At 72.6% G+C, this 54,611-nt stretch carries 36 protein-coding genes (1 of these 36 cut by a window edge); 16 read left to right on the top strand and 20 right to left on the bottom strand.

Features of this window, described 5'->3' with window-relative positions:
- Positions 1 to 312 precede the first annotated feature (312 nt).
- The 5 genes from ACZ6WH_RS29405 to ACZ6WH_RS29385 are packed head-to-tail and all read right to left on the bottom strand — an operon-like array spanning position 313 to position 5,973.
- Positions 313 to 1,623: a DUF58 domain-containing protein gene (locus ACZ6WH_RS29405; protein ID WP_469731948.1), complete on the bottom strand. Its 1,311-nt coding sequence runs from the start codon at positions 1,621 to 1,623 to the stop codon at positions 313 to 315.
- Between the two features lie 8 nt (positions 1,624 to 1,631).
- Positions 1,632 to 2,618 (bottom strand): AAA family ATPase, encoded by a 987-nt coding sequence (locus tag ACZ6WH_RS29400; RefSeq protein WP_469731975.1) that lies wholly within the window; start codon positions 2,616 to 2,618, stop codon positions 1,632 to 1,634.
- A complete protein-coding gene (locus tag ACZ6WH_RS29395) occupies positions 2,578 to 3,843 on the bottom strand; it encodes a DUF4350 domain-containing protein (RefSeq protein ID WP_469731946.1) in 1,266 nt (421 codons plus the stop codon). Before ACZ6WH_RS29395 ends, ACZ6WH_RS29400 begins: the two co-directional genes overlap by 41 nt.
- A complete protein-coding gene (locus ACZ6WH_RS29390) occupies positions 3,840 to 4,508 on the bottom strand; it encodes a DUF4129 domain-containing protein (RefSeq protein WP_469731944.1) in 669 nt (222 codons plus the stop codon). The genes ACZ6WH_RS29395 and ACZ6WH_RS29390 overlap by 4 nt, the downstream gene beginning before the upstream one ends.
- Before the next feature lie 28 nt (positions 4,509 to 4,536).
- Positions 4,537 to 5,973: a DUF7847 domain-containing protein gene (locus ACZ6WH_RS29385; RefSeq protein ID WP_469731943.1), complete on the bottom strand. Its 1,437-nt coding sequence runs from the start codon at positions 5,971 to 5,973 to the stop codon at positions 4,537 to 4,539.
- A 215-nt stretch (positions 5,974 to 6,188) separates the two neighbouring features.
- On the opposite strand from ACZ6WH_RS29385, the gene mtnA reads away from it, so the two are divergent.
- From mtnA to ACZ6WH_RS29350, 7 genes are all read left to right on the top strand, one after another.
- The gene (mtnA, locus tag ACZ6WH_RS29380; RefSeq protein WP_469731941.1) at positions 6,189 to 7,361 is read left to right on the top strand and encodes an S-methyl-5-thioribose-1-phosphate isomerase; all 1,173 of its coding nucleotides are present in this window, start codon (positions 6,189 to 6,191) and stop codon (positions 7,359 to 7,361) included.
- The gene (gene mtrA, locus ACZ6WH_RS29375; protein WP_030250475.1) at positions 7,358 to 8,035 is read left to right on the top strand and encodes a two-component system response regulator MtrA; all 678 of its coding nucleotides are present in this window, start codon (positions 7,358 to 7,360) and stop codon (positions 8,033 to 8,035) included. The genes mtnA and mtrA overlap by 4 nt, the downstream gene beginning before the upstream one ends.
- A gap of 1 nt (position 8,036) precedes the next feature.
- Positions 8,037 to 10,304, top strand: a complete 2,268-nt coding sequence (gene mtrB, locus ACZ6WH_RS29370; protein ID WP_469731939.1) for an MtrAB system histidine kinase MtrB — start codon at positions 8,037 to 8,039, stop codon at positions 10,302 to 10,304.
- On the top strand, positions 10,301 to 12,169 hold the full coding sequence (locus ACZ6WH_RS29365; RefSeq protein ID WP_469731937.1) for an LpqB family beta-propeller domain-containing protein: 1,869 nt from the start codon (positions 10,301 to 10,303) through the stop codon (positions 12,167 to 12,169). The genes mtrB and ACZ6WH_RS29365 overlap by 4 nt, the downstream gene beginning before the upstream one ends.
- A gap of 233 nt (positions 12,170 to 12,402) precedes the next feature.
- Entirely contained in the window at positions 12,403 to 13,125 is a 723-nt protein-coding gene (locus ACZ6WH_RS29360; RefSeq protein ID WP_469731935.1) for a ComF family protein, read from the top strand.
- 320 nt (positions 13,126 to 13,445) lie between these two features.
- The gene (gene hpf, locus ACZ6WH_RS29355; RefSeq protein WP_432855126.1) at positions 13,446 to 14,141 is read left to right on the top strand and encodes a ribosome hibernation-promoting factor, HPF/YfiA family; all 696 of its coding nucleotides are present in this window, start codon (positions 13,446 to 13,448) and stop codon (positions 14,139 to 14,141) included.
- Positions 14,142 to 14,372: 231 nt separating this feature from the next.
- Positions 14,373 to 15,128, top strand: a complete 756-nt coding sequence (locus tag ACZ6WH_RS29350) for a response regulator transcription factor (protein ID WP_361568439.1) — start codon at positions 14,373 to 14,375, stop codon at positions 15,126 to 15,128.
- Between the two features lie 37 nt (positions 15,129 to 15,165).
- On the opposite strand, the gene ACZ6WH_RS29345 is transcribed toward ACZ6WH_RS29350, so the two are convergent.
- Complete coding sequence (locus tag ACZ6WH_RS29345) at positions 15,166 to 16,392, bottom strand: winged helix-turn-helix domain-containing protein (RefSeq protein WP_469731932.1); 1,227 nt, start codon at positions 16,390 to 16,392, stop codon at positions 15,166 to 15,168.
- Positions 16,393 to 16,462: 70 nt separating this feature from the next.
- Positions 16,463 to 17,077, bottom strand: a complete 615-nt coding sequence (locus tag ACZ6WH_RS29340; protein ID WP_469731930.1) for a GNAT family N-acetyltransferase — start codon at positions 17,075 to 17,077, stop codon at positions 16,463 to 16,465.
- Between the two features lie 399 nt (positions 17,078 to 17,476).
- On the opposite strand from ACZ6WH_RS29340, the gene secA reads away from it, so the two are divergent.
- Positions 17,477 to 20,311 (top strand): preprotein translocase subunit SecA, encoded by a 2,835-nt coding sequence (secA, locus tag ACZ6WH_RS29335; protein WP_469731928.1) that lies wholly within the window; start codon positions 17,477 to 17,479, stop codon positions 20,309 to 20,311.
- 217 nt (positions 20,312 to 20,528) lie between these two features.
- Here the strand turns inward: secA and ACZ6WH_RS29330 are convergent, their stop codons facing one another.
- Positions 20,529 to 21,173 carry an Rv3235 family protein gene (locus ACZ6WH_RS29330; RefSeq protein ID WP_469731926.1) on the bottom strand — a complete coding sequence of 215 codons (645 nt, stop codon included), beginning with the start codon at positions 21,171 to 21,173 and terminating at the stop codon, positions 20,529 to 20,531.
- 574 nt (positions 21,174 to 21,747) lie between these two features.
- Here ACZ6WH_RS29330 and ACZ6WH_RS29325 point away from each other — a divergent pair.
- The gene (locus tag ACZ6WH_RS29325; protein ID WP_361562543.1) at positions 21,748 to 22,254 is read left to right on the top strand and encodes a DUF6912 family protein; all 507 of its coding nucleotides are present in this window, start codon (positions 21,748 to 21,750) and stop codon (positions 22,252 to 22,254) included.
- A 91-nt stretch (positions 22,255 to 22,345) separates the two neighbouring features.
- Positions 22,346 to 23,014: an HAD family hydrolase gene (locus ACZ6WH_RS29320; protein ID WP_469731924.1), complete on the top strand. Its 669-nt coding sequence runs from the start codon at positions 22,346 to 22,348 to the stop codon at positions 23,012 to 23,014.
- Between the two features lie 183 nt (positions 23,015 to 23,197).
- Here ACZ6WH_RS29320 and ACZ6WH_RS29315 read toward each other — a convergent pair whose 3' ends face one another.
- Positions 23,198 to 23,764, bottom strand: a complete 567-nt coding sequence (locus tag ACZ6WH_RS29315; protein WP_432855108.1) for a DJ-1/PfpI family protein — start codon at positions 23,762 to 23,764, stop codon at positions 23,198 to 23,200.
- Between the two features lie 482 nt (positions 23,765 to 24,246).
- Between ACZ6WH_RS29315 and ACZ6WH_RS29310 the strand changes: the two genes are divergently transcribed.
- Positions 24,247 to 29,211 carry an NAD-glutamate dehydrogenase gene (locus ACZ6WH_RS29310; protein ID WP_469731922.1) on the top strand — a complete coding sequence of 1,655 codons (4,965 nt, stop codon included), beginning with the start codon at positions 24,247 to 24,249 and terminating at the stop codon, positions 29,209 to 29,211.
- Positions 29,212 to 29,284: 73 nt separating this feature from the next.
- Here the strand turns inward: ACZ6WH_RS29310 and ACZ6WH_RS29305 are convergent, their stop codons facing one another.
- Together ACZ6WH_RS29305 and ACZ6WH_RS29300 are read right to left on the bottom strand one after the other, a co-directional pair.
- Positions 29,285 to 30,082, bottom strand: coding sequence for an ABC transporter ATP-binding protein (locus ACZ6WH_RS29305; protein WP_432864381.1), 798 nt, complete (start codon positions 30,080 to 30,082; stop codon positions 29,285 to 29,287).
- Positions 30,083 to 30,098: 16 nt separating this feature from the next.
- Positions 30,099 to 31,010, bottom strand: coding sequence for an ABC transporter permease (locus ACZ6WH_RS29300; protein WP_469731920.1), 912 nt, complete (start codon positions 31,008 to 31,010; stop codon positions 30,099 to 30,101).
- Between the two features lie 156 nt (positions 31,011 to 31,166).
- Between ACZ6WH_RS29300 and ACZ6WH_RS29295 the strand changes: the two genes are divergently transcribed.
- Entirely contained in the window at positions 31,167 to 31,826 is a 660-nt protein-coding gene (locus tag ACZ6WH_RS29295; RefSeq protein ID WP_432855099.1) for a TetR/AcrR family transcriptional regulator, read from the top strand.
- 90 nt (positions 31,827 to 31,916) lie between these two features.
- On the opposite strand, the gene ACZ6WH_RS29290 is transcribed toward ACZ6WH_RS29295, so the two are convergent.
- The 4 genes from ACZ6WH_RS29290 to ACZ6WH_RS29275 form a co-directional block, all read right to left on the bottom strand.
- Positions 31,917 to 34,271 carry a bifunctional glycosyltransferase/CDP-glycerol:glycerophosphate glycerophosphotransferase gene (locus ACZ6WH_RS29290; RefSeq protein WP_469731918.1) on the bottom strand — a complete coding sequence of 785 codons (2,355 nt, stop codon included), beginning with the start codon at positions 34,269 to 34,271 and terminating at the stop codon, positions 31,917 to 31,919.
- Positions 34,272 to 34,405: 134 nt separating this feature from the next.
- Positions 34,406 to 35,392 (bottom strand): UDP-glucose 4-epimerase GalE, encoded by a 987-nt coding sequence (gene galE, locus ACZ6WH_RS29285; RefSeq protein WP_469731916.1) that lies wholly within the window; start codon positions 35,390 to 35,392, stop codon positions 34,406 to 34,408.
- Positions 35,389 to 38,232: a stealth conserved region 3 domain-containing protein gene (locus tag ACZ6WH_RS29280; RefSeq protein WP_469731914.1), complete on the bottom strand. Its 2,844-nt coding sequence runs from the start codon at positions 38,230 to 38,232 to the stop codon at positions 35,389 to 35,391. The genes galE and ACZ6WH_RS29280 overlap by 4 nt, the downstream gene beginning before the upstream one ends.
- Entirely contained in the window at positions 38,229 to 39,245 is a 1,017-nt protein-coding gene (locus tag ACZ6WH_RS29275) for a hypothetical protein (RefSeq protein WP_469731912.1), read from the bottom strand. Before ACZ6WH_RS29275 ends, ACZ6WH_RS29280 begins: the two co-directional genes overlap by 4 nt.
- A 252-nt stretch (positions 39,246 to 39,497) precedes the next feature.
- Here ACZ6WH_RS29275 and ACZ6WH_RS29270 point away from each other — a divergent pair, with 252 nt between their 5' ends.
- The 3 genes from ACZ6WH_RS29270 to ACZ6WH_RS29260 all read left to right on the top strand — a co-directional run bounded on the left by ACZ6WH_RS29270 (position 39,498) and on the right by ACZ6WH_RS29260 (position 44,047).
- On the top strand, positions 39,498 to 41,324 hold the full coding sequence (locus tag ACZ6WH_RS29270) for a stealth family protein (protein WP_432864379.1): 1,827 nt from the start codon (positions 39,498 to 39,500) through the stop codon (positions 41,322 to 41,324).
- Complete coding sequence (locus ACZ6WH_RS29265) at positions 41,321 to 42,916, top strand: glycosyltransferase family 39 protein (RefSeq protein WP_469731911.1); 1,596 nt, start codon at positions 41,321 to 41,323, stop codon at positions 42,914 to 42,916. The genes ACZ6WH_RS29270 and ACZ6WH_RS29265 overlap by 4 nt, the downstream gene beginning before the upstream one ends.
- A gap of 129 nt (positions 42,917 to 43,045) precedes the next feature.
- Positions 43,046 to 44,047 (top strand): class I SAM-dependent methyltransferase, encoded by a 1,002-nt coding sequence (locus ACZ6WH_RS29260; RefSeq protein WP_469731909.1) that lies wholly within the window; start codon positions 43,046 to 43,048, stop codon positions 44,045 to 44,047.
- A 37-nt stretch (positions 44,048 to 44,084) separates the two neighbouring features.
- On the opposite strand, the gene ACZ6WH_RS29255 is transcribed toward ACZ6WH_RS29260, so the two are convergent.
- Positions 44,085 to 47,630, bottom strand: a complete 3,546-nt coding sequence (locus tag ACZ6WH_RS29255; protein WP_469731907.1) for a bifunctional glycosyltransferase/CDP-glycerol:glycerophosphate glycerophosphotransferase — start codon at positions 47,628 to 47,630, stop codon at positions 44,085 to 44,087.
- 152 nt (positions 47,631 to 47,782) lie between these two features.
- On the opposite strand from ACZ6WH_RS29255, the gene ACZ6WH_RS29250 reads away from it, so the two are divergent.
- Positions 47,783 to 50,047, top strand: coding sequence for a bifunctional glycosyltransferase/CDP-glycerol:glycerophosphate glycerophosphotransferase (locus tag ACZ6WH_RS29250; protein WP_469731905.1), 2,265 nt, complete (start codon positions 47,783 to 47,785; stop codon positions 50,045 to 50,047).
- A 69-nt stretch (positions 50,048 to 50,116) separates the two neighbouring features.
- Here ACZ6WH_RS29250 and ACZ6WH_RS29245 read toward each other — a convergent pair whose 3' ends face one another.
- The 4 genes from ACZ6WH_RS29245 to ACZ6WH_RS29230 form a co-directional block, all read right to left on the bottom strand.
- Positions 50,117 to 51,034, bottom strand: a complete 918-nt coding sequence (locus ACZ6WH_RS29245) for a class I SAM-dependent methyltransferase (protein ID WP_469731903.1) — start codon at positions 51,032 to 51,034, stop codon at positions 50,117 to 50,119.
- Positions 51,031 to 53,373, bottom strand: a complete 2,343-nt coding sequence (locus ACZ6WH_RS29240; RefSeq protein ID WP_469731901.1) for a bifunctional glycosyltransferase/CDP-glycerol:glycerophosphate glycerophosphotransferase — start codon at positions 53,371 to 53,373, stop codon at positions 51,031 to 51,033. The genes ACZ6WH_RS29245 and ACZ6WH_RS29240 overlap by 4 nt, the downstream gene beginning before the upstream one ends.
- Positions 53,374 to 53,525: 152 nt before the next feature.
- Entirely contained in the window at positions 53,526 to 54,410 is an 885-nt protein-coding gene (locus ACZ6WH_RS29235) for a carbohydrate ABC transporter permease (RefSeq protein WP_469731899.1), read from the bottom strand.
- A protein-coding gene (locus tag ACZ6WH_RS29230) for a carbohydrate ABC transporter permease (protein WP_469731897.1) crosses the window boundary here: on the bottom strand, positions 54,407 to 54,611 show its final stretch. 1,145 nt of this gene lie beyond the right edge of the window; 205 of the gene's 1,350 nt are visible here — the last part of the coding sequence; the start codon falls outside the window, past its right edge — the gene reads right to left on this strand; it ends in the stop codon at positions 54,407 to 54,409. The genes ACZ6WH_RS29235 and ACZ6WH_RS29230 overlap by 4 nt, the downstream gene beginning before the upstream one ends.

The following is a 54,611-nucleotide window of genomic DNA, read 5'->3' as shown; positions in this document are numbered from 1 at the left end:
TGCAGGGGGGACCCTGTGGGAGAGTAGGACGCCGCCGAACAATCATTGTGGGGAAGCCCCGCACCGTATGGTGCGGGGCTTTTCTGCGTTCCGGAGCCCTTTGCCTCCGCACGCCCTTCTTCAGATGCCCTTCCTCTGGGTACGGGTGCCGGTGCGACGCGTCGCAAGCCTCGTACGCCGGCTGAGAGCGGTGTACGGCACGCGCGTGAACTTCCCGGGCCATTCCACCTGAGCCATTCAGGAGAGAAGGCGAGCGAGACTCCTCGGCCCCCGGGGGCGGGGCCTTCCCTTCCGAGTTCCCGCTGGCCCCTCTTACAGCCGGCCGGAGGACTTGAGGGCGAGGTATGCGTCGGCGAGTTCGGGGGCCAGCCGGGCGGGCGTCGCGTCGACGACGGTGATGCCGTGGCCGCGGAGGCGGTCAGCGGTGCGGTGGCGCTCGGCGCGGGTACGTTCGGCGGCGGCCGCGGCATACACATCGGCCGGGGTGTGGCGGGAGCGGGCCAGCGACTCGATGCGCGGGTCGGCCACGGCGGCCACGATGACCTCGTTGTTCCGGGTGAGACCCGGGAGTACGGGGAGCAGGCCCTCCTCGACCGGAGCCGCGTCGAGACCGGTGAAGAGCACGATGAGGGAGCGGCGGGGCGCACTGCGGCGGATGGCCGCAGCGAGGCCCCGGGCGTCGGCCTCGACGAGTTCGGGCTCCAGGGGCGTCATGGCGTCGGTCAGCGCGGGCAGCACGTCGCGGGCCGTGCGGCCGTGGACGGCGGCGCGTACGCGGCGGTCGTAGGCGAGCAGGTCGACGCGGTCGCCGGCGCGTGAGGCGAGCGCGGCGAGGAGCAGGGCGGCGTCCATGGCGGCGTCGAGGCGGGGGATGTCGCCGACGCGGCCGGCCGACGTGCGGCCGGTCTCCAGGGCGAGGAGGATGTGGCGGTCCCGTTCGGGACGCCAGGTGCGTACGGCGACCGTCCGCTGCCGTGCGGTGGCCCGCCAGTCGATGGACCGGGTGTCGTCGCCGGGGGTGTAGTCGCGCAGGCTGTCGAACTCGGTGCCCTCGCCGCGGGTGAGGATGCTGGTGCGGCCGTCGAGTTCGCGCAGCCGGGCGAGCTTGGCGGGGAGGTGCTTGCGGCTGGTGAACGGCGGCAGGGCGCGGACCGCCCACGGGACGTGGTGGCTGCCCTGGCGGGCGGCCAGGCCGAGTGGTCCGTACGAGCGGACGGTGACGCGTACGGCGTGGTGTTCGCCGCGGCGGGTGGGGTGCAGGGCGGTGGTGACGCGGCGGCGCTCGGCAGCGGGGACCCGGAGCCGGTGCCGGGAGGCGGCGAATTCGGTACCGGGGTGGAAGGCGCTGGGCGGCCAGGCGTCGCGGAGGTCGGCACGCAAGGGGCGTCCGGTGGGGTTGGTGACAGTGAGGTGTGTGGGGACAGCGTCACCTAGTCGAACTGACGTGTCACCAGTACGGGTGAACTGCAGCTTTCGCACTGGCGCGGCGAGTGACAGGTCGCACAAAATTGCTGCAAGCAAGGTGAGTTGGACGGCGAGAATGCCCGTCCAGCCGGGGAGCAGCAGACCGACGACGAGTGCGCCGAGAGCCGCGAGGAGCGCGGTGCGTCCGGTAAGGGCCATGGCGTGGCTCAGCGGGGGACGGGAAGGTGGGAGAGGACCGCGGAGATGACGGAGTCGGACGTGACTCCTTCCATCTCCGCTTCGGGGCGGAGCTGGACGCGGTGGCGCAGTGTGGGGAGGGCCAGGGCCTTGACGTCGTCGGGGGTGACGTAGTCGCGGCCGGTCAGCCAGGCCCAGGCGCGGGCCGTGGAGAGCAGTGCGGTGGCACCTCGGGGGGACACCCCGAGTGCGAGCGAGGGGGATTCACGCGTGGCACGGCAGATATCGACGATATAGGCGGCGATGTCGGGGGAGACGGACGTCTTGGCGACGGCTGCCCGGGCGGCTTCGAGGTCGGCGGCGCCGGCGACGGGGCGTAGGCCGGCGGAGTCGAGGTCGCGCGGGCTGAAGCCCTCGGCGTGCCGGGTGAGGATGCCGATCTCGTCCTGACGGGCGGGCAGCGGGACCGTGAGCTTGAGCAGGAAGCGGTCGAGCTGCGCCTCGGGCAGCGGATAGGTGCCCTCGTACTCCACCGGGTTCTGGGTCGCGGCGACCAGGAACGGCTCGGGCAGGGGCCGCGGCGTCCCGTCCACGGTCACCTGTCGCTCCTCCATGGCTTCGAGGAGGGACGCCTGCGTCTTGGGCGGCGTCCGGTTGATCTCGTCCGCGAGCAGGATGTTCGTGAAGACGGGGCCCGGCTGGAACGAGAACTCCGCGGTGCGCGCGTCGTAGACGAGCGAGCCGGTGACGTCGCTCGGCATCAGGTCGGGGGTGAACTGTACGCGCTTCGTACCCAGGTCGAGCGCTGCCGAGAGGGAGCGTACGAGCAGGGTCTTGGCGACGCCGGGTACGCCTTCGAGCAGGACGTGGCCTCGGCAGAGCAGCGCGACGACCAGGCCGGTGACGGCGGAGTCCTGGCCGACGACGGCTTTGGCGATCTCGGTGCGCAGGGCTTCCAGGGAAGCTCGGGCGCTGTCAGCTGTCGGGGTGCTCACGAGGTGCGTGCCTCTCTTGATGAAGGATCGAGCGTTCGAGGTCGTCGAGTCGGTCGGCCAGCTGGACCAGGGCCTTGTCGTCCGCCGGCGCGGGGCCGAAGAGCAGGGCCTGCAGGGCTCCGGAGGATGTGCCGTCCGCGGTGAGGTGGGCGGCGGCGGCCGGTACGAGGACGTCGGCACTGTCGACGTGGAGGGGAGGCACGCCGACGAGAGGGGCCAGCCGGGTGCGGGTGGCCGAGCGCAGGACGGCGGCGGCCTGGTCGCGGGCGCCGGCCTGCTGGTAGAGGCGGGCGCGGCCCTCGGTCGTCTCGGCGGCGGGCACGGTGACCGGGAGCCGCTCGGGGACTAGGGGGCCGAGCCGGCGGGCCCGCCAGAGTGCGGTGAGTACGGCGGCGAGGGCCAGTTGCAGCAGGCCCCAACGCCAGCCGGCGGGGATGAGGTCGAGGAAGGAGCGCTCGCCGTCCTGGGCGGACGCGGGATCACTTACGGAGGGGAGGTACCAGACCAGATGACGGTGCGAACCGAGGAGTTGCAGGGCGAGCGAGGCGTTGCCCCGTTCGTCGAGGCGGTGGTTGTAGAGCAGATCGGGGGCGCCGAGCAGGACGGTGTCGCCGGCGGTCGCCCGGGTACCGCCCGTCGGCCCGGTGTCGTCGGCCGAACTGCCCGGCAGGCGCAGCAGGGTGGGCAGGCCGTTGACGGAGTAGCAGCGGTCGGCGCCGGGGCCTGCGCCGGTGAAGCGGGTCCCGCCGAGGTCGGCGTCGCCGGCGCGGCGGGCGGCTGGCAGAGCACAGTCGGGTGGGCGCACGGCGACGTCGGTGGGTTCGGCGGTCCGGACACCGGGGGCGAGGGAGCCGAGCGCCTGCTGATCCGGCGCGAGGAGGACGGTGCGGCCGGCGGCGCGGCCTGTGGCCGTACGCAGGGTGCCGAGCTGGCTGCCGGTCAGCAGGTTCGGGTCGGTGACCAGGAGGGTGGTGTCCGGGCCTGCCGCGTCGGCTGCTTCACGGGTGCTGGTCACGACACGGGTGCTGACGCCCCGTTCGGACAGCAGGGTGGCGAGCGCGCGGCTGCCGGCGGGGTCGGCGGAGAGCGGGTCGAGGCGCCCGTGCTGTTCGTCGGACTTGAGTGCCGCGATGGAGATGCCACCGAGGGCGAGGACGAGGAGCGCGATGAGCAGGCCCCGGGAGCGGGACCAGATCCTGGCGGCGGTGGGGGAGACGGAGGTGGCGTACCCGGTCGCGGTGGTCATCCGGCGGCCCCGGCCTGGGCGGTGGTGAGCTGCGGCCTGTCGTTGCTCAGGTCCGTGTCCAGGGCGCTGAGCAGGGCGTATTCCTCGGCGGTGGCAGCCCGTCGGCCGTATGTGACGGCGCCGAAGGTCCGGGCGGCGGCGCGCAGCCGGTCGGCGTGGGCGGGGAAGGCGCGGCCGGATTCGGTGGCTGCCTCGTCGGCGGTACGCCCCGGGGCCGACGTGAGCAGCGCGCGTTCCTCCAGGGCGAGGACGAGGCCCCGCATCCGTTCCTGTACGGCGGGGGTCCACTCGCTGCGGGCGGCGTGGGCTTCCGCGGCCGTGCGGTGTTCGGCGGCGGTGCGTGGCCGGTCGGTGAAGAGCGCGGGGCCGGTGGTGGGAGTGCGGCGCAGGGCGCCGAGCCGCAGCCGGAGGGCGACGATCAGCAAGAGGACGACCAGGGCGATGACGAGCAGGCCGACCCAGCCGCCGGGGGTGGCCCCGGCAGCCGCGTTGAACAGGTCGTCGACGCGCCGCCAGAGCCAGTTCAGGGCACGCTGGAGCGGGTTGGGGTCGTACTCGTGGTACCGCGGTTTGGACAGTTCGTGTTCCGCCGCCTCCCGGGCGGGGACGCGCGGCGTCCGTATGGGCCCGTCGTCGCCGGTGCCCGCGAGTTGCTGCGCGAGCACGGCGACTCTCCCCCCGGCCGTCACCGCATCAGCTCCCGGGCGTGGGACCGGCGGCGGGGGACGCGTCGGCGCCGTAGCCGGGAAGGCCGGCCGCGCGCGCCAGTTCGAGGTCGAGCGCCTCGCGGCGGATCCGCTGGTCCATGTAGAGGAGCGCGGTGACGCCGGCGCTGATCGGGAAGGTGACGGTGGAGCTGATCACGGCGCCGATACCGACCACGATCAGGAACGTCCAGCCGGTGCCGGCGGAGCCGTTCATCCAGTCCGCCGCGCTGTCCCCGCCGAGCAGCATGCCGATGACGGTGGCCGGGATCTGGACGATGAACTCCACGATCACCACGATCAGTACGGTGAGCAGCTGGATGCCCAGCACCCGCCACCAGGCGCCGCGTACGAGCTTGGCGGAGCGGCGCATGGACGTGATGACGCCCTGCTTCTCCAGCATCAGGGCCGGCGCGGCGAGGCAGTAGCGGATCCACAGCCAGACCCCGAGCACCAGGGCGGCGAGGCCGCCCAGCAGTGCGAGGCCCAGGCCGGCCGGCTCGGCGCCCGCCGCGGCGATGACGATGCCCGGGACCAGGCAGACCGTCATGATGGCGAGGATCAGCAGGGGGAGGAGGATGAGCAGGCCGAAGAGGCGGGGGAGTTGGCGACGCGAGTCCCGCCAGGCCTCACCGATCGAGACCGGGCGGCCCAGGACGGCACGGCTGACGACCATGGTGATCAGTGCGGTGACGATCACGGTGCCGAGCATGGCGATGAACCAGGTGATGCCGCTGGCGGCGAGCTGGCCGCCGGCCTCGCGCATGACCTTGTCGAGGTCCGCGTTCGGGTCGGTCCCGAGTGCCAGGCTGTCGGCGCGCTGGAACCACACGCCCGACACGACCGTGGCGGCGGCCTGCGTGATCACGGCGACGACGAGCGAGATGCCCATCATGGTGCGCCAGTGCGCCCGCATGGTGGCCACCGCGCCGTCCAGGATCTCGTTGATGCCGAGCGGACGCAGGGGGATGACGCCGGGCTTGGCCGCCGGAGGCGGCGGGGACCAGGCGCCGCCCCAGCCGGACTGGCCGCCGCCCCACTGGGGGCCGCCGGGGCCGGGCTGACCGTTCCGCCCCTGGTGCCCGCCCCGGCCGGGCTGACCGCCGGGGCCGCCCTGTGGCCCGGGGCCGCCCGGTGGGTTCCAGCCCGGACCGCCGTCGTTCGGTGCGGATCCGCCATGGCCGCCGGCGCCCGGCGTGCCATCGGCCGGTGCGTCACCGCCGGGCGCGGACCACTGTCCGGCCGGCGGCTGCTTCTTGGCCCACTGGGCGGACGGCTGCTGATCCGGCGCGCCCTTCTCGGGGACGGGCGCGTCGGCGGGCTGCGGGTCGGCGGACTGCTTGGGCGGTGCGGGCTGCTCCTGGGGGCCGCGGTCCGGCTCGTCGGAGGGGGATCCGGGCGAGGCCCAGCCCGGAGAGTTGTTCATCGTCGCTCCTTCTCACTGCCCGTCCGCGGCGGCGGTCGGGTTCCGGGATCCGCGGTGCCAGTCATCGTGCCATGGCAAGTCCGGTTTCGTACCGGCCCCCTTGTCAGGAGGGGCTCTTCCGGTGCCGGGCCGAGATGTTCCGGTTCCCGCGACAGTTGTCCGGGACATGCGGGGAGACCTTCTGCTTCCACCGCCGCTGGCGGCAGACTGAGCGGATGGCCGATCCGTACGGAGTACCCCAGGCGGGTGCCGAGGCACCCGCGATCCCCGCGTTGCGTTGGGAGGAGCCGCCCGAAGGACCGGTGGTGGTCCTGCTGGATCAGACACGATTGCCCGCCGAGGAGACGGAGTTGGTCTGCACGGACGTGCCGGCGCTGGTCCAGGCGATCCGGACGCTGGCCGTGCGCGGCGCTCCGCTGCTGGGCATCGCCGGGGCGTACGGCGTCGCCCTGGCGGCGGCCCGCGGGTTCGACGTGGCCGAGGCCGCCGCGACCCTGTCGTACGCCCGGCCGACCGCCGTCAACCTCGCGTACGGGGTGCGGCGCGCGAGGGCGGCGTACGAGGAGGCGCTGGCCGCCGGGAGCACCGGCGAGAAGGCCGCGGCGGCCGCTCTGGCCGAGGCCCGGGCCGTACACGCCGAGGATGCGCGGGCCAGCGCGCGGATGGCGGAGCACGGGCTGGAGCTGCTCGGCGAGCTGTTGCCGGGCGGCGGTCACCGCATCCTCACGCACTGCAACAGCGGCGCGCTGGTCTCCGGGGGCGAGGGCACCGCCTTCGCCGTGGCGCTGGCGGCGCACCGGGCGGGAGAACTGCGACGCCTGTGGGTGGATGAGACCAGGCCGCTGCTGCAAGGTGCGCGGCTCACCGCGTACGAAGCGGCGCGGGCGGGCATGGCCTACACAGTGCTGCCCGACGGGGCGGCGGGGTCGCTCTTCGCGGCGGGCGAGGTGGACGCCGTACTGATCGGCGCGGACCGGATCGCAGCGGACGGCGCGGTCGCCAACAAGGTGGGCAGCTATCCGCTGGCCGTTCTGGCGCGTTACCACCACGTGCCGTTCGTGGTGGTCGCCCCCACCACGACGCTGGATCCGGAGACCGAGGAGGGTGCGTTGATCGAGGTGGAGCAGCGGGCCGGGTACGAAGTGACCGATATCTCGCTGCCGCATGTACCCGTCACGGGCGCCGAGGCGGGCGTCTCGCTCCCGGTCACGCCACCGGGCGCCCAGGCCTACAACCCGGCCTTCGATGTCACCCCCGCGGAGCTGGTGACCGCGATCGTGACCGAGGCGGGGGTGGTGTCGCCGGTCACCCGGGATGCCCTCACGGAGGTGTGTTCCACGTCACGATTCGGTAAGTCACGATCAGGTAATGGGATGATGGCCGAATGAAGGGACGCGTCCTGGTCGTCGACGACGACACCGCACTGGCAGAGATGCTCGGCATCGTGCTGCGCGGCGAAGGCTTTGAACCGTCGTTCGTGTCGGACGGCGACAAGGCGCTCGCCGCGTTCCGCGAGGCCAAGCCCGACCTTGTACTGCTCGACCTGATGCTGCCCGGACGGGACGGCATTGAGGTGTGCCGGCTGATCCGGGCCGAGTCCGGTGTGCCGATCGTGATGCTCACCGCCAAGAGCGACACCGTCGATGTGGTGGTCGGGCTGGAGTCGGGAGCGGACGACTACATCGTCAAGCCGTTCAAGCCCAAGGAGCTGGTGGCCCGGATCCGGGCGCGGCTGCGGCGGTCCGAGGAGCCGGCGCCGGAGCAGCTGGCCATCGGTGACCTGGTCATCGACGTGGCGGGGCACTCCGTGAAGCGGGACGGGCAGTCGATAGCGCTGACGCCGCTGGAGTTCGATCTGCTGGTGGCGCTGGCGCGCAAGCCGTGGCAGGTCTTCACCCGTGAGGTGCTGCTGGAGCAGGTCTGGGGGTACCGCCACGCCGCGGACACCCGACTGGTCAACGTCCACGTCCAGCGACTCCGCTCGAAGGTCGAGAAGGACCCGGAGCGGCCGGAGATCGTGGTGACGGTGCGCGGCGTCGGCTACAAGGCCGGACCCAGCTGACATGCCCCGGGACGGTTCGGCTCCGGAGGGGACGCGGGGGCGGGCCGCTGACACGGCGGACGACATGTCCTTCCTGGAGCGCTTCGTACGAGGCGGGCAGCAGCTGCTGCCGGACGGGCCCGGTGCCGGGTCCGTCCACCCCGTGCTGCGCCTCATCGGCCGCTGGGTACGCAGGCCGCTGCTGCCCGCGATGCGCTTGTGGCGGCGCAACATCCAGCTGCGGGTCGTCGCGACGACCCTGCTGATGTCTCTGGGCGTGGTGCTGCTGCTCGGCCTCGTGGTCATCGGACAGGTGCGGAACGGCCTGCTGGACGCCAAGCGGCAGGCCGCGCAGAGCCAGGCCGCCGGCGGTTTCGCCGTGGCGCAGCAGATGGCCGACGGCGCCGGCGACACCCGAGGGGACGAAGCCCAGCGGACCGGGAACCGCGGCGCGCAGGACTCCGCGACCTGGCTCACCAGCCTGGTCGAGCAGCTCGCCAGTGGCGGGCAGGGCGTGTTCTCGGTGGTCGCGCTCAGCTCGGACTCCGCCGTCGAGCAGCCCTTCGTGGACGACAGTCCCGGCATCCGGGGGCCGCGCGCTTCGGGCGACGTGGACCCGGAGCGCAGCGTGCCCGCAGAGATGCGGCGGAAGCTGGACAAGCAGGCGGGCACGTACCGCGAGTACACCCAGATCAAGCGGGTCGGGTCGGACGAGGGCGAGCCGGCGCTGGTGATCGGCAAGCGCCTGGACGACGTCAACAGCAACCCGTACCAGCTCTACTACCTGTTCTCCTTCAGCCAGGAGGAGAAGTCGCTCAGCCTGGTCAAGGGCACCCTCGCCACCGCCGGCGTCTTCGTGGTGGTGCTGCTCGGCGCGATCGCCTGGCTGGTCGTACGGCAGGTCGTCACCCCGGTACGGATGGCCGCGGGGATCTCCGAGCGGCTGGCCGCCGGGCTGCTGCAGGAGCGGATGAAGGTCACCGGCGAGGACGACATCGCGCGGCTGGGCGAATCGTTCAACAAGATGGCGCAGAACCTCCAGAGCAAGATCCAGCAGCTCGAGGCGCTCTCCCGGATGCAGCGCCGCTTCGTGTCCGACGTGTCGCACGAGCTGCGGACGCCGCTGACGACCGTACGGATGGCCGCCGACCTCATCCACGACGCGCGCGAGGACTTCGACCCGGCCACCGCGCGCTCGGCGGAGCTGCTGCGCGGCCAGCTGGACCGGTTCGAGTCGCTGCTGGCGGACCTGCTGGAGATCAGCCGGTTCGACGCGGGCGCCGCCGCGCTGGAGGCCGAGCCGATCGACCTGCGGGACGTCGTCCACCGCGTCATCGAGGGCGCCGAGCCGCTGGCCGAGGCCAAGGGCAGCCGCATCATCGTGCGCGGTGCCGAGTACCCGGTGGTCGCCGAGGCGGACGCCCGGCGCGCGGAGCGGGTCCTGCGCAACCTCGTGGTCAACGCCGTGGAGCACGGCGAGGGCCGGGACATCGTCGTCCGACTGGCCTCGGCCGGCGGGCGGAGCGGCGGCGCGGTGGCCGTCGCGGTACGTGACTACGGCGTCGGGCTCCGGCCCGGTGAGGCGACGCGGGTCTTCAACCGGTTCTGGCGCGCGGACCCGGCCCGGGCACGCACGACCGGCGGCACGGGCCTCGGCCTGTCGATCGCGGTCGAGGACGCGCGGCTGCACGGCGGCTGGCTCCAGGCGTGGGGCGAGCCGGGCGGCGGCTCGCAGTTCCGACTGACCCTGCCGCGTACGGCCGGTGAGGCGCTGCGCGGTTCGCCGATCCCGCTGGAGCCGGAGGACTCGCGGCGCAACCGCGCCCGCAGCCGTGCGGTCGGGCACCGCGCCATCGAGGCGCGCAAGCCCGCGCTCACGCTCCCGGCCCAGGCCGGCAACGGCGCCGACAGGCACGGCACACACTCCGGCGGGAACGGATCCGCGGACCAGGGCGGGAACGGAGCCGGAAGCAACGGCGGGAACGGAGCCGAGGGCAACGGGAGCGCGCCTCAGGAGAGCGGCGCCGCGCATCACGGGGCCGGCGCGCGCAACGGAGCGGGTGACGGCGGAGCGCCGCACGATGGGGACGCGCCTCAGGGGGCGGAGCCTCGGGGCGCCGGTTCGGACGGGGCGGCCGAGGGCCGCGTGCGTACGGAGGCGTCCGTGCGTACCGACCCCCGTGCCTCGACGGATGCCCGCCCCCGTAGGGACGAGGGCGGGAACGGCCGGGGAACAGGCGGGAAAGGCGGTCAGGGCACAGGAGAGGGAACAGGAGGGCGAGCCTCGTGACCGGCGCTGATCAGAAGCGCGGCGGAACGCGGCGCGGCGGACGGCTGCGCGGGACACGGCCCCGTACGGTCGCGGTGCTCGCCGCCGGGGCAATGCTGCTGGCCGGGTGCGCGTCGATGCCGGACGAGGGCGAATCGCTGCCGGTCGACCAGGCCTCGCGCGCGGACGCCGACTCTCAGGTACGGGTCTACGGCGTGCCGCCGCAGGACGGGGCGCAGCCGACCGACATCGTGCGCGGCTTCCTCGACGCGCTGACCAGCGACGAGGCCAACCTCCGCACCGCCAAGCAGTACCTGGCCACGCCGGCCCGTAAGGCGTGGCAGCCGTTCGCCACCACGAAGGTGCTCCAGGAGCGGCCCAAGGCCACCCCGGAGGGCAGCCCGTCCAACCGGGAGGACGCCAAGGGCTTCACCGTCACGCTCGAGGGCGCCCAGGTGGCCACAGTGGACCGCAAGCACGCCTATACGCCCCAGGAGAAGGCGTACAAGGAGACGATGCACCTGACCCGGGAGAACGGGCAGTGGCGCATCGACCGGCTGCCGGACGGCCTGGTGCTCGGCCTCCCGGACTTCCAGCGCATCTATCAGCCCGTCAACAAGTACTACTTCGCGGCGTACAAGTCCGAGGCCGGGGAGCCGCGGGCGGGCAAGAACGTGCTCGTCGCCGATCCCGTGTATCTGCGGCAGCGGATAGACCCCGTCACGGCCAGCGTGAACGCCCTGCTGCAGGGGCCGACCAACTGGCTGGACAAGGTGGCGAATTCCGCGTTCCCGGAGGGCACGCGCGTCACGCGCCCCACCCTCACGCTGGATGACTCCAATGCGCTGCGGGTGCGGCTCAACAAGCAGGCCGACGGGGTCGAGGCCGGCCAGTGCCGGCGGATGGCCGCTCAGGTGCTCTTCACGGTCCAGGGCATGGCGCGCGCTTCGAAGGTCAGCGAGGTGGAGCTCCAGGACGACCAGGGCGAATCGCTGTGCAGCCTGAAGCAGCAGGACGCGGTGGACGGGTACGCGCAGCAGGCCAGGGCACGGCACACGGCGCTGGAGTACTACATCGACGGTGACCACCGGGTGGTCAGCATGACGGACTCCGTGACCGACGCGACGCCCGTGCCGGGGCCGCTGGGTACGGGGAAGATCGCGCTGCGCTCCGTCGGCGTCGCGCACGGGGAGACGACCGCGGCGGGCGTCTCGCTCAACGGCCGCGCGCTGTACGTCGCCGACCTGGACGAGAAGGCCGACCGGGCCGAGGTACGGCTGCGCAGCAAGGCGAAGAACGAGACGGACGGGCTGACGGCGCCGAGCTGGGACGGCCTCGGCGACCTGTGGATCGCCGACCGGGACGACGACGGATCGCGGCTGCTGCGGCTCCGGTCGGGCAAGGGCGAACCGCAGGAGGTCGCCGTACCCGGGCTCGGCAAGCGGCGCATCAAGGCGATCAGGGTGGCGTCGGACGGCATCCGGATCGCGATGCTCATCGAGGACAAGGGGCGGACGACCCTGCAGCTGGGCCGGGTGGAACGCGGCGGCACGGCGATGAACCCCAAGCTGTCCGTCGAGGCGCTGCGTCCGATAGCGCCACAGCTGGAGGACGTGGTGGCCGCCTCCTGGGCGGGCGACAGCCGGCTGGTCGTGGTCGGCCGGCAGTCCGGCGGGGTGCAGCAGATGCAGTTCATGGAGACGGACGGTTCGGCGTCCAACACGCAGACGCTCCCCGGCGTGAATGGCGTCGAGTCGGTCGCTGCCTCGGAGGACGAGAGCCGGCCGCTGATCGCTGACGCGGACGAGGGCATCGTCCGACTGCCCCTGGACGCGAACTGGAAGACCGTGGCGACGCGAGGTACGGCTCCGGTCTACCCGGGGTGAACGGCGTCCCCCGCCCGTTCTTCGTCGGTCCCTCCGCCCATCCTCCGCCCGTCCTCCGCCCGTTCTCCGGAGGGGCGGAGGACGGGCGTTTTCGCAGGTGAAGCCACCCATGAGCTGCCATGGGCCTCCCATGAGCGCTTCACGAATCGCCTGCGCAGCCTCCCGGCGCCCTCCCGCCCGTGAACTTATCCACAGGGGTGGTGAGGCGGCGGCGGGGGCGGGACAGTAGAGGTATGCGGGGGTTGTGGCGGGAGTTCGCCGGGCTGGTTCTGCCGGTCGGCTGCGCAGGGTGCGGCAGGCCGCGGACGGAGCTGTGCGAGGAATGCGTGCGGTCGCTGTACGCCGGGGGCGGACAGGCGGCCGGGAGACGGCGTGGGCCGCGGCGGGTGCGGCCCAGTCCCGCGCCGCCGGGGCTGCCGAGGGTGTATGCGGCGGCGGCGTACGCCGACGCGGTGCGGGCGGTCCTGCTGGCGCACAAGGAGCGGGGCGCGCTCGCCCTGGCCGTGCCGCTGGGCGGGGCGCTGGCGGGGGCCGTGCGGGGACTGCGACCGGACCGTGGGCCGCTGCTGCTGATACCCGTGCCGTCCGCTCCGCGCGCGGTGGCCGGGCGGGGCCACGACCCGGTACGGAGAATCGCGCTGGCGGCGGCGCGGGAGCTGCGGCGCTGCGGGACCGGGGCGCGGGTGCTGGCCGCCCTGCGGCAGCGGCGGACGGTGATCGATCAAGCCGGGCTCGGTGCGCGGCAGCGACAGCAGAATCTCGCCGGTGCCCTGGAGGTGGTGGCCGGTGGCAAGCGGTTGCTGCGCGGCGGACCGGTGGTGCTGGTGGACGACCTGATGACCACCGGAGCGTCGCTGGCCGAGGCGGCGCGGGCGGTCGGAGAGGCGGGAGGGAGGGTGACGGGAGCGGCCGTCGTGGCGGCTTCGCCCGGCGCTTTCGAAATCAACTGGAACTGACCGGGAAAATTCATCGTTGCAGGTACTGAGGGCAAAAAATCACTCAAACGGAGCTACCCCCCAGGAGGGGGTGCCGACAACCCACCAAGCGAGCTATGTTCGGTTGTGAGGACTTGGAGGACGCTTTGCCTCGAATGCCGGATAGATGCGGTTCCTGGTGCCGGCAGAGATGCTGAAAACGGCTGGAGTGGAGTCCTGGTACGTGGGGGAGAAGGAGGTGAAAGTCGCCAAGTCCGAGGCTTCGGCACTTGTCGGAGCCTGGTGCAAGAAGGCATCACCTCGCTCGTACAGGGCGGAGTGATCCGGGAACGGAGTTCTGCGTGGACATCGTCGTCAAGGGCCGCAAGACCGAGGTGCCCGAGCGGTTCCGGAAGCACGTGGCCGAGAAGCTGAAGCTGGACAAGGTCCAGAAGCTCGACGGCAAGGTGATCAGCCTCGACGTCGAGGTGTCCAAGGAGCCCAACCCGCGGCAGGCCGACCGTTCCGACCGGGTGGAGATCACTCTCCGGTCCCGTGGCCCGGTGGTCCGGGCCGAGGCAGCCGCCGCCGACCCGTACGCCGCGCTCGATCTGGCCACGGCCAAGCTCGAGGCGCGACTCCGTAAGCAGCACGACAAGCGTCACTCGCGGCGCGGCAGCGGGCGTATCCCGGCCAGTGACGTGGCCGTGAGCGTCCCGGACGCGGCGCGGCTCAACACCAACGGCGAGCTGGCCGGCGAGGAATCCTCCGACGAGGAGAAGGTGCCGACCACCCGGATCGGGTCGCTGGAGGTCCAGGGCGAAGGCCCCCTGGTCGTCCGCGAGAAGACCCACTCCGCTGCACCCATGACCCTCGATCAGGCGCTCTATGAGATGGAGTTGGTCGGTCACGACTTCTACCTCTTCGTCGATGCCGACACCAAGCAGCCGAGCGTGGTCTACCGGAGGCACGCGTACGACTACGGCGTCATCCGCCTGAACTCCGATCCGTTCGCGGACGGATCGCCCACCGAAGCCGGCGGGGCGCTCGGCGGCTGACCCCACCGACGAGGCGCCCCCGGCGTGCGCCGGGGGCGCCATTGTGGCCGCTGTGAGCAGGAGTTGAGGCCGTATAGTGTCTGTGCGGCCAGGTGTTGGGACACGAAGTGCGACATGCCGGAGAGACGGTTTGTGTATGGCGCTGATCGGGCTGGCCGTAGCGGGCTGTTGTCAACCAGCCTTATGACCAAACTCAGGCCTTCCGGGCCGAGTAGTTGACGGGGAGGAACGATGGGGGACAGCTTCGGGCCTGTGCGCAATGAAGCGGACGATGACCGCATCGGCATGGCCGATGGTGTCGGCTCGGGCGTGACCGCGCCCCGCAAAGAGCCGATCAGAGTCCTGGTGGTGGACGACCACGCGCTCTTCCGGCGCGGGCTGGAAATCGTGCTGGCCCAGGAAGAGGACATCCAGGTCGTCGGCGAGGCCGGAGACGGCGCCGAGGCCGTGGACAAGGCCGCCGACCTGCTGCCGGACATCGTGCTGATGGACGTCCGGATGCCGCGGCGGGGCGGTATCGAGGCGTGTACCTCCATCAAGGAAGTGGCCCCCAGCGCGAAGATCATCATGCTGACGATCAGCGACGAGGAGGCCGACCTCTACGACGCGATCAAGGCGGGGGCCACGGGCTACCTCCTCAAGGAGATCTCCACCGACGAGGTGGCCACGGCGATCCGCGCGGTCGCGGACGGTCAGTCGCAGATCAGCCCTTCGATGGCGTCCAAGCTGCTCACCGAGTTCAAGTCGATGATCCAGCGGACGGACGAGCGACGGCTCGTCCCCGCGCCGCGGCTCACCGATCGCGAGCTGGAGGTGCTGAAGCTCGTCGCCACGGGGATGAACAACCGCGACATCGCCAAGGAGCTCTTCATCTCCGAGAACACCGTGAAGAACCACGTGCGCAACATCCTGGAGAAGCTGCAGCTGCACTCCCGGATGGAAGCGGTGGTCTACGCGATGCGCGAGAAGATCCTGGAGATCCGTTAGCGGGCGAGCCGGCGGTCACCGGTCCGCCCGCGGCGTGTCAGCCGGACAGCTCGGCGTTCAGAGCGGCGAGCAGGGCCGGGTCGTCGCAGCGTTCGACGCGGACACCGTCGCAGTCGACCCAGGCGGCGGCTTCCCGCAGGGCCTGTGCCATGGGGCGAACGGCCTTGGGTCCCTGCATCGAGACCTGACGGGCCACGAGCGTCGTCCCCTCACGGGCCGGGTCCACCCGGCCGACCAGCCTGCCGCCGGCCAGCAGCGGCATCGCGAAGTAACCGTGTATCCGCTTGGGCCTGGGGACGTACGCCTCCAGCCGGTGCGTGAAGCCGAACATTCGCTCCGTACGCGGACGGTCCCAGATCAGCGAGTCGAACGGCGAGAGCAGCGTCGTGCGGTGCCGGCCGCGCGGCGGCTCGGCCAGCGCGGCCGGGTCCGCCCAGGCGGGCTTGGACCAGCCCTCGACCTCGACGGGCACCAGTCCCGTCGCCTCGATGACCGCGCTGACCTGCTCGCCCTTGAGGCGGTGGTAGTCCGCCAGGTCCGCGCGGGTGGCCACGCCCAGCGCCGCCCCGGCCTGCGCGACGAGGCGGCGGACGCACTCGGTGTCGTCCAGGTCGTCGTGCAGCAGCTCATCGGGGACGGCGCGCTCGGCGAGGTCGTACACCCGCTTCCAGCCGCGGCGCTCCGTGCACACCACCTCGCCGGTGTCGAGGAGCCACTCCACCGCGATCTTCGTCTCGGACCAGTCCCACCACTCCCCGCCATTCCGGCCGCCGCCCAGCTGGGTGGTGGTGAGCGGGCCGTCGGCCTTCAGCCGGTCCAGGACGGCGGCGCACGAGCGCTCGGAGTCCTTCATGACGTGCCAGCGGTGGCCGCGCGCCCGCATGGCCCGGCGGCGGAACGCGAAGTGCGGCCACTCCTCGATGGGCAGGATGCAGGCGGCGTGCGACCAGTACTCGAAGCTGTGCGGGGCGTACGCGGTGCCGGCCGGCGGGGCGGCGCCGTCCGTCTCCGGGCGCGGGGTCCAGTACGCCGACTCCACGGCGGCGCGGCCGACCGCGCCGAGGCGGGCATACGGGATCAGCTCATGGGAGCGGGCGAGCACGGAGATCGTGTCGAGCTGCACGGCGCCCAGGCGGCGCAGGACGCCCCGCACCCCCGCGCGCCGGTCGGGCGCGCCCAGGAAGCCCTGGGCGCGGAGCGCGAGGCGGCGCGCTTCGTCGGCGGACAGGCTGGTCACGGGCTGCACGGCAGGCACGGCTGTCATGCCGATCAGAGTAGGACCGGGCACTGACAACGGCCCGCAGAATCGATCACCCGTTCCCGGCGCGCGCGGCTCAGCCGGCCCGTCCGGCGTACGGCAGGTACGGCGTCTCCGAGGGAAGGCCCAGGTCGGAGGGGAGGAGGGCGGCGGACCAGGCGTCGCGGCGGGTGCCCTGGCGGGGGACCTTCGCGCGGATCGTGCCCTCCATGCGGAAACCGGTCTTCAGGGCGACGGCGCGCGACGCTTCGTTGCCCGCCTCGGCGAACCACTCCATGCGCTCCACGCCGAGGTCGGTGAACGCCCAGCGCACGATCGCGCGGGCGGCCTCGACGGTGTACCCGCGGCCGCGGTGCTCCTTGACCGACCAGTACCCGAGCTCGGCCTGGCGATCGGGCGGCGCCTGCCGGGTCATCCGTACCAGGCCCGCCGAGCCCACCAGCGTCCCGTCGCCCGCCGGACGGCCGTCCTCCTTGAGCGTCACGGCGAACGTGTACGTGGCGTCCTCGCGCCAGCCGCGGGCGGTGAAAGGCCCCACGAAGTCCTCCGCGTGCGCGCGGGTGTACGGGGAGGGGACGGTCGTCCAGCGCGGGATGTCGGGGTCCTGGCACGCGGCGTGCACGGCCGCGGCGTCGGCGGGACGGAAGGGACGCAGGACGAGCCGTTCGGTGGTGAGGATGACGGGTTCCATCCCGTCAGTGTGCGTATTGGCCGTGGCCGGGGCGAAGGAATTACGCTGCGCCCCGGGGCGCGCCCGGAACCGTCGTACTCAGGCAGGACGCCGGCACCGCGGCACGCCGGACCCGCTTTCGCCCCGTGTGCGAACCGGAACGTGTTCCGGCCGCGTACCGGCACCTTCTGCGGGCCTCGCGCGTTGTCGTAGCGAGAGGACCGGAGAGAGGTGACCGACAGTGTCGTAGCGAGTCGTGGAACGTTGTGGAGAAGGGACAGGGGCCTTCGGGCGACGGACCTCCCTGCTGAGTGGGGTCCTCCCTTACGATGGCCGTTGCGGCGGGGCCTGCCCCTTGGAAAAATGCCGCGCCCGCGCACCGACCGTGCACAGGCCCGACCGGCGAGGAGACCAGCCCAAGTGTCCGTCTTGACGAAGATCATGCGTGCAGGCGAAGGCAAGATCCTGCGCAAACTGCACCGCATCGCGGGCCAGGTCAACTCCATCGAAGAGGACTTCGTCAAACTCTCCGACGCCGAGCTCCGCGCCCTCACCGACGAGTACAAGGAGCGGTACGCCGACGGCGAGAGCCTGGACGACCTGCTCCCCGAGGCATTCGCGACCGTCCGCGAGGCCGCCAAGCGGGTGCTCGGCCAGCGCCACTACGACGTCCAGCTGATGGGCGGCGCCGCGCTGCACCTCGGGTACGTCGCCGAGATGAAGACCGGTGAGGGCAAGACCCTGGTCGGCACCCTGCCCGCGTATCTGAACGCGCTGTCCGGCGAGGGTGTCCACCTCATCACGGTCAACGACTACCTGGCCGAGCGCGACTCCGAGATGATGGGCCGGGTCCACAAGTTCCTGGGCCTCACGGTGGGTTGCATCCTGGCGAACATGACGCCGGCGCAGCGCCGCGAGCAGTACGGCTGCGACATCACCTACGGCACGAACAACGAGTTCGGCTTCGACTACCTCCGCGACAACATGGCGTGGTCGCAGGACGAGTTGGTCCAGCGCGGGCACAACTTCGCGATCGTCGACGAGGTCGACTCCATCCTGGTCGACGAGGCCCGTACGCCGCTGATCATCTCCGGTCCCGCGGACTCCGCGACGAAGTGGTACGGCGACTTCGCCAAGCTGGTCAAGCGTCTGAAGAAGGGCGAGGCGGCCAACCCGCAGCGCGGCGTCGACGAGACCGGCGACTACGACATCGACGAGAAGAAGCGCACGGTCGGCATCCACGAGTCCGGTGTCAGCAAGGTCGAGGACTGGCTGGGCATCGACAACCTGTACGAGTCGGTCAACACCCCGCTCGTCGGTTATCTGAACAACGCCATCAAGGCGAAGGAACTGTTCAAGAAGGACAAGGACTACGTCGTCATCGACGGCGAGGTCATGATCGTCGACGAGCACACCGGCCGTATCCTCGCCGGCCGCCGCTACAACGAGGGCATGCACCAGGCGATCGAGGCGAAGGAAGGGGTGGAGATCAAGGACGAGAACCAGACCCTCGCCACGATCACCCTCCAGAACTTCTTCCGCCTCTACGACAAGCTCTCCGGCATGACCGGTACGGCCATGACCGAGGCGGCCGAGTTCCACCAGATCTACAAGCTCGGCGTCGTCCCGATCCCGACGAACAAGCCGATGGTCCGCAAGGACCAGGCGGACCTGATCTACCGCACCGAGGTCGCCAAGTTCGCCGCGGTCGTCGACGACATCGCCGAGAAGCACGAGCAGGGCCAGCCGATCCTGGTCGGCACCACCTCGGTCGAGAAGTCCGAGTACCTCTCGCAGCAGCTGAACAAGCGCGGCGTGGCGCACGAGGTGCTCAACGCCAAGCAGCACGACCGGGAAGCGTCGATCGTCGCCCAGGCGGGCCGCAAGGGCGCCGTCACGGTCGCGACGAACATGGCAGGCCGCGGTACGGACATCAAGCTCGGCGGCAACCCCGACGACATGGCCGAGACCGAGCTGCGCGGCATGGGCCTGGACCCGGTCGAGCACGCCGAGGAGTGGGCGGCCGCGCTGCCCGCCGCCCTGGAGAAGGCCGAGGCCGCGGTCAGGACGGAGTTCGAGGAGGTCAAGGACCTCGGCGGGCTCTACGTCCTCGGTACGGAGCGGCACGAGTCGCGTCGTATCGACAACCAGCTGCGCGGCCGTTCCGGCCGTCAGGGCGACCCCGGCGAGTCCCGGTTCTACCTCTCCCTCGGCGACGACCTGATGCGCCTCTTCAAGGCCCAGATGGTCGAGCGCGTGATGGCCATGGCCAACGTGCCGGACGATGTGCCGATCGAGAACAAGATGGTCACCCGCGCCATCGCCTCCGCGCAGTCGCAGGTCGAGCAGCAGAACTTCGAGACGCGGAAGAACGTCCTGAAGTACGACGAGGTGCTCAACCGCCAGCGCGAGGTCATCTACGGCGAGCGCCGCCGCGTCCTGGAGGGCGAGGACCTCCAGGAGCAGATCAAGCACTTCATGGACGACACCATCGACGCCTACATCCAGGCGGAAACGGTCGAGGGTTTCGCCGAGGAGTGGGACCTGGACCGGCTGTGGGGCGCGTTCAAGCAGCTCTACCCGGTCAAGGTGACCGTGGAGGAGCTGGAGGACGAGGCCGGCGACCGCGCCGGGATCACCGCCGAGTTCATCGCCGAGGCGGTCAAGGACGACATCCACGAGCAGTACGCGGCCCGCGAGGAGCAGCTCGGCTCGGAGATCATGCGTGAGCTGGAGCGCCGCGTGGTGCTGTCCGTCCTGGACCGCAAGTGGCGCGAGCACCTCTACGAGATGGACTACCTCCAGGAGGGCATCGGCCTGCGGGCGATGGCCCAGAAGGACCCGCTGGTCGAGTACCAGCGCGAGGGCTTCGACATGTTCACCGCCATGATGGAGGGCATCAAGGAGGAGTCCGTCGGCTACCTGTTCAACCTGGAGGTCCAGGTCGAGCAGCAGGTCGAGGAGGTCCCGGTGGAGGACGCCGCGGAGCGGACCTCCCTGGAGAAGGAGGCGCAGGACACGGTGCCGGCGCAGGCCGGGGCCCGGCCGGAGATCCACGCCAAGGGGCTGGAGGCGCCGCAGCGGCCGGAGCGGATGCACTTCTCCGCGCCGACGGTGGACGGCGAGGGCGGGGTCGTCGAGGGCGACTTCACCACCGACGCCGTGCCCGCGGGCGAGACCCGCTCGGAGTCGGACGGCCTGACGCGTGCCGAGCGCCGCAAGGCCCAGAAGGGCGGCCGACGCCGCAAGAAGTGACGAGGTCGGCGCAGCCGACGAGCGCGACGGCCGGGGCCCCGCAGCGAGTGCTGCGGGGCCCCGGCCTTGTCGTGGGACGAGCACCCGAGGCTCCGGCGGGCTCGGGTGGCCGGAGCGGCGTGTGCGCCGGGCGCCCAGGTGTCCAGGTGGCCAGGCGTCCGGTCGTTCTGAGACCTGGGGCTGAGGCGCGGGGCAGAGGACTGGGCCCCGGGACGGGTCAGGTGGTGCGGCTCCAGACGGCCGTCGAGGGGCCGATGTCCAGGGCGGCGCAGCGCCAGCGGGCGTCGTCGCCGCGTTCGAGGCGGAAGGCGAGGGCCCGTACGCGGTCGCCTGCGGTGATCCGGGCGAAGGCCTCGATGACGCCGCGCCGTGGGGAGTACACGCCGCAGTCGCGGACCCGGGGCTCCGGGTCGCGGCGGTACGGCCCTACGGGGCGCAGCGGGGCCTGCGGGGCGAGTTCCGCGAGCCGGTCGTAGGCGGCGGGCAGGGCATGGCCCAGCAGCGCGTGGACGGGCCGCCGGCCGCTCAGGGTGAGGACGAGCTGGTCGGCGAACCAGCGGTGCGGCAGCCGTTCCGCCGCCCGACGGCGGGCGTCGACGCGGGGGAGCCGGGCTGTGGACTCGGGGCGCCCGGGGGCGGGGCCGCTGGGCGCGGTGCGGGGGCCGCCCGGTGTGCGGGGGCCGCTCGGAGCCGTGCGGTCGCCGGGGCGGCGGCTGTCGCGGCGGCCCCCGGGACGGCTCGGGGCGCCGCCCGCACGGGGCGGTCCGCTCGGACGGCCCGGGGTGCCGGGGCGGGACCGTGGTGGGGCGGCCGCGGTGGCGGCGGCCGGGGCGGCGGCCGCGCGTGAGGCTGCGGCAGCCAACGCCGAGACCGGGGCAGTCGGTGCCGAGGTCGAAGCCCTCGAAGCCGAAGCCATCGAAACCGGGGGCGAGGCCATCGGAGCCGGGGCCGAAGCCGAAGCCCTCGGGACCGGTACCGAGGACGCAGCCATCGAAACCGGGGCCGAAGCAGCCAGAGCCGGAGCCGGGCCCGGGGCGGTCGGGCTCGTGGGTGGCGGCTCGGCCGGGGCGGGCGGCGTTGCGTGTGGTGTCCCGGGCTGTGGCGTGGTCGTGGTGGTAGCCGTGGTCGTGGTCATCGTGGCCCCCGTTCCGCCCGCTCCCGTTGGGTACCGGGCAGTAGCTTTTGCGTGGGGCTCTTCTATCGAGCCGCTCGGAGGGGCGGCAAGGCGGTCGTGCGTGCGACGGAGGGGCCGGAAGATTCACCTATCAGGGTGACGGGCGGTGCGCGGCCCGGCCGGGGGCGGTGTCGGGCGGGGTGTCCGGCGGACCGTCCCCGGGCCGTACCGGCGGCACGAAGGGGGACCCGCGCCCGTATGCTGGCTGCCTGCGCCCGATCAGAGCGACCAGTCCCAGCAGTCCGATACGAAAGCGGCGGCCATGCGTGTCTACGTCCCCCTGACCCTCTCCGGTCTCGCAGAGGCGTACAAGGCGGGTGAGGTGGGCTCCGGCCCGCTGGAGGCCTACGCCGTCACGCCCGCGCTGCGCGAGTGGTACGTCTCCGACGACATCGAGGAGCTGGAGTACGCCGCGCTGAACCGGGCGGCCCAGGCCTCGCTGCGGCTGCTGGCCACCGACCCGGGCGCCGCCAGGCGGCGCGTCGTGGTGGCCGTCGACGTCGCCGACGGTGCCGCGTCCGTGGACCCGGACCGGGGGCTGGACAAGTCGGCGCTGGGCGTCGTGCGGGTGGTCGGGCCGGTGCCGATGAAGAAGGCGGCCGCCGTGCATGTCGACTCGGACGACGCGGAGCCGGACGTCACCGCCGCGGCCGCGGCGCTGGGCGCGGCGGACCAGGGCGACGACGACGCGCAGTTCACCGTGGACGGGGCCGAGGACCACGAGCTGATGTGGTTCGGTGTGCAGGAGATTCCGAACCTGATCGGCTGACGGCCGGCGCTGCCCCCGCCCCGCCCAGCCCTGACCTGCGGTGATGGGCACGGGCGGCCGGATTGTCGGTGGGCGCGGGTACCTTTCTCGCATGGGGAAGTACGCGGAGCACATCGTCTGGGACTGGAACGGCACGCTCTTTCACGACATCGACGCCGTGATCGGGGCGACCAACGCCGCGTTCGGTGAGATCGGCCTGCCGCCGATCACCCTGGAGCGTTACCGCGAGCTGTACTGCGTGCCGGTCCCGCGGTTCTACGAGCGGCTGATAGGGCGGCTGCCGACCGATGCCGAGTGGGCGGTCATGGACGAGGCGTTCCACCGGCACTACACCCTCCAGCGGGAGGCGTGCGCGCTCGCCGAGGGTGTGGAGACGCTGCTGGAGAGCTGGGGCGCGGCAGGGCGCAGCCAGTCGATCCTGAGCATGTACGGCCACGAGGAGCTCCTGCCGCTCGTGCGCGACTTCGGTATCGAGGCGCACTTCATACGGGTGGACGGCCGGACCGGGCCGTCCGGCGGCGGCAAGAGCGAGCACATGGTGCGGCACCTCGCGGCGCTGGAGAGCGCGCGGGTCGATCCCGGCCGTACGGTCGTCATCGGGGACGCGGTGGACGACGCGCTGGCGGCCCGGTACGCGGGGGCGCACGCGGTGCTCTACACGGGCGGCTCGCACAGCCGGACGAGCCTCCTGGAGGCCGGGGTGCCGGTCGTCGACAGCCTGGCCGAGGCCGTCCTGACCGCGGAGCGCCTGGCCCTCTGAGGGCCGCCACGCTCCACGTCCCGCCCGGTCAGGGCCGCCACGCTCAGCGCCCCGCCCGATCAGGGCCGAGGCACACCCCCCCGCCAGGTCAGGGCCGAGGCGCACTCCCCGTCCGATCAGGGCCGAGGCGTACCCCGCCCGACCAGGCCCGTGACGTCCCCGGAGGCCCGTGCCCCCGCCCCCTCACCCCGCCGGTGCCTTCGCCCGCAGTACCTTCAGGAATTCGCGCATCCAGCCGGAGTGGTCGGGCCAGGCGCGGGAGGAGACCAGGGTGCCGTCGACGACGACCTCGGCGTCGCGGTAGCCGGCGCCCGCGGCCTGCATGTCCATCTCCAGCGCGGGATAGGAGGTGACCCGGCGGCCGTTCAGGCGGCCGATCGCCGCCGTGAGCAGGGGGCCGTGGCAGATCTGGGCGACCGGCTTGTCGGCGTCGAAGAAGGCCTTGACGACCTTGCGCAGCTCGGCGTCGTTGCGCAGGTATTCGGGTGCCCGGCCGCCGGGGATCACCAGGGCGGCGTAACTGCCCGGGTCGACTTCGGAGAACGCCAGGTCCGCCGGCCAGGTGTAGCCGGGCTTCTCGGTATACGTATCGAACCCAGGTTCGAAGTCGTGGACGACGAAGCGCAGCGTCTTGCGGGCCGGGGCGGCGATGTCGACGTCGTAGCCCTCCTCGCGGAGCCGCTGATAGGGGTACAGGACCTCCAGGGATTCCGCCGCGTCCCCGGTCACGATCAGGATTTTGGCTGCCATGGCGTACCTCCGCGCGGCTCGCGTCCGACTCCGTACCGCTCAAGGTCCTCCGGTCGGCAGCGCTTGCCAAGACCCCCTGCGGACGCCCGAGTGAGACCGGACGAGGTACGTCTCTGTCCATACCGGCAAAGAACTGGGTGTGGTTTTGTACACACAAGGCCCATGACGACCACCGGGCCAGGAGCGATAGCCTGGCAGCGTGATCAGCGCGATAACCCGCGGGGGCGTCGAGGCCCCTGCCCCGCGCCCGGGACACGACGGTGCCCGGGCGGCCGTTGATCATTCCTGTGTCGACCAGGTGCCAGGAATGTCAAATCTGGCCAATTCCGCCCCGGTCGCCCCTCATCGCGGCATAGCGTCGAATCCGACCGGACACGGTCCCGGGTCCATCCCGGGGTTCCGTGATGCGCCGGTCCGGCGTCATGCCGTTTCCACTCATTTCCACAACGTCACGCAACGGCGCGCGACAGGAGCCAGAGGACATGCAGACCAAGCTGGACGAAGCCAAGACCGAGCTGCTCACGAAGGCCGCCAGGGTCGCTGAGAGCGGGCCGGCGGGAGGGCAGTCACCGGTACCGGGCCTGGACCCGGACACCCTCAGTGGATACCTCCAGCGTTACTACCTGCACACCGCCCCGGAGGACCTCACCGGGCGGGACCCGGTCGACGTCTTCGGCGCGGCGCTCTCGCACCACCGCCTCGCGGGCATCCGGCCGCAGGGCACGGCGAACGTCAGAGTGCACACCCCGACCGTCGAGGAGAACGGCTGGACCTGCAGCCACTCCGTCGTCGAGGTCGTGACCGACGACATGCCCTTCCTCGTGGACTCCGTGACGAACGAGCTGTCGCGGCAGGGGCGCGGCATCCATGTCGTGATCCACCCGCAGGTCGTCGTCCGGCGTGACGTCACCGGCAAGCTGATCGAGGTCCTGGACGCCGAGGACGAGGCGCACGGCACGCCCGGCAAGGACAAGGGCGCCGAGCTGCCGCACGACGCCTTCGTGGAGTCCTGGATCCACGTAGAGATCGACCGGGAGACCGACCGCGAGGACCTCAAGCAGATCACCGCCGATCTGGTGCGGGTCCTCAACGACGTGCGCGAGGCCGTCGAGGACTGGGAGAAGATGCGCGACTCCGCGCTGCGCATCGCGGACGAGCTGCCCGCCGAGCCCACCGCCGACGACCTGCGCGACCGCGAGGTGGAGGAGGCCCGCGAGCTGCTGCGCTGGCTGGCCGCCGACCACTTCACCTTCCTCGGCTACCGCGAGTACGAGCTGACCTCGGCGCCCGGTGAGGCCGACGGCGACGAGGACGTGCTCACCGCGGTGCCCGGCACCGGCCTGGGCATCCTGCGCTCGGACCCGCAGCACCACGAGGACGACGAGGGCCACCCCGTCTCCCCGTCCTTCAACCGGCTCCCCAAGGACGCCCGCAAGAAGGCCCGCGAGCACAAGCTGCTGATCCTGACGAAGGCGAACAGCCGTGCGACCGTGCACCGGCCGAGCTACCTCGACTACGTCGGCGTGAAGAAGTTCGACGCGCAGGGGAACGTCGTCGGTGAGCGCCGCTTCCTCGGCCTGTTCTCGTCCGCCGCGTACACCGAGTCGGTCCGCCGCGTGCCGGTCATCCGCCGCAAGGTCACCGAGGTGCTGGAGGGCGCCGGCTTCTCGCCCAACAGCCACGACGGCCGCGACCTGCTCCAGATCCTGGAGACCTACCCGCGCGACGAGCTGTTCCAGACCCCGGTCGACCAGCTGCGCGCCATCGCCACCAGCGTGCTCTACCTCCAGGAGCGCCGCCGGCTGCGGCTGTACCTGCGCCAGGACGAGTACGGGCGCTACTACTCCGCGCTGGTCTACCTCCCGCGGGACCGCTACACCACCGGCGTCCGGCTGCGCCTGATCGACATCCTCAAGGAGGAGCTGGGCGGCACCAGCGTCGACTTCACGGCCTGGAACACCGAGTCCATCCTCTCCCGGCTGCACTTCGTCATCCGGGTCGCGCCGGGCGCCACGCTGCCCGACCTCACCGACGCCGACGCGGACCGCATCGAGGCGCGGCTGGTCGAGGCGGCCCGTTCCTGGGAGGACGGCTTCGCCGAGGCGCTGAACGCCGAGTGCGGCGAGGAGCGCGCGGCCGAGCTGCTGCGCCGGTACGCGCACGCCTTCCCCGAGGGCTACAAGGCCGACAACTCCCCACGCGCCGCGGTCGCCGACCTCCAGCACCTGGAGAAGCTGCGCACCGCGGAGGAGGGCCGGAACTTCGAGGTCAGCCTGTACGAGCCGGTCGGAGCGGGCCCCGGCGAGCGCCGCTTCAAGATCTACCGCACCGGTGACCCGGTCTCGCTGTCCAAGGTGCTGCCGCTGCTGAACCGGCTCGGCGTCGAGGTGGTCGACGAGCGGCCGCACGAGCTGCGCTGCCCGGACCGGTCCAGCTCCTGGATCTACGACTTCGGCCTGCGGATGCCGGAGCGGCCGAACGGCGACGACTACCGCGAGCGCTTCCAGGACGCCTTCACGGCGGTGTGGACGGGCCGCGCGGAGAGCGACAACTTCAACAAGCTGGTGCTGGGCGCGGGCCTGGACTGGCGGCAGGCGATGGTGCTGCGCGCGTACGCGAAGTACCTGCGGCAGGCCGGCTCCACCTTCAGCCAGACGTACATGGAGGACACCCTCTCCTACAACGTCCACACCACCCGGCTGCTGGTCCACCTCTTCGAGGCGCGGATGGCCCCGGCCCGGCAGCGGGCCGGCACGGAGCTGATCGACGGGCTGCTGGAGGAGCTGGACGGCGCGCTGGACCAGGTGGCCTCGCTGGACGAGGACCGCATCCTGCGGTCGTTCCTCACCGTCATCAAGGCGACGCTGCGCACCAACCACTTCCAGAAGGACAGCAACGGCGAGCCGCACTCCTACCTGTCGCTGAAGCTGGACCCGCAGGCCATCCCGGACCTGCCGGCGCCCCGCCCGGCGTTCGAGATCTGGGTGTACTCGCCGCGCGTCGAGGGTGTCCACCTGCGGTTCGGCAAGGTGGCGCGCGGTGGTCTGCGCTGGTCGGACCGGCGGGAGGACTTCCGTACGGAGATCCTCGGCCTGGTCAAGGCACAGATGGTCAAGAACACCGTCATCGTGCCGGTCGGCGCGAAGGGCGGCTTCGTCGGCAAGCAGCTGCCGGACCCGGCCGTGGACCGGGACGCGTGGCTGGCCGAGGGCATCGCCTCGTACAAGACCTTCATCTCCGGCCTGCTGGACATCACCGACAACCTCGTCGGCGGCGAGGTCGTGCACCCGGAGGACGTGGTCCGGCACGACGGCGACGACACCTACCTCGTCGTCGCGGCCGACAAGGGCACCGCGAAGTTCTCCGACATCGCCAACGAGGTCGCCGAGTCCTACGGCTTCTGGCTGGGCGACGCCTTCGCCTCCGGCGGTTCGGCGGGCTACGACCACAAGGGCATGGGCATCACCGCGCGCGGTGCCTGGGAGTCGGTCAAGCGCCACTTCCGGGAGCTGGGCACGGACACCCAGACCGAGGACTTCACGGTCGTCGGCGTCGGCGACATGTCCGGTGACGTGTTCGGCAACGGCATGCTGCTCTCCGAGCACATCCGGCTGGTCGCGGCCTTCGACCACCGGCACATCTTCCTCGACCCGAACCCGGACGCGGCCACCTCGTACGCCGAGCGCCGCCGGCTGTTCGAGCTGCCCCGCTCCTCGTGGGCGGACTACAACAAGGAGCTGCTGTCCCAGGGCGGCGGCATCCACCCGCGTACGGCCAAGTCCATCCCGATCAACCAGCACGTCCGTGCCGCGCTGGGCATCGAGTCGGGCGTCACGAAGATGACGCCGGCCGACCTGATGAAGGCCATCTTCCAGGCGCCGGTGGACCTGCTGTGGAACGGCGGCATCGGGACGTACGTGAAGTCCTCGGCCGAGTCGAACGCGGACGTCGGCGACAAGTCGAACGACGCGATCCGGGTCGACGGCCAGGACCTGCGGGTCAAGGTCGTGGGCGAGGGCGGCAACCTGGGCCTGACCCAGCTCGGCCGCATCGAGTACGCCCAGAACGGCGGCCGGATCAACACCGACGCGATCGACAACAGCGCCGGCGTGGACACCTCGGACCACGAGGTGAACATCAAGATCCTGCTGAACTCCGTGGTGGCCGACGGCGACATGACGGTCAAGCAGCGCAACAAGCTGCTCGCCGAGATGACCGACGAGGTCGGCTCGCTGGTGCTGCGCAACAACTACGCGCAGAACGTCGCCCTGTCGCTGGCCATCGCCCAGTCCTCGAACATGCTCCACGCGCAGCAGCGGTTCATGCGCCGCCTGGTGCGCGACGGCCAGCTGGACCGGGCGCTGGAGTTCCTGCCCTCCGACCGGCAGATCCGGGAGCGGCTGAACAACGGCCGCGGCCTGACGCAGCCGGAGACCGCGGTCCTGCTGGCGTACACCAAGATCACGGTGGCCGACGCGCTGATCAAGACCGAGCTGCCGGACGACCCGTACTTCCAGCACCTGCTGCAGGCGTACTTCCCGTCCGCGCTGCGCGAGCGCTTCCCGGAGCAGGTCGACCACCACGCCCTGCACCGTGAGATCACCACGACGGTGCTGGTCAACGACACGGTCAACAGCGGTGGCACGAGCTTCCTGCACCGTATGCAGGAGGAGACCGGCGCCTCCCTGGAAGAGGTCGTCCGGGCGCACACAGCGGCCCGCGCGATCTTCGACCTGGGCCGGGTCTGGGACGACGTCGAGGCGCTGGACAACAAGGTGCCGGCGGAGGTGCAGACCCGCATCCGGCTGCACTCCCGGCGGCTGGTCGAGCGCGGCACCCGCTGGCTGCTCAACAACCGCCCGCAGCCCCTGGAGCTGTCCGGCACCATCGACTTCTTCCGGGACCGGGTCGCCGCGGTCTGGGCCGAGCTGCCCAAGCTGCTGCGCGGCAGCGACATGGAGTGGTACCAGTCGATCTTCGGGCAGCTCACCGAGGCGGGCGTGCCGGAGGAGCTGGCGCACCGGGTGGCCGGGTTCTCGTCGGCCTTCCCCGCGCTGGACATCGTGGCCATCGCCGACCGCACCGGCAAGGAGCCGCTGGACGTCGCCGAGGTCTACTACGACCTGGGTGACCGGCTGCGGATCAACCAGCTCCTGGACCGCATCCTGGAGCTGCCGCGCAACGACCGCTGGCAGTCCATGGCCCGGGCCGCCATCCGCGAGGACCTGTTCGCCGCGCACGCCGCGCTGACCGCCGACGTCCTCTCGGCGGGCAACGGCAGTGCCACGCCGGAGCAGCGGTTCAAGGCGTGGGAGGAGAACAACGCCGCGATCCTGGGCCGGGCGCGGGCCACGCTGGAGGAGATCGAGGGATCGGACGCCTTCGACCTGGCCAACCTCTCGGTCGCCATGCGCACGATGCGGACGCTGCTGCGCCAGCACGGCTGAGCCGCCGACGCCGCACGGGAAGGGCCCCGGAGCAGCTGCTCCGGGGCCCTTCCCGTGCGGAGGACGCCGTCGGCTACTTCTTGGTGAAGGCCTCGTACTCCTTGAGGACGTCGGCGGTGGGGCCGTCCATGAGGAGCTCGCCCTTCTCCAGCCACAGCACCCGGTCGCAGGTGTCCCGGATGGACTTGTTGTTGTGGCTGACCAGGAAGACCGTGCCGGCCTCCTTGCGCAGCTCGCGGATGCGGGCCTCGGAGCGCTTCTGGAACTTCCGGTCCCCGGTCGCGAGCGCCTCGTCGATCATGAGGACGTCGTGGTCCTTGGCCGCGGCGATGGAGAACCGCAGCCGGGCCGCCATGCCCGAGGAGTAGGTCCGCATCGGCAGGGAGATGAAGTCGCCCTTTTCGTTGATGCCGGAGAAGTCCACGATCTGCTGGTAGCGCTCGCGGACCTGGTCGCGCGACATGCCCATGGCCAGGCCGCCCAGGATCACGTTGCGCTCGCCGGTCAGGTCGTTCATCAGCGCCGCGTTCACCCCCAGCAGCGAGGGCTGCCCGTGGGTGTAGACATGGCCCCGCTCCGCCGGCAGCAGCCCCGCCACCGCCTTGAGCAGGGTCGACTTCCCCGACCCGTTGGTGCCGATCAGCCCGATCGACTCGCCGCGGTAGGCGGTGAAGGACACGCCCTTGACCGCGTGCACCTCCCGCACCCCGGTCGAGGGCCTGCGGCGCACGATCCGGTTCAGCGCCGCGGTGGCACTGCCCCGGCCCGCACCCGTGCCGTAGACCCGGTAGACGATGTGCAGATCATCGGCGATGACGGTGGGAATACGCTCCTCGGCGGCCGCGGTGGCCTCCACCGCCGGCTGCTCCAGATCGGTGCTCTGCTGCTCAGCCACGGCCGTACCGCTCCTCCGCCTTCCAGAAGTACACAAAGCCCACCAGGCCCATCACGACCGCCCAGCCCAGCGCCAGCGCCCAGATGTGCGGGGGGAGCTGTGCGGCGGTGAAGGAGTCGATGAGCGCGAAGCGCATCAGGTCGATGTAGATCGCTGCCGGGTTCACGTCCAGCAGGAAGTGGACGAAGCCGGGGATGTCCTTGCCGGCGGTCACCACGCTGATGCTGTACATGACGCCGGACGCGTACATCCACGTGCGCAGGATGAACGGCATCAGCTGCGCGAGGTCCGGGGTCTTGCTGCCCAGCCGCGCCATGATCATGGCCAGGCCGGTGTTGAAGACGAACTGCAGGCACAGCGCCGGGATCGCCAGCAGCCACGACCAGCCCGGCACCTGCCGGAAGGCGAGCAGGATGACGACCAGCACGCCCATGGAGAAGAGCAGCTGCTTGAGCTGCATCAGGCAGAACGAGATGGGCAGGCAGGCGCGCGGGAAGTGCAGCGCGCGGACCAGGCCGAGGTTGCCGGAGATGGCGCGGGTGCCGGAGAGCACCGAGCTCTGCGTGAAGGTGAAGATGAAGACGCCGGTGACCAGGAACGGGATGTAGTCCGGGACGCCCCGATGGGTTCCCAGCAGCAGGCCGAAGATCAGGTAGTAGACCAGCGCGTTCAGCAGGGGCGTCACGACCTGCCACAGCTGGCCGAGCTTGGCCTGGCTGTACTGGGCGGTCAGCTTGGCGCTGGAGAACGCCGCGATGAAGTGGCGCCGGTGCCACAGCTCCCGGACGTACGCGGGGAGCGACGGGCGGCGGCCGCTGACGGAGAGGCCGTACCGCTCGGCCAGGGCGCGCGGATCGGAGTCCGGCGGGGCGGCGGGGACCGGACGCGTGAGGGTCTGAGACATCAGTCCGCTTTCGTGCGTGGACGCGGGCGCTGCGAGGCTGGTGGCACCGCGAGGCTGAGGAACTCACGACGAGACGGCTCCGTATCGTCGCAACCCGAGAGTAGGGCGCGCGTAGGTCGAAACGCAACCGTCCCGTCGCGACGCTATGCTCCCTCCATGGCAAAGGACCCAGCACCGACCGAAGCGGCACCCCAGGTACCGCCGGGCCGGCCTGCGCCGTCGGCCCGCCGGGCGCCGGCCGGCGCCGCCGTGCTGCGCGAGGAGAAGACCGCCGCCATTCGGGCAGCGGTCTTCGCGGAGCTGGCGGCCGTCGGGTTCGGCCGGATGTCGATCGAGGGCATCGCACGGCGCGCGGGGGTCGGCAAGACCGCCGTGTACCGCCGCTGGCGCTCCAAGCTGCACCTCGTCCTGGACGTGGTCACCGCGCTGGCCGCCGAGGGCATGCCGGTACCCGACACCGGCACGCTGCGCGGTGATGTACGGATGCTGCTGGAGGTGGCGTCCCGGGCGCTGCGCCATCCGATGGCCGCGCAGATCATCCCGGACCTGCTGGCGGAGGCGGCGCGCAGCCCGGAGATCGCCGAGGCGCTGCGGAGTGCGTTGCACGACAGCCAGGAGTCCATGACGCGGACGATGGTGGGGCGCGCGGTCGAGCGCGGTGAGCTGCGGCCGGACGTGGATGTCCGGCTCGCGCTCGACCTGATCACGGGGCCGCTGTACTGGCGGGTGGTGGTGCTCCGGGGCGACCTGCCCAAGGGGTACCTGGACGAGCTGGCGGCCGCGGTGGCGACGGCGCTCGGCGCGCGGGGCGCGTAGCGCCGTCTCGTCAGGGGCGCGGTGTCGACTGCGGGCCGCATGTGGCCGGTCGCGCAGTTCCCCGCGCCCCTGACGGGGCTCGGTACCCCCCTAGCCGGCCAGGCCCATGTCGGACGCGGTGGCGTCGGCACCGTTGTCGGGCGCGGTGACCGTGCCGGTCTGCACCGGCAGCGTGGTCAGGCCCGAGCCGGTCGCCGCCGCCTCGCGCGGCGTCGGTGCCACCGTGCGCTCGTCGAGCGGCACGACCTCCGGCGTCTCCTCCTGGCCCAGGAACACCCGGCGGACCACGCGCTCGGCCGCGTGGCCGTCGTCCCACTGGCAGAAGCGGGCGCGGAACGCGGCGCGGCGGGCCGCGGCCTCCGCGCCGTTCCAGGTGCCGTCCCGGAAGGCGGCGATCAGCTCGTCCTCATTGGTGGCCACGGCGCCCGGGGTGTCGCCCGGCTCGCCGGACAGCAGGTCGAAGGTGACGCCGCGGGACTTTACGTACACGTCCCAGTCGTCCGCGTAGGTGATGATCGGCCGGTCGAGGTTGGCGTAGTCGAACATGATCGACGAGTAGTCCGTGACCAGCGCGTCGGCGGCCAGGCACAGCTCCTCGACCGACGGGTGGCGCGAGACGTCGATCAGCAGGCCCTGCTCCTGGAGCTCGGCCAGCCGGTCGTTCTCGCCGTAGAAGTAGTGGGTGCGCACCAGCAGCACCACGTCCGGGCCCAGTTCGCGGGTGACGCGCTCCAGGTCCATCCGCGGGATGTAGCCGTTCTGGTAGTCGCGGACGGTCGGCGCGTACAGGACGGCGGTGCGGCCCGGGGCGATGCCGAGGCGCTCGCGGATCTCCAGGACGTCCTGGGCGGTCGCCCGGTAGTACACGTCGTTGCGCGGGTAGCCGGTGTCCAGCGACTGGAAGGCGCAGGGGTAGACCCGCTCCCACTGCTCGGTGGTGTGCTGGTTCGAGGAGACGCTGAAGTCCCAGCGGTCCGCGCGCTGCAGCAGCTTGCGCATGGACATGCCCTTGGCCGCCGCCGGGTACTGCTGCTGGTCGATGCCCATCCGCTTGAGCGGGGTGCCGTGGTGGGTCTGGAGGTGGATCTGCCCGGGGCGCTTCACGACCGCGTCGGCGAAGTTGACGTTGTTGACGAGGTACGTGGCGCGGGCCATCACCTCCCAGTAGCGCGGCGAGCCCACGATCACGTGGTCGACGCCCTCGGGGAGGGTCTCCTCCATGCCCTGCTTGATCACCCACACGCCGTGGATCTGCGGCGCCAGCTCCTTGGCCTTCTCGTAGATCGCGAACGGATTGCAGGCGGGGGTGCGGTTCCAGTACGCGGCGTAGACGGCGAGGTGCGGGTCCAGCGGGCGGCGCAGCTGGAGCTGGTAGAAGCGCGCGTACGCCTGCTTGCCGAGGGTGTGCTTGGCCTTCTTCAGCCGGCCCGCCGCCTTCTTGCGGCCCCTGGCGGCCAGCTTCAGCGCGGCGAACGCGGCGTAGGAGCCGCGGGCGAGCGCGTCGTACTGGACGCCCATCACGCCCTTGGGGCGGACGAAGTCGGCGGGCCGGTAGCGGCGGTAGTGCTGGGCCGCCAGCCGGAAGAACTCCGGGCGCGCGGCGTGGGGCACGCGGTCCGGGCGGGCCAGGATGAAGAGGTAGTGGTCGATCATGTGCTCGAAGAGGAAGGCGCGCCAGCGGTGCAGCGCCGGCCGCTCCTCGATGAACGCGAACAGCCGCTCGTACGTGGCGAACGCGGCGAAGTGCGCGCGGCTGGGGGTGCGCAGCGCGTTGCCCTGGCGGCGCTGGCGGTAGTGCACGCAGACCTGGTCCAGCAGCGCGATGCGCTCGGCGCTGAACAGCGACTCGTAGACGACGACCGCGTCCTCGTAGAAGCCGTCGGGGAAGCTGAAGCCGCCGGCGAGGTAGAAGTCGCGCCGGTAGGCCTTGTTCCACACGACGGTGAACAGGCGCAGCAGGTCCGGCCGGTCGTCGATGGTGCCGACCTCGGGGCCGGGCGCGGAGAGCACCTCGGCGTCGCGGTTGCGCTTGGCCTCGCCCCACCAGAAGGTGCGCGCGTAGTCGTAGACCAGGATGTCCGGTTCCTCGGTCTCCTTGATCCGGGCGGCTATGGACTCCAGCGCGTCCGGCAGCAGCGTGTCGTCGCTGTCGAGGAAGAGGAGGTAGTCGCCGCGGGCGTGCGCCACACCCTCGTTGCGGGCGTTGCCGATGCCCTTGTTCTCGGGGAGGTGCAGTGGGACGACGCGCGGGTCACGGGCCGCGTACTCGTCCAGGATCGCCCCCGAGCCGTCGGGCGAGCGGTCGTCCACCGCGACGACCTCGAAGTCGGCGTACGTCTGGGCCAGCACCGAGTCCAGGCAGGCGCGGAGGTAGCCCTGCACCTTGAAGACCGGCACGACGATGCTGAAGCGAGGCGATGCGGCGGAGCCACCGGATGCGGGCATTGCGGAAACTACTCCTCGTATCGGACCGGGCACAGAAAGCGGAATCGCCCGAAATGCGGTTCCTTTTCGCTACCTGTGAGACGGAAGGGATGAGGAGTTGGTTGTGTGTTTGTTCGTTAAAAGTAGGAACAAGTTCAGTCGCGCTTCGCCTCCGGGTGCCGCAGCAGCCAGCCCGCCCATGCCGAAGCGACCATGTCGCGCACGTCGTGCCGGGCCTTCCAGCCCAGCTCGGCGGCGATCCGGTCGGCGGCCGCCACCACCCGCGCCGGGTCGCCGGGGCGCCGCGCGGTGACCTCGGCCGGGCGGTCCCGGTAGCCGGTGACCTCCGCGATCAGATCGACCATCTCGCGTACGGAAACGCCCTCGCCGCGGCCGATGTTGACCGTCAGGTCGCGGACCGGGCCGCGCTCGCCCAGCTTGCGGGCGGCCGCCAGGTGCGCGTCGGCCAGGTCCTCGACGTGGATGTAGTCGCGGACGCAGGTGCCGTCGGGGGTGTCGTAGTCGTCGCCGAAGACACGTGGCGCCGCGCCCTCGGTGAGCTTCTCGAAGACCATCGGGACGATGTTGAAGACGCCGGTGTCGGCCAGCTCCGGAGCCGCGGCGCCCGCCACGTTGAAGTAGCGCAGACAGGCGGTGGAGATGCCGTGCGCCCGGCCCGCCGCCCGGGTCAGCCACTCGCCCGCCAGCTTGGTCTCGCCGTACGGGCTCATCGGCACGCACGGGGTGTCCTCGGTGACCAGGTCCACGTCGGGCATGCCGTAGACCGCGGCGGAGGAGGAGAACACGAAGCGGCCGACACCGCCGGCGGCGACCGCCTCCAGCAGCGTCTGCAGCCCGTGCACGTTCTCCCGGTAGTACAGCAGCGGCAGCTCCACCGACTCGGCGACCTGCTTCTTCGCCGCCAGGTGCACCACCCCGGAGACCTCGTGCTCCGCGATCGTGCGGTCCAGCAGCGCCCGGTCCAGCGTCGACCCGACGACGAGCGGGACGTCCTCGGGCACCCGCTCCGCCACGCCGGTGGACAGATCGTCCAGCACCACCGCGCGCTCGCCCGCGCCCGCCATGGCGCGCACCACGTGCGCCCCGATGTACCCCGCGCCACCGGTGATCAGCCAGGTCATGCTCGCTCCTTCTCCTCGGCTCCGCCGCGCTCGTACGGCGACGGTACGGGGAAGTACGCGCCGAGGAAGGCACGCACCACCCGGTCCTGCTCCGCGGCCGGCACCTCCGCCTCCGCCGAGTCCCCGATGCAGAAGACCGAGTGGCTGCGGGTGGCCAGCAGGCGGCTGAGGACAGTGTGGTGGTCGTAGCGGCCGGCGTTCACGAAGGAGCAGGAAATGGTCGCGGGCGTCGACTTGCCGGTCAGATATCCGTAGTAGTGGTGCAGCGACGAGGCGATGGAGAGATCCGTACGGGCCCGGAAGCGGCTGCCGGCGGTCGCCGCCACCTCCTCGGGGAAGCGGTCGGCGATCTCGGCGAGGACGCTGCGCCGCAGCGGGTGCGGGGCGTGCAGGAAGCTGTGCGTGGCGACGCGGCCGAACTCCCGCTTCAGCAGTGCCCGGTTGTTCTTGGCGGCGGCGAAGTAGCCCTCGTCGTCCTCGGTCACCTCGCCGGGAGGCACGGCCGTGGGCGAGCGGAAGAAGCGCGCGGTGCCGTTGCTGTGGAAGAACGCCGAGGCCGGCAGCGGGCGGCCGAGGAACACGTCGTCGTTGAAGTACAGGAACTGCTCGGACAGGCCCTCGATGCGGTGCAGCTGGCTCTCGATGGCGTGCGAGTTGAAGGTCGGCAGCTGTGCGGTGTCGGCGAACAGCTCGCGGTGGTCGACCACCTTCAGGCCGGGGTGCGCCGTGTCCAGCCAGTCGGGCACCTGGTCGTCGGTGACGAGGTGGACGGCGCGGACCCAGGGCGCGTACATCGCCAGCGAGCGGAGCGAGTGACGCAGTTCGTCGCGGCTGCGGAAGCGGGCGTCGCCGCTGTCCACGTGGTCGGTGGGCAGGCCGGCCGCGCGCCGGGCCGCGTCCCGCCGCTCCCGCCAGGCCGGGTCGGCGTCGTCCACCCAGGTGTAGACGACGTCGACGGGGAAGTCGATGTCCCACATGAGGGTGTCGGAGAGGGCGGCGGGCGTCGGGTGGTCCCGGCCCGCGACCCGCCAGGTCGCCGTGGGCGCCAGGTCCGGCAGGCGCGGCCCGAGGAGCGTGGTGCCGCGCGGGGCCTCGCGCCACCCGTCCTCGTCCGGCGCCCAGAACTCCACGGTGCAGCCGAACGCCGGGCCGTACCGCAGCGTGCGGCTCTCGCTGGTCACCGGCTTGAAGACGCGCACCCCCGCGATCTCGCCGGCCTCCCGCAGCCGTTCGGCGAGCAGCGCGCCGGGGGCGTGGCCGCGCGGCGAGACCAGCTCGCCGTAGACCGGCTCGCCGCGCAGCTCCTCGGCGAGCGCGGCCAGCGCCCGCTCCCGGTCCTCGACCGCCACCGCGACCCGGTGCGCGACCGCCTCGTCCCGCAGCAGGACGTAGCCGATCCCGTGGGCCCGCAGCGCGTCCGTGGCCAGCTCCAGGTTGCGGTCGGCGACCTGCGGCGCGGTGAGGTCGTCGCGCAGCTCCGCCAGCCGGCCGGCGGAGCGGACCAGCCGGCCCGAGCGGTCCTGGGCCTTCAGCAGCACCTCGCGGGCCTTCTGCGCGTCGGCGGAGGGTGCGAGCGGGCCGCCGTGCGGGGCCGCCACGCTGAAGGCCCGGCCGCCGCCCGCCGCGATGCGCAGCGCGGTGCGGTCGGCGCGGGCGGCGAGCCGGTCCGGCGCGTCCCGGCGGTCCACCAGCTTCTCGAACAGCCGCTCCCACTCGCTGGTCACCAGCTCGCCGGAGAAGCGCTCGTACACCCCGGCGCGCGCGGCGTTCCCGTACGCCTCCAGCCGCTCCTGATCTCCCATCAGTTCGCCGAGCGCGGCGGCCAGCGCGTCCACGTCGCCGGGCGGCACGAGCAGGCCGTCCACGCCGTGCCGGACGATCTCGGCGGGCCCGGTGACGATGTCGTACGCGACGACCGGCACCCCGGCCGCGAACACCTCCAGCAGCACCAGTGGGAACGCCTCGTTGCGGGACGGCAGCAGGCACAGGCTCGCCTTCGCCCACTCCTCCGTCATCTCCCGCGTCCGGCCGAGGAGTTCGACCCGGTCGTGCAGCGCCAGGCCCTCGACCAGCTGCCGCAGCTTGACCTCCTGCGGGCCGTCGCCGAAGATCCGCAGCCGCCAGTCCGGATGATCCTCCGCGACCTGCGCGAAGGCCCGTACGGCGTGGTCGAGCTGCTTCTCGGGGGTCATCCGGGCGGCCACCACGATCGTGCGGCCCGCGAGGTCGGAGCGCGGGCGGTAGCCGTCGGGCACCGCGTTCGGGATCACGGGCAGCTCGGGCGCCGCCGGGCCGAGGGACTCGCGGAACCACTCGGCCGTCCGCTCGGTCAGCGAGACCAGCGCGTCGATCCGCGGCGCGTAGCGGAGCAGCGGCTCGCCGCTGACACCGCGCAGCTGGGAGGCGCGGTGCTCCTGGTGGACGGTGATCACCGGGCCCTGCACCAGCTCGGCGGCCGCGGCCATCAGCGCGGGCGTGGTGGTGACCAGCACGTCGGTGTCCAGCGCGGCGAGCGCGGCGCTCAGCTCGACGTCGGAGAGCCGGTTGAAGGTGTGCTCCCAGGCGGGCTCGATCAGCTCGCTGGGGAGCGAGGCCAGGGTGCGGCAGGCCGCCTCGTCCAGGCCGCTGCGGCGCACCGGCCGCTCGTACGGCCCCGTCCGGTCGACCAGGTAGCGGCGGCGGATGTCCCGGCCGGCGGGGAAGAACGGCTCGGAGCGGGTGCGGAAGACGCTCAGCACCGACACGTCGTGGCGCGGCGCGAGGTGGGCCGCCTGGGTGTACGCGGCCATCTCCGTGCCGCCCATCTCGTCGCCGAGGGTCAGCAGGAACGTGATTCTCATGGCCGGTCCTCCGAGGGCTGGTGGGCGGGCACCGCGTACGCGGCGCAGCTGACGGTGAGGTTCCCGGCCGCCGAGAGCTGGGCGTGCACCCGCAGCAGCCGGCCGTCCGCCAGCGCTATGGAGCGGTAGGGCGTACGGAAGACCCGCTTCGGGTGGCGTACGTCGGTCAGCCGGCGGCCGACCTTCAGCCGGGTCCGCCCGGACCGCAGCCGCACCTCCCAGGTGTGCTGGACGTGTCCGTCGGCGGCCATCGCGGCCAGCGGGAGGTCGGCGGTGAGATGCCCCGCACCCTGCTCCAGCGGCATGGGCAGCACGGTGGAGCCCGAGCCCTGGCGGACCGCCTCGGCGGTCCAGCCGGCGTGCCGGGGCAGCGGCCCGACCAGCCGGACCTGCACCGTGACGCGGTCCCAGCGCAGGCCGAGCGCGACCAGTTCGGCCTGCGGGGCGGGGCGGGCGACCTTGAGCAGGGCGTGGCCGTCCGCGGAGCGCACGGGACGGAAGAGGGCGCCGCTGCCGGGGTCGGGGGAGTGCGGGAGCGTCGGCCCGGCCACGGTGCGCGGTGGCGCCGCACGCAGGTCGGCCAGGGTCTCCCGGCCGGTCGCGTCGGTCACGGCGAGGGAGAGCCGCCAGACGCCGGGCCCGAGGGCGAGGACGCCGGGCTCCGCGGGCCCGCCGTGCGGGACGAAGCGGAGCGGGGCCGTCGCGGTGAGCAGCAGCGTGCCGTCGGGCTGCGGTTCGGGGGTCAGCGGGGCGGTCCGGCGGTGGCCGTGGTGGTCCAGATGGAGCAGTGCGGTGCCGATTCCGTCGGCGCGGCGGGGGTAACGGACCGCGATGTTCAGGGTACGGCCGCCCAGAACGGAGAGGTGGACGGGGCGCAGGACGGGCCGTGGGCGCAGCCGGGCGGCGAGCACCGGCACGGTGTCGACGCGTTCGACGCGGCGGCGCACGCCGGCCGCCGCGCGACGGGCACGGCGGCCGGCTTTCACCGCCCGGGACAGCAGGACCTGGTGCATGGCGGCCGGCGCTCCCTTCGGATGGGCGCGGTCGGCGCCCGTCGGTCACATGGCGGGGCATCCTTCTCGTCCGCTGACGAGTCATCCCTTGAGGAAAGTTCTCCCCTATGAGGGGCGGGCGCCCACAGGGACCGGACGCACAGCGGATGTGTACCGGGACGTACGGCGTCATAGTTGCATCAAACGCCCATAGGGGTAAATGACCGGACCGCAGGGAGTGACACAAAGGGGGAGACCGGAGTGAGTGCACAGATGGGACAGCGGACGGCCGAACCACGCCGCCGGCCCGTACGGCATCCGGGTGCCGGCCGCGCCGGCGGGACGGTGCGGCGGGTCAACCCGGAGGCGTCGACCCTGGTGTCGGTCTACCGCAAGGCCGTACCGGAGCACCTGCGGCGCGCCATCGCGACCCGCTCCACCCCGGAGCTGCGCCGCCGCATCAAACAGCAGGTCAGCTGGCTGGCGACGGCCAGACACCTGGAAGGGCTGCGCACCCGGGGCGTGGCGCTCGCCCATCGCGCCCTCGCCGCGGGGCCCGGCCGGGCCGTCGCCATGGTCGCCGGACACCCGCGCATCGCCCTCGTGCAGCACGACCTCTCGCCCGCCCGGGCCCGCCGCGACAACCTCGTCACGGTCGCCGAGACCCTGGAACGGGCCGGCGTCGACCACTTCTGCGTACGCGGCAAGGAGCGCGGGCGGGGCGTGGTCGCGGTGGCGGCGGAGGACGGATCGCGGGCGCTCGCCGCGCTGGCCGCCCGGTGCCGCGAACTCCCCGGGTACGTCTCCCTGCTGTCGCCGGGGCGCGAGGTCCGGCACACCGTGCCCGGCTACGACTCCGGGGGCTGGCACCGGGCCGGGCGCGCCGGGCTGTTCCGGGTCACCTGGTTCCGTACCGACCCCGGGCGCTCGCTCGTCCTGGACGAGGCGTACGGCTGCGACGTGGAGTTCTGGCCGCGCGAGGAGGACCGGCTGGTCGCCCCGCGGCGGAACGCCGTCACCGAGTGGGTGCCGGTCCAGGGGCCCCGGATCCGTGTCCCCGCCGCGCTCTTCACCTGCCCGAACGGCTCCGGTGACCGCCGGGCCGAGCAGGTCGCCACCTACCGGGACTTCACCGTGCCGCTGCCCGGCGACATCACCTTCCCCGTCGACGTCGTCTACACCTGGGTGGACGGCGCCGACCCGGCGTGGCTGGAGCGCCGGGCCGGGTTCACCGGGCAGGCGTACCACGACGAGGCGGCCAACGCGGCGCGCTACGCCAACCGCGACGAGCTGCGCTATTCGCTGCGCTCGCTGGACATGTACGCGCCCTGGGTGCGCGACGTCTACCTCGTCACCGACGACCAGGTGCCGGCCTGGCTCAACACCGCGCACCCGCGCGTGAAGGTCGTCAGCCACCGCGAGATATTCACCGAGGCGGGTGACCTGCCGACGTTCAACTCGCACGCCATCGAGAGCCAGCTGCACCACATACACGGCCTCTCGGAGCACTTCCTGTACTTCAACGACGACGTCTTCCTGGGCCGGGAGGCCTCACCGCACGACTTCTTCCTGGCCAACGGGCTGACGAAGTACTTCCCCTCGCCCGCGCTGGTGCCGCTCGGGCCGCCCGGCGACGACGACGTCCCGGTGTCCGTCGCCGGCAAGAACAACCGCGCCCTCATCGAGGCCCGCTTCGGCACCACCCCGGTGCAGAAGATGAAGCACGTACCGCACGCCCTGCGGCGCAGCGTGCTCGCCGAGATAGAGCGGGAGTTCGGCAGCGAGCACCGGGCGACCGCCTCGCACCGCTTCCGCAGCATCGACGACATCTCCATCCCGTCCTCGCTGCACCACTACTACGCCTTCCACACCGGCCGGGCGCTGCCCGCCGACATCGCCTACTCCTACCTCGACCTCTCCCGGCCGAACGCCGTCAACCGGCTGGACCGGCTGCTCGCCCACCGCGACCGGGACGTCTTCTGCCTCAACGACACCCAGTCGGAGGAGACCGACCTGGCGGACCAGCTCGCGCTGCTCAAGCCGTTCCTGGAGGCGTACTTCCCGCTGCCGAGCCCGTACGAGCTGCCCGGGCCGGAATGAGCGGACCGAGCGTCGCGGACCCCGAGGAGGAACGGCCGGCGGCCCCCGCGCCGGGCCGCGTCCCGGGGTCCGCGTACGCCGGTCCGGACGGGCGGCGCCGCGCCACGGCCGTCGCCGTGCTCGTCCCGTGCGCGGTGACGCTCGCGCTCGGGCTGTGGGGCCTGGACCGCGGGACGCTGTGGCGGGACGAGGCGGTCACCGCGCAGGTCGCGGGCCGGCCGCTGCCGCAGCTGTGGGATCTGCTCGGCACCGCCGACGCGGTGCACGGCCTGTACTACGTCCTGATGCACGGTTACGGGGCCCTCGTGCACGGCCTCTTCGGGCTGCCGCTCAGCAACGGGACCGTGCTGCGGCTGCCGTCCGTGCTCGGCGCGACCGTGGCGGCCGGACTCGTGGCGCTGCTCGGCAGCCGGCTCGCCGCGCCCCGCGTGGGCCTGTGGGCAGGGCTGCTCCTCGCGGCCCTGCCGTCGGTGAGCCACTACGCCCAGGAGGGCCGCTCGTACGCGCTCGTCACGGCCGGTGCCGCGCTGTCCACGCTGCTGCTGACCACGGCGGTGCGCGGCGGCCGGGCCCGCTCCTGGGCGGGGTACGCGGCCGGCACGGCGGTCACCGCGGTGCTGCACGAATTCGCCGCGCTGCTCCTGGCCTCCCATGCGGTGACCCTGCTGGTCGCGCGCGTACCGCGGGCCGTGCGGTGGCGGTGGGCGGCGGCCTGCTGCGCGGTGGCCGCCGCCGTCGCGCCGGTCGTGATGGTGTCCCAGCGGCAGAGCGCCCAGATCGGCTGGCTGGCCGCGCCCGGGGCCCGCGACGCGGGACACGCGCTGAGCGCCCTGGCCGGCCCCTCGCCGGTGCTGATCACGGTGCTGCTCGCCCTGACGCTGCTCGCGGCGGTGTGTCCCCTGCCGCGCGGCGGGCCGCTCGGCGCGGCGGCCGTGGCCGTCCCGTGGGCCGTGGTGCCGCCGCTCGTCCTCTTCGCGGCCGCGCAGCAGCTCCCGGTCTTCACCCACCGCTACCTGTTCTTCGCGGTGCCGGGGCTGGCGCTGGCCGCGGCGGCGGGGGCCGAGAGCCTGGTCGACCGGGTCACCGTGCGGCGCGGCAGGCGCTTCCCGCCGCGCCGGCTGACGGTGGCGGGCGCGGCCTGCGCGGCCGCGGCGTTCCTGGGCCAGCTGCCCGCGCAGCAGCACGAGCGGCGCCCCGAGAGCCGGGCCGACCACCTCGCCGCGGTGGCCACCCTCGTCCGCCGCGAGGCACGCGCCGGCGACGGCGTCTTCTTCCTCCCGCGCCACGAGCGCGGCGTGCGGCTCGCGTACCCGCGGGCCTTCCGGGGCCTCACCGACATCACCCTGCAGGAGGAGCCCGGCCCGTCGGGCGCCCTGTACGGCCGGGGAGCGCCGCTGCGCGAGATCCGCGCCCGGCTGCTGCGCGCGGACCGGGTCTGGCTGGTCATCGCGGACGGGGTGGACCGCACCCGGTGGTTCCGGCACAGCGCGTGGTACCGGGCGAACTGGCGCCTGCTGCACGAGGTGTGCGTCCAGCGCTCCTGGCACGACGGCATCAGCGGCAATGTCGCGCTCTTCGTACGGCGGCGCTGACCGGCCGCCCAGGACGCGGTCGCACGACCGGGCGGAATTCCCCTTACGCGCCGAAGGCCCGGCAATTCGCGGATCCGCGGCGCCCGGCCGCTAATGTCCGGCACCGCGTTTCCCGTCGAGAGGCCGGACATGACACCACTGCACACCGAGACCCTCGCCGCGCCCGCCGGGGCCGCGCTGCCGCGGCCCGGCACGCTCGCGGACGTCGAGGGCTGGTTCTTCGGCCAGGACCAGCTGCTGTTCGACTGGCTGCTGACCCACCAGGCCCGTACCGGCGTCCGTGGCGACCTGCTGGAAATGGGCGCCTACCTGGGAAAGAGCGCTGTTTTCCTGGCCCGCCACCGGAATCCGGGGGAGGAATTCACGGTCTGCGACCTCTTCGATTCCACGGCCGGGGACGAGGCCAACGCCGGCGAAATGGCGCGCTCGTACCCGTCGCTCACCCGGCGCGCCTTCGAGGCGAATTACCTCGCCTTCCACGACGAGCTGCCCACCGTCCTCCAGGGCCCCACCACGCTGGTCCCGGAGCATGTGGCCCCGGGCAGCTGCCGCTTCGTGCACATCGACGCCTCGCACCTGTACGACCACGTACGAGGGGACCTCGCGGCCGCCCGCCGCGTGCTCTCCCCCGAAGGAGTGGTCGTGCTCGACGACTACCGGGCGGAGCACACGCCGGGCGTCTCCGCCGCCGTCTGGGAGGCGCTGTTCACCCAGGGGCTGCGGCCCGTCTGCATCGGCCGCAGCAAGTTCTACGGGACCTGGGGCGACCCGGCGCCGCTGCAGCAGGCGCTGATCATGGAGATCGTCGGCCGCGGCGACTGCCACGCCGACCTCCAGACCATCGCGGGACACCGGGTGCTGCGCCTGATCAGCGGGCACGGCCTGGCCGCCCCCGAACTCCCGCGGTCGCGGTACTACGAGACGCTGCGGGCCGAGGAACGCGCCGCCGAGGAGATCCGGCGCCGCCGCGCCGACACCGACGCGCGGGCCACCGCCGCCGCGAAGGAGGCCGAGGCGGCGCAGCGGCGCGCTGCCGGGCGCCGTCCGAAGGCCCGCGCCCGGCGTGCGGCGCTGCTGCTCCTGCCGCCCCTCGTCGTCAAGGGCCTGCGGCGGCTGAGGCACCGGGGCTGAGGAACCGGGACTGAGGCCGGCGCCCGGCGCCGGGGTCTCAGTCCAGCAGCAGGTCCGCCGCGCGGGCCGCCGCGCCGCCGTCGTCCCGCGCGCAGTACGCCGTACGGAACCGCGCGTGGGCGTCCGCGTGGCGCCGCGCCACCCCGTCCAGGTCACGCAGGGCCGCCACCAGCTCCTCGGTGTCCGACAGCAGCGGCCCCGGCGCCTGCGCCTCGAAGTCGAAGGTGAAGCCGCGCACGGTGTCCCGGAAGTGCGCCAGGTCCGGCGTCAGGAACAGCAGCGGACGCCCGGTGTTGGCGAAGTCCACCGCCAGCGAGGAGTAGTCCGTCACCAGCACGTCGGCGGCGAGCAGCAGCTCCATCGCGTCGGGGAAGTCGCTGACGTCCCGGACGAAGCCGCCGGGCAGGGCCGGCACCCGGTCGGCCACCAGCGGATGGCTGCGCAGCAGCAGGACGTGATCGTCGCCGAGCGCCTGTTCGGCGTGGGCCAGGTCCAGCGGCAGGTGGAGCCGGTAGTGGTCCGCGTCGTACGCCTTGTCGTCGCGCTGCGTCGGCGCGTACAGCACCACCCGCTTGTCCTCGGGGATGCCCAGCCGCTCGCGCACCCGCCGGGCCGGCTCGTCGCGGGCGCCGGAGACCAGGACGTCGGTGCGCGGCAGCCCGGTCTCCCGGATCTCGCCCTCGTAGCCCAGCGCCCGCCCCAGCAGGGCCGTGCTGTGCGCGTTGGGGGAGAGCAGCACGCTCCACTGGTGGCCGCGGCGCGGCTGCGGCCACAGGTGGACCAGGTCGGCGCAGAGCGTGCCGGCCAGGTCGGCGCCGATGCGCTTGACCGGGGTGCCGTGCCAGGTCTGCAGCACCTGCTGCCCCGCACGGCGGACGAACCACTCCGGGAGGTGGGTGTTGGTGACGACGCGGCGGCTCCGGGCCAGCGCCTCGTGCCACTCCGCGCTGCCCCGCAGCACCGGACGGGTGCCGGCCGGGGCCGTCGCGCGGGCGTCGCGCACCACCCACAGGTGCTCGGCCGCCGGTTCGCGGCGCGCCAGCTCCTCGTGCACCGCACGCGGCGAGTCGCCGCCGCAGCGCCCGTCGAAGCTGTTGAAGAGGACGGTGTCGCGCAGCGGGCGGGAGCGGCGCCGCGGGTAGTGCTCCTCGCGGAGCAGCCGCTGCCGGTACGGGCCGCGGTCCGCGTCCGGCACGGCGGGGCCCGCCTCGACGAACACCCGGTCGTGGAAGCGGCGGTCCACCGTGAGCGGCTTGGGCGCCGCCGGGCAGGCCGCCGGAAGCCCGGCGAAGAGCGTGGGGCACAGCCGTACGGGCAGGTCCCCGCCGTCGTGGTGGCCGGCGCCGGGCTCCGCCGTGCGCAGGAAGAGGTACCAGCGGCCCTCGCGGAGCGGCAGGTCGCCGCCGCAGGAGGGCACCGCGCCGGGCCGCAGCGCGGCGGTGAACCGCTCGCCGTCCCGGTCGGCGGCGAAGACCGCCTCGGCGGCGAACCGGCTGTGCCGCAGCACGGCGCTGATCCGCGCCGGGCCGGCCGCCGCGCCGGGCAGCACCCCGGCCACCTCCAGCGTCCCGTCCGGCCGCCACGCCAGCCGGTCGGCGAACGGCTCGGGGGCCCGCGTGTGCAGGACCAGGTTGCCGGCCGCGGTGGCGGTGACCACCAGCTCCCGGCCGCTGCTGTCGACCTGCCGGCCGGCCGGTCCGGTGGGATCGGCGGCGATCCGGGCCGTCCTGCCGTCCCCGTAGACCAGTACGGGGTCCCAGGTGGCGCCGGTCTCCTCGCCGAGCCCTTCTGGCAGCTCGCCGGCGGCAGCGGCGGGAACGGTCAGCCCGGCCGGGTCGATCCGCAGGGTGAGGCGGTGGCCGGTGCCCTCGGGCGTCACATCGTCCCCCGTGAGCGGTTGTTCGACCGGCTCGCCCGGACCGCGGCGGGTCAGCCGCAGCGCCACCGGCGCGTTCGCCGAGTCGTCCCGCACCGTCAGCTCGGCCGTGCCGTCGCCCGCCGCGCGCTGCCCCGTCAGCCGCCGTACGGTCCGCTCCACGGACAGGTGCAGCCGCCCGTCCTTGTACCAGGGCACGATCCGCATCCCGTCGGCCACTTCGTGCGGCAGCGGGGAGGCGCCGGAGCCGGTGTCCAGGGCGCGCAGCGCGGCCGGGCGCACCACCCCGGCACCGGCGACCGCGATGCCCACCTTCCACTGCCCCGGCGTGAAGACGCCGCCCTTGGCCAGCCGCTTGGGATCCACCGTGATCTCGAAGCCGGACCAGTCGTAACAGTGCTGTTCCTGCCGGGAGTTGTGGGTGGCGTCCGGCGCGGAAACGGACCGTACCGGCAGCACGACCTTGCGCTTGCCCGACATCAGCACCGCCGCCTTCAGGCAGCTCAGCCGGCCGGGTACCGCGATGTTGCGGATGTAGGCGTAGCCGCGCAGCACCAGCCTGCCGTCCCGCCACACCGCCTCCCGCAGCCGCGCCCGCACCGGCAGGTCCCGGGAGGTGAGCCGGGTGACGGCGGGCGGCAGCGGGATCGGCCGGCCGCCGCCCACCGTGAGCACCGCGCGCTTGCGCAGCGGCGGACCGGCCACGTGGAAGCCGGAGGCGTTGCGCTGCTGGTACTCCAGCAGCCGCAGCAGGTCGTCGAGGCGGCCCTCCCGGATCAGTGCCCACTTCACCCGCTGCTCGACGGGGAGCTCGTCGTGGAGCGTGGGGTCGATGCGGCTGAGGAAGTCCCGGGCGCCGGTCATGAAGACCCGGTGGTACTCCTCGCCCGCCATGGGCAGCGCGTCGATGAAGTACTGCAGGTCGTCGAGGAGGACGGAGCGGTCGTAGTCCCGCTTGTGCCGGGTCCAGCGGGTGCGCCGCGGGTCGGCGAGGAACCGGCTGACCCCGTCCACGGCCGCGATCCGGTCCCGTACGCCCTTCACGTCGGTGCGGCGGCGGGTGATCGAGCCCTCGCGGATGCGCCAGTAGTACACGTGCTCGTGGAGGACGTCGACGGACTCGGCGAGGAAGTGCGCGGGGATGGTCAGCGGGGTGTCCTCGTACAGCACGCCCTCGGGGAAGGCCAGCTCGTGGCGGTCCCAGAAGGTGCGCCGGAAGACCTTGTTCCACGCCACCCGGTCGGCCAGCAGCGTCAGGTCCTCGCTGATGTGGGTGGACCGGACCGTGCGGGTCATGGTCTTGTGCTGCCACGCCTGGCTGCGGCCCTCGGAGGTGAGCCGCCAGACGTTGCCGGTCGCGAAGTCCGAGCCGGACTCCTCCAGCAGCGACACCAGGCCCTCGTAGGCGCGCGGCGGCAGGACGTCGTCGCTGTCCATGAAGGTGAGGTAGTCGGTGCGCGGATCGGCGTGCCGGGCGCCGGTGTTGCGGGCGTGCCCCAGGCCCCCGTTCGGCTGCGACACCAGCCGGAAGCGCGGGTCGCGCGCCGCGAACTCCCGGGCGAGGTCGGGCCCGGAGTCGGTGGAGCCGTCGTCGACCATCACCACGTCCAGGTCCCGCAGTGTCTGGGCGGCCACGGACCGCAGGCACTCGGGGAGGTACTCCTCGACGTTGTAGATCGGGACGACGACGGTCAGCCGGGGAGCCATGGAGCAGACCACACCTTTTTCAGGGGACGCGCGGAACACCAGTCCAACCCCCCTGCGGCCCCACCCGTCACATTTCCTGCGCTGTTGGAGTGACCGGCCCCGGCGCAGGAGCCGAGCGGAGCGTAATCATCTGACTACGCTGGCGGCGCACCGTGCGTACCGACCCCTGGATGGCCATGCCCCGCTTCAGCGTCATCGTCCCGGCCCGCGGCGTGCAGGGTTTCCTGCGCCACTGCCTGGACTCCGTGCTCACGCAGTCCTTCGAGGAAGTGGAGCTGATCGCCGTCGACGACTGCTCGGACGGCGGCGACGGGGCGATCATCGACGCCTGCGCGGCGGGCGACCCCCGGGTGGTGCCGGTGCACCTGGAGCGCCCCGGCGGCGTCGGCCCGGCCCGCAACGCCGGGGCCCGCCACGCCACCGGTGAGTACCTGCTCTTCCTCGACGGCGACGACTTCCTCGCCCCCGGCGCGCTGGCCGCGGTCGACGCCCGCCTCCGGGCCGCCGGCGACCCCGACGTGCTGCTCCTCGACCACGACCGGCTCAACGTCTGGGAGCAGCGGCACGGCAGCGCCGACCGGGAGTTCCTCGAAGCACACGCGGACACCGTCTTCACCGCCGAGGACGTGCCCGCGTGCCTGACCGTGCTGCCCGCCGCCTGGAACCGCGCGGTCCGCCGCGACCTGTGGGAGACGCACGGCTTCGCGTTCGCCGACGGCCCGTACGACGAGGTGCCGGTGGTCTTCCAGACGCTGCTCGCGGCGTCCCGCATCGCCTGCCTGGACCGGGTGTGCGTGACCTGGCGCAAGCGCCGCAGGGGCAGCGCCTCCACCGTTCCCGGACGCCACCACTTCGCGGTCATCGACCGGTACGACGCGCTGTTCCGCGTGCTGTCCGGGACGGGGCTCGGCGGCGGCATTGAGACGGCGCGCGGCGTCCTGTTCGCGCACGCCGTGGCACGGCTGCTGCGGATCATGGAGGACGACGGCCGGGTACGCCCCGGGGACCGGCCCGACTTCTTCCGCGAGCTGGGCCGCTTCCTGCGCCGGCACCGCCCGGCCGGGGCCGAGCTGCCGCCCCACCTGAACTCCTACGCCGTCTACCGCTCCCGGCAGCGCGCCGGGACGCTGCGGCACCGCACCGTCAAGAAGCTGCGGGCCCGCCGGAACAGCACGGCGCGCAGCGTCTACCGCCGCTACTACGCCCTCCAGCTGCGCCGCCCCGTCGACGAGAACCTCGTGGTCTACGCCGCGTACTGGAACCGCGGCGTGTTCTGCAACCCGGCGGCGATCCACGCCAGGGCCCGCGAGCTGGCGCCGCACCTGAGGGGCGTGTGGCTGGTGGACCGCAAGCACCGCGACGACGTGCCGCCGGGCGTGGAGGCCGTGACGGTCAACTCCCGCCGGTACTGGGAGGTGATGGCCCGCGCCAAATACCTCGTCAACAACGCCAACTTCCCGCCCGCGGTCCACAAGCGCCCCGAGCAGGTCTATGTCCAGACCCACCACGGCACCCCGCTGAAGAAGATGGGCATGGACCTGCGACGCCACCCGGCGGCCGCGCACGGCGTCAGCTTCCTGCGCCTGCTCGACCACGCCGACCAGTGGGACTACTGCCTCTCCGCCAACCCGCACTCCACCGAGGTGTGGCAGCGCGTCTACCCCAGCGACTACGAGACGCTGCCCACCGGCTACCCGCGCAACGACGCCTACTTCACCGCAGGCGCCGAGGACGTCCGCCGGATCCGGGCCGGGCTGGGCATCGCGCCGGACGCCACCGCGATCCTCTACGCGCCCACCCACCGCGACTACGAGCGCGGCTTCAACCCGCCGCTGGACCTGGAGCGGCTGGCCGACGCGCTCGGCGAGGGCCACCAGCTGCTGGTCCGTACGCACTACTTCTACGGCGCCGACTCCCGGCTCGCCGCGCTGGAGGAGGCCGGCCGCATCCTGGACGTCTCCCGGCACCCGTCGGTCGAGGAGCTGGCCCTGGCCTCCGACGCGCTGCTCTGCGACTTCTCCTCGCTGATGTTCGACTACGCCAACCTCGACCGGCCGATCGTCGTGCACGCCGCGGACTGGGAGGCCTACCGGCACGCCCGCGGTGTCTACTTCGACCTGCTCTCCGGCGTGCCCGGCGACACCCCCGGCCACGTCGCCCGCGACGAGGCGGAGGTGGCCGAGGTCTTCCGCTCCGGGCGCTGGGCGGACGAGCGGTCGGCGGAGCTGCGGGCCGCGTTCCGGGACCGCTTCTGCCCGTACGACGACGGGTTCGCCGCCGAGCGCGTCGTCCGCCGGGTCTTCCTCGGCGAGGACGAGCTGCTGCCTGTCGTACCGCCCGCGGACCGCACGGTCGCCCCGGCCCCGCGCGAGACGGCGCTCGGCGGGGACGAGCCGGCAGGCGTCCGCGCCCCGTAAGGGGCGCGGGGAGCTGCGCGACCGGCCACACACGGCCCGCAGCCGACGAATCCCCCCCGGCGGAGCGGCTCAGCGCCCCCGGTTACGGGCGTCCACGATCGCCTTGGTGACGAACGGCGGCAGCACGTTCACCGCGACCCGCCGCAGCGCGCTCCGGCCCTGCCGCCCGCCGCGGCCCGCGGCATGCGGGAGCCCGGGCGAACCGAGCCGCGCCCGGTGTCGTGACTCCGGGTGCGGCGGGTCCTGCGCGCCCTTGGCGGAGAGCCGGATCAGCTGCTCCCCGGCGACCGACTGCACCTCGTGCCAGAGATCGTCGCGCGAGCGCAGCCACTCCAGCAGCTCCGTGCGCACCGGCTCCGGATCGCCCCAGGTGCCGTAGAACTTGGTGCCGGTGATGCACAGCGGCTTCAGCTCGCCGGTGGTCACCGCCTGCCAGGTGGCCGCGGCCACGCCCGGACAGTGCTCGGCGCGGTAGTCGTCCAGCACGACCACGCCGTGCGGGCGCAGCAGCTCCCGTACGGCCAGGATGTCGCCGTGCACGTGCTCGTACAGGTGCGAGGCGTCGATGTGCGCGAAGCGGCAGCTGTCGTCCCCGACGTGCGCGCGGATCACCGAGGACAGGCCCTGCACGATGTGCGGCAGCTCGTCGTGGAAGGAGAGATAGTTCGCCTCGAAGGCGCGGCGGGTGAGGGTGGCGTAGGACTTCGCCATCTCCTTGGAGTTCGAGGCGTCCTCGGCGGGGGAGTCGAACAGGTCGCAGACCGTGAAACGGTCCCCGGCACGCAGCCGGTCGCCCATGAAGATGGCGCTCTTTCCCATGTACACGCCGAGCTCCAGCAGATCGCCCGGTTCCTCGCGGCGTTCCTGGCGGGCGAGGAACCAGTCGAACATGAGCTGGTCGGCGGTGAAGAACCAGCCTTTGACATCGGAAAGCCGGGTGGGGCGCGGGAGCTGTTCGGCACTCTGGTCTGCGGTGAGGGCAGTCATGTGCGGTCCGTCTCCAGACGGTCGGGGGGATCGAGGGCGACATGCGAGGCGTGTGCTGTTGTGGGCCCGGGCACCGGCTGCGGCACCGCGAGACGGCGGGCCCGCTCAGGAGGAGGCGCGGGCCGTCGCTCGTCGAGGGGCACGGCTTCGGGAGGTGCTCCCTCGTCCCCGAGAAACACACGGCGTACCACGCGTTCCGCGGCGTGGCCGTCATCGTAAGGGCAGAAAAGTGAACGGAAAGTGGCCCGCAGAGCGGCCGAACGGGTACCGCGCCATGCGGGACTCGCGAAGATCTCGATGAGCTCGTCCTCGCTGCGCGCCACCGGCCCCGGCGGGTTCCGGAGCAGGTCGAAATAGGTGCCGCGGGTCGCCCGGTACGCCTCCCAGTCGTCGGTGAGGACCACCACGGGCCGGTCGAGGTTCACGTAGTCGAACATCAGCGAGGAGTAATCGGTCACCAGCGCGTCCGACGCCAGGCAGAGATCCTCCACGCACGGGTGACCGCTCACGTCGATCACCCCGTCCCCGGACGGCCCCCACGGCACGTCCGCGGCGTACGGCGGGCCCTCCAGCGAGGAGAAGTGCGGCCGCACCAGCACCACGAAGCCGGGGCCGAGCTCCCGCAGCAGCCGCCGCGGGTCCAGCGCCGGCCGCCGGAAGCGCCGGTAGTCGCGGTGGGTGGGCGCGTACAGGATCGCGGTGGCGGACGGCGGGATGCCCAGCTCGGCGCGGATGCGGAGCACGTCCTGGGCGGTCGCGTGCTGGAAGCGGTCGTTGCGCGGCCGGCCGTACTCCAGCGTGGTGTACCCGGCGGGGTAGACCCGCTCCCAGGTCAGCGTGGCGTGGCGGTTGGCGGAGAGGCTGTAGTCCCAGTTGTCCACGCCGCGCAGCAGCCGGGCGAAGTCGGTGTCCCGGGCGGCGGCCGGCCGCTCCTGGAGGTCCAGGCCCATGTGCTTCAGCGGCGTGCCGCGATGCGTCTGGAGCACCACCTGACCGGGCCGCTTGATCAGCCGCGCGTCGAAGTTCACGTTGTTGACCAGGTACTTCGAGCGCGCCAGCGCGGTCCAGTAGGCGGCGGTACCGGGCCGCAGCCACCGGACACCCGGTGGCACCGTGCCCTCGTACCCGGGCGCCGCCACCCACGCCGTGCGCATCTGCGGCCGCAGCTCGCGCAGCTTCGCCTCGATGGCGGCGGGGTCGCCGGCGTACTCGCGGTGCCAGTGCGCGGCGAACACCGCGTGATCGGCCAGGACCGGCAGCCGCCGCTGGAAGCGGTAGTGCAGCCCGAGCGCGGCCCGCCTGCCCTGCCGCAGCAGCCCCCGGACGGGCCGGCCCACGGCCCGGCGCAGTCGCTGCACGCCGGCCAGCAGCCGGAAGGGGCGGTGCCAGCCCAGCCGTACCAGGCCGTGCCGGACCCGGACGCCCAGGCGCGGCGGCGGGCCGCCCGGCACCGCGGCCGGAGCGGGACAGCGGTACCGGCGGCAGTGCGCGGCGGCCCGCCGGAAGAACTCGGCCCGGCTGTCCCGCGGCAGCCGCCCCGGCGCCGCGTAGACGGCCGTGAGGTGGTCGGTCATCCGGCGGGCCATGAGCGGCCGCCAACGGGCCAGCTCCGGGCGGGAGTCGAGGAAGGCGAAGACCCGGTCGTACTGGTCGAAGATGTCGAAGTGGCCGCGGCCCGTGGTGCGCAGGATGCTGCCCCGGCGGCGCTGCCGGTAGTGCACGCAGACCCGGTCCAGGACCGCGATCGAACCGGCGGTCGCCAGCGCCGGGAACGTCCAGGGCGTGTCCTCGTAGTAGCCGGGCGGGAAGGTGAGCCCCTGCCGCTGGACGAAGTCGCGGCGGTAGACCTTGTTCCACACCACCATCAGCAGCCGCAGCAGCCCGGGCCGGTCGGCGAGCCGGAAGACCTCCGGGCCGCGCTGCGCCAGGAGGTGCGCGTACTGGTTGCGGGTGGCGGTGCCGGACCAGGAGGTACGGGCGTAGTCGTAGACCAGCACGTCCGGCGCCGCGGTCGCGGCCAGCCGCGCGGCCACCGCGCTCAGCGCGCCCGGTGTGAGGGTGTCGTCGCCGTCCAGGAAGAGCAGGTAGTCGCCGCGGGCGCGGGCGATCCCGGCGTTCCGGGCCGGGCCGAGCCCGGTGTTGGCCGGCAGGTGCACGGGCCGCACCCGGCCGTCGCGGCGGGCTGCGTCGCGGATGAGGTCCCCGCAGCCGTCCGGCGAACCGTCGTCCACCGCGATCAGCTCGAAGTCCGTCCAGTCCTGGCCGAGGACGGACTCCAGGCATTCCGGCAGGTACGCCTGGACCTGGTAAGCGGGAACGATGACGCTGAACCGTGGCAAGAGAGGGCACATCCATAGATCGGCGACCGGCTGCGCTGTCGGTCAGCGATCGTTCCCGGCCCCGCCGCGCCGGCATGCGGCGCGGCGGCCGGTTGCGCCCGGGTGGCTGAGGAGACGCACCCGTACGAGTGAGCGCGGTCCCGTGAAGGGGGCTACTTCACCGCGCCCGCCATCACGCCGGACACGAACTGCCGCTGGAAGGCGAAGAAGACCACCAACGGGATGATCATCGAGATGAAGGCGCCGGGCGCCAGCACGTCGATGTTGTTGCCGAACTGGCGTACCTCCTGCTGGAGCGCCACGGTGATCGGCGGGTTGCCGCTGTCGGCGAAGATCAGCGCGATCAGCAGGTCGTTCCAGACCCACAGGAACTGGAAGATGCCCAGCGACGCGATGGCCGGGCCGCCCAGCGGCAGGACCACCCGGGTGAACAGCCGCAGCTCGCCCGCGCCGTCCAGCCGGGCCGCCTCCAGCAGCTCGCGCGGGATCTCGGCGAAGAAGTTCCGCAGCAGGAACACCGCGAACGGCAGGCCGAAGGCCGTATGGAACAGCACCACTCCGGCCGTCGTCTCGAAGAGCCCGACCGCGCCGAAGAGCTTCGCCACCGGGATCAGCGCGACCTGCACCGGGACCACCAGCAGCCCCACCACGACCATGAACCAGACGTCCCGCCCGGGGAAGTCCAGCCACGCGAAGGCGTAGCCCGCCAGCGAGCCGATGACCACCACCAGCACCGTCGCCGGCACCGTGATCAGCGCGGTGGTCAGCAGCGAGTCCATGATCTTGGCGTTGCCCAGCAGATCGCCGTAGCCCGAGAGCGTCAGCTGGGCGGGTTTGACGAACACCTCCCACCAGCCGCTCTCCGCGACGTCCGCCGGGTCGCGCAGCGAGGAGATCAGCAGCCCGACCGTCGGCATCAGCCAGAACAGCCCGGCCAGCAGCAGGAAGACCCGCAGCACGCCGCCGCCGGTACGGGCCGCGAGCCGCGCGGCCAGGGACTGCCGGGCGCGTACCGCCCCGTCGGCCACCGCCGTCATCGCTGCCGCTCCTTCCGCAGACGCCGGATATTGACGATCAGCACCGGTGAGACGAGGAGCAGCAGGAACACCGCGATCGCGGAGCCGATGCCCTGGTTCACGTCCGTGCCGAAGGAGGACTGGTACAGCTGGAGGGCGAGCACGTTCGCCTCGTCCTGACTGGCGCCCGGCGCGATGATGTACACCAGGTCGAAGATCTTC

The sequence above is a fragment of the Streptomyces sp. NPDC050806 genome, assembly GCF_055586425.1.
This window is presented reverse-complemented; position numbering and strand designations above follow the sequence as displayed.

Coding starts and splice junctions, on each gene's coding strand:
- ACZ6WH_RS29405 (WP_469731948.1), bottom strand. CDS start 1,623: ATGGCCCTTACCGGACGCACCGCGCTCCTCGCGGCTCTCGGCGCACTC.
- ACZ6WH_RS29395 (WP_469731946.1), bottom strand. CDS start 3,843: ATGACCACCGCGACCGGGTACGCCACCTCCGTCTCCCCCACCGCCGCC.
- ACZ6WH_RS29385 (WP_469731943.1), bottom strand. CDS start 5,973: ATGAACAACTCTCCGGGCTGGGCCTCGCCCGGATCCCCCTCCGACGAG.
- mtnA (WP_469731941.1), top strand. CDS start 6,189: ATGGCCGATCCGTACGGAGTACCCCAGGCGGGTGCCGAGGCACCCGCG.
- mtrA (WP_030250475.1), top strand. CDS start 7,358: ATGAAGGGACGCGTCCTGGTCGTCGACGACGACACCGCACTGGCAGAG.
- mtrB (WP_469731939.1), top strand. CDS start 8,037: ATGCCCCGGGACGGTTCGGCTCCGGAGGGGACGCGGGGGCGGGCCGCT.
- ACZ6WH_RS29360 (WP_469731935.1), top strand. CDS start 12,403: ATGCGGGGGTTGTGGCGGGAGTTCGCCGGGCTGGTTCTGCCGGTCGGC.
- ACZ6WH_RS29350 (WP_361568439.1), top strand. CDS start 14,373: ATGGGGGACAGCTTCGGGCCTGTGCGCAATGAAGCGGACGATGACCGC.
- ACZ6WH_RS29345 (WP_469731932.1), bottom strand. CDS start 16,392: ATGACAGCCGTGCCTGCCGTGCAGCCCGTGACCAGCCTGTCCGCCGAC.
- ACZ6WH_RS29340 (WP_469731930.1), bottom strand. CDS start 17,077: ATGGAACCCGTCATCCTCACCACCGAACGGCTCGTCCTGCGTCCCTTC.
- ACZ6WH_RS29325 (WP_361562543.1), top strand. CDS start 21,748: ATGCGTGTCTACGTCCCCCTGACCCTCTCCGGTCTCGCAGAGGCGTAC.
- ACZ6WH_RS29320 (WP_469731924.1), top strand. CDS start 22,346: ATGGGGAAGTACGCGGAGCACATCGTCTGGGACTGGAACGGCACGCTC.
- ACZ6WH_RS29315 (WP_432855108.1), bottom strand. CDS start 23,764: ATGGCAGCCAAAATCCTGATCGTGACCGGGGACGCGGCGGAATCCCTG.
- ACZ6WH_RS29310 (WP_469731922.1), top strand. CDS start 24,247: ATGCAGACCAAGCTGGACGAAGCCAAGACCGAGCTGCTCACGAAGGCC.
- ACZ6WH_RS29300 (WP_469731920.1), bottom strand. CDS start 31,010: ATGTCTCAGACCCTCACGCGTCCGGTCCCCGCCGCCCCGCCGGACTCC.
- ACZ6WH_RS29295 (WP_432855099.1), top strand. CDS start 31,167: ATGGCAAAGGACCCAGCACCGACCGAAGCGGCACCCCAGGTACCGCCG.
- ACZ6WH_RS29290 (WP_469731918.1), bottom strand. CDS start 34,271: ATGCCCGCATCCGGTGGCTCCGCCGCATCGCCTCGCTTCAGCATCGTC.
- galE (WP_469731916.1), bottom strand. CDS start 35,392: ATGACCTGGCTGATCACCGGTGGCGCGGGGTACATCGGGGCGCACGTG.
- ACZ6WH_RS29280 (WP_469731914.1), bottom strand. CDS start 38,232: ATGAGAATCACGTTCCTGCTGACCCTCGGCGACGAGATGGGCGGCACG.
- ACZ6WH_RS29275 (WP_469731912.1), bottom strand. CDS start 39,245: ATGCACCAGGTCCTGCTGTCCCGGGCGGTGAAAGCCGGCCGCCGTGCC.
- ACZ6WH_RS29270 (WP_432864379.1), top strand. CDS start 39,498: ATGGGACAGCGGACGGCCGAACCACGCCGCCGGCCCGTACGGCATCCG.
- ACZ6WH_RS29265 (WP_469731911.1), top strand. CDS start 41,321: ATGAGCGGACCGAGCGTCGCGGACCCCGAGGAGGAACGGCCGGCGGCC.
- ACZ6WH_RS29260 (WP_469731909.1), top strand. CDS start 43,046: ATGACACCACTGCACACCGAGACCCTCGCCGCGCCCGCCGGGGCCGCG.
- ACZ6WH_RS29255 (WP_469731907.1), bottom strand. CDS start 47,630: ATGGCTCCCCGGCTGACCGTCGTCGTCCCGATCTACAACGTCGAGGAG.
- ACZ6WH_RS29245 (WP_469731903.1), bottom strand. CDS start 51,034: ATGACTGCCCTCACCGCAGACCAGAGTGCCGAACAGCTCCCGCGCCCC.
- ACZ6WH_RS29235 (WP_469731899.1), bottom strand. CDS start 54,410: ATGACGGCGGTGGCCGACGGGGCGGTACGCGCCCGGCAGTCCCTGGCC.